The sequence below is a fragment of the Kitasatospora sp. NPDC051914 genome, from assembly GCF_040680995.1.
Classification (GTDB): domain Bacteria; phylum Actinomycetota; class Actinomycetes; order Streptomycetales; family Streptomycetaceae; genus Kitasatospora.
On sequence record NZ_JBFAXX010000026.1, the window covers coordinates 1 to 57,283 of the forward strand.

Genomic DNA, 57,283 nt, shown 5'->3' on the forward strand with positions numbered 1-57,283 from the left:
CCGGTGGCCGTCTTACGTTCTCAGGCGACACCCGCTACCGGGACGAAACCCCCGGAACGGGTGGAACCCGTACACCACTTCCCTGGACGCAACCCCAGCGCGTCCGCCAGGTCATCGGCGAGCAGCCCGCCTTCCCCTTCGGAACTCGCGAACACCACCGGCCGGCGACCGTTCTGCTCGGCACACAGGAAGTACGCCCCACCGGCGGACTCCCCGGCGATCGCCTCCAGTGGCGCACCCGAGGCAAGCCCCAAGCCATCGCCATTGTGCTTCCGGTGGACGTCGAAGCCGAACGAGGACCGCAGCAGCAGATCGATCTCCGGGGTGGTCCGGATCAGGTCAAGCAGACGATCACTTGAGGTCATGGCACGGACGATAGCGAGTCCCGCTGACGTGTCAGCGGCAGGGTGAACAGCACACACGTGTCCGGCGGTGGCGCGACCCCGTGGATGGCGCACTCCAGGCCACGCCTGCGCCCAAGCCATCACACAACTCATTCTGAAACCACCAGTAGCAGGTATCGGTGAGCTCGAACAGCGCGGCAGCCCGCGGAGCCCCGCCTCCGTCCGCTCCGCCACCGTGAAGCTGCGAGCTGCGGCGGCGAGAACGACGACGCCGACGCCAACTGTGACGGGGACAGCGCCGCAGCGCTCGTCATATCTGTGGCACGTCCGTATGAAGAGGTGGCCTCGTGCTGCACTGCCGCCGCGATCGGGTGAACCGTCAGCGAGCTTCGCGCGCCCATCGCCTGACCGGCCTGCCGAATGGGCAAGGCTCTCGTTCTGTCTGTATGCGGAAGAGAGGTGCGGCATGACCCGGGTCCTGGAGTACGAGAGCAATGCCATCGTGGAGCTGCTGGGAGTCCTCCCTGCGGACCGCGATGCGGAGTGGCTGAGGAACTCCCTGCAGCAGGCAATCATGGTAGAGGTCGCGACCATCGGTCCGTATGCGAGCGCCCTGTGGTCGATCAAGGAACCGAATACGGCGGTTGCCAAGGACATCCGGGAGGTCATCTTCGACGAGATGACCCATGTGGGACTCGTGTGCAACATGCTCACCAGCATCGGAGGGACACCGATCCTTGCCGATCCGAAAGTGGTCCCGAGGTACGAGCGTGCTCTGCCGGGCGGCGTGCGGCCCGATCTCATCGTCTTCCTCGAGGGTCTGACCAAGGACTCGGTCGAGATGTTCTCCGAGATCGAACGCCCGGAGCATCCGGTCGCCCAGATGGATTCCTCCGCGACCATCGGGGCCTTTTACACCGCGATCGGGGAGGTGTTCGAGACGCAGCAGCACCTGATCAGCGGCGACCGGCAGATCGAGTTCTCCCTGGAGAGCCACGGCCAGGGCAACACGATCGTTCCGCTCGACACCATCAAGAAGGTCCGGGCCGCCATCGAGGTCATCAAGGAGCAGGGTGAGGGGACCTCCGCCTCACCCGAGAACCCCTTCCCCGGCAAGCCCGGGGAGCTGGCGCACTTCTACGTGTTCCGGGAGATGTTCCGTGGCAAGAAGCTGATCAAGGTGTCGGAGAACCCGGTCGTCTGGGACTTCAAGGGTGATGACGTCCCGTTGCCCCCGGCCTACCCCATGGCGAGAGTGTCGGAAGGCGGGTGGGCCAACGGCGGGCCGAACGCGCCCGCGCCCGGGGTGCAGCAGGTGCTCGGCGCATTCAACACGCATTTCAGCGCAATGCTGCGAGCGCTGGAGGCGGCCTGGCGGACGGGTGACTCGGACACGCTGGGCGCGGCGATCAGCCGCATGGGCAAGATGCGCACCGAGGCCCGGAAGCTCGTACAGCTGGAACTTCCCGACGGCAGCGGGAAGACCTACGGGCCGGAGTTCCTGTACGTCGAGGAGTGAGCAGTCCCGTTCGCGGAAGCACCGTTGTGGTCGGTGCTCCTCGCCGCGGTTTCGGAGTGGCTCCGGGGTGGGCCATCACGGTGGCCGGAATGCGGGGAGCAGCGTTGCGGCGGAAGGCATGCCGGGGGCTGGGAACTGCAGGGCTGATTCATAGTCTTGGCGATCATGCGAATGTGCAGGTCACGGCGGTGTGAGGGGGGCGGCGTCGGGCCGTTGCGAACGCATTGAGGCTCCGGCGGCGGTGCACACGCCCTGTCGCGGCCGGACAGCGGAGCGGAGAGGGGTCTTTTTTTCCCCTGTCCGAGACATCCCGGTTCTTCCTAGAATGGTCGTGATGTCTGCTTCGCGTGGACGCCGCCGACGGGACGCCTAGTCCTGTCCGCTCGCCGGCGGTTCGCCGAGCACGGAACCGGACAGGAGCGGGGACGCCGGACCGGTCACCGCGGCTCCCGAGGCCGGCGTGACCGGTCGTGACGGCAACGGCCCGGGGCGCAGTCGTGCCCCCGGCCCGACGGCCGCCCCGGGCGTGGATCCGGCGGGTCCCCCGCAGGTGCCATCGAGGTACTTCCCATGCGCCAACTCCCGCTTGCCCGCGTCATCGCGGTCGCCGCCGCCACGCTGATCGGCCTGCCGCTGGCCGGCCCAGCCCTGGCCGCCGTGACCGTCACCCAGGACAGCCTCGCCCCCACGACGATGACGGCCGGGGTCCCGGCCAAGGCCACGCTGACCGTGCACTCCTCGTCCTGCTTCACCGCCAAGACCCTGGGGGTCGGCGTCCGCGACGCGGCCGGGCAGAACCTGGACTTCCCGGGGAACGCCTCCAACGTCCGGATCTGCCCCTCCGGGGTGACCTTCACCAGCCAGAGCAGGACCCTCCCCGCCGGGTCGTACACCGAGTTCGGCTTCTGGCAGGACTCCGCCAACGTGTGGCACAACCTGCCGTCCCGCACGCTGACCGTCTCCGCCGCCCCGGGCCCCGTCCCCGGGAAGAGCCTCACCTGGTCCGACGAGTTCAACGCGCCGATCGCCTGGGGCTCCACCTGGGTCGGCGACAAGACCAGCGCGTACCGCTACGGCGACCACAACCCGGACGACAACAAGCTCGACTGGCTGACCACCGGCGCGGTCGGCGTCTCGGGCGGTGTCGCCACGTTCACGGCCAAGCCGTCCGCGCACGTCCTGGAGAACGGCAAGCAGGCCTGGGACACCGGTCTGCTCACCACCGAGGGCTCGACCCAGGGCTTCCAGGTGCGGACCGGCGACTACGTGGAGACCCGGGTGAAGCTGCCCAGCGGCACCGGCGCCTGGCCGGCGCTGTGGACCTGGAAGGACGGCGCCAACGAGATCGACTCCTTCGAGTACCACCCCGACAATCCGCACCTGCTCGAACTGACCAACCACATCAGGCCGGCCTCGACGTACTACACCGACGCGAACGCCGTCGGCCCGGACCAGTGGGTCACCGTCGGCACGCTGTTCGGCGCGAACTCGGTCGACTGGTACGTCAACGGCGTCAAGATCTTCTCGGACGGCACCGGAGTCGGCACCGGCTGGTCGGCGTACCTGATCCTGAACCTGTCGCTGTGCGCGGGCCAGTACCACCCGGCGCCCTCGGGCAGCGGGCCGATCACCTTCGCCGTCGACTACGTGCGGGTCTACCGCTGACGCTGGCGGATCACCCGTCCGGCCCCGTCGGGGGAGGGCTGATTCATAGTCTTGGCGATCATGCGAATGTGCAGGTCACGGCGGTGTGAGGGGGGCGGCGTCGGGCCGTTGCGAACGCATTGAGGCTCCGGTTGAAGAGGTGACCTTACCCGTCACTCTCCAGTCGGAGCCTCGATGTGCCGTCAGTCTGCCACTTGCTGTTTCGCTGTCCCATCTGTGCGTCAACTCGGTGGCGAGGCCGGTCTGGTGGAGCGGTTGGCGTTGCTGGCGGATCCGCGGGACCGGCGCGGTCTGCGTCACTCGTTGGTGAGTGTGCTGCTGGTCGCGGCGTCGGCGGTGCTGACCGGTGCCCGGTCGTTCCGGGCGATCGGGCAGTGGGCCGCCGAGGCGCCGCAGCACGCCCTGGCCCGGCTCGGGGCGCGGAGCGCGGGCGCATTCGGCGTGTGCGTGGCGCCCAGCCCCTCGACGATCCGGCGGGTGATCGGGACGGTGTGCCCTGGTGGGCTGGCCGATCTGACCGGCACCGACCCGGCAGGCTCCGACACGCTCGCGGTGGACGGCAAGAGCGCCCGCGGCTCGCGCATCGACGATGCTCCCGCCGCGCACCTGCTGGCCGCGGTGACCGGCACCGGCCGGACCGTGACCCAGGTCCGGGTGCCAGACAAGACCAACGAGATCACCTGCTTCGCCGCCCTGCTGGCCCCGTTCGACCTGGCCGGCGTTGTCGTCACGGCCGACGCGCTGCACACCCAGCGCGCCCACGTCCGGTTCCTGGTCGAGGAGAAGAAGGCGCACCACCTGCTGGTGGTCAGGGGGCAACCAGCCCACGCTGTTCCGGCAGCTGCGGTCGCTGCCGTGGCCCGAGGTCACCGCCCGGCACTACCAGCGCGGCACCGGGCACGGCCGCCGCGAGACCCGGGTGGTGCGGGCGCTGACCACCACCGATCTGGGTCTGGACTTCCCGCACGCCGTCCAGGCCGCGAAGATCACCCGCTACCGCACCGAGGTGAAGACCGGAAAGCGGACCCGGCAGACCGTCTACGCGCTCACCGACCTGTCCCACCTGCAGGCCTCCCCGCAGCGGATCGGCGAGGCGGCCCGCTCGCAGTGGACCATCGAGAACCGGCTGCACTTCGTCCGCGACACTGCCTTCGCCGAGGACACTTCGAAGATCCGCACCGGCCACGGCCCGGAGAATATGGCCACCCTGCGGAACCTGGCGATCAACACCCTTCGCGACCACGGCCACACCAGCATCGCCGCCGGCCTCCGGCACGTCTCCTACGAGTCCTTCACCCGCCCACTCGACCTCCTGCACATCCCCTGAGCGGGCCGAACGCAAGATCAACAGGACTTTGAATCCAATGCCGGGAACATAGGGCTTCGGGCAGGCTGTCAAGGGCTGGGGCAGGGCGTGACGGTGATTGCGATGGCTGCTCTGCGTAGTGGTTCGTCGTTGCGGGTGCTGCTGTAGGCAAACTTGGACAGGGTGCGCTTCACGCGTCGGGGAACGACTCTGCGGCGTCGCTGCTCAGGGCCCAGGTCGCGGGGGTTGAGGATGGCTGTGCTGATGCGCGGGGTCCTTCCGGCCCCGGCGGAGGGCCCCGCTTCCGCGTTGATCACTGTGTGGCGGGCGGTGCGGAGGATGACGGTCAGTGAGATGCGGTCCGGGTCAATGCCGGCCGCCGTGGCGGTGTCGGACCCGATCCGCCGGGCCACCTGGAACACGACGAGCAGGGCGGACAGCTCCTGGAGGACATCGCGGGGGTGGTGGGAGCGCAGGACGGTTCCCGAGCCCAGCGTGGTGACCTTGAGTCCGTAGTAGGCGGTCTCGATCTCCCAGCGCTCGTGGCACAGCTCGGCGAGCTCCTGGGCCGGGTAGCGCCGGGGGTCCAGCAATGTGGTGACCAGACGCAGGCTGCTGGAGCGGGTGGTGCCGGTGGTTCGGTCGGTCACGGTGATGTCCGCCTCGATAACGCGGACGGCCAGGCCCTGGACCTGTGGGGCCTGGCTGCGGCGTCGGTCGCGGTGCACCCAGCGCACCAGCTTGTTACGGCCAGTGGGGGTGGAGAGCATGGACAGCCAGCTGCCGTCATCGAGGACCTCGATGGCCGGCAGGACCCGGCCGGCGTTGACCCGCCACAGCAGGTGGGCGCCGGTCCGGGCGGCCTGGAGCATCAGCTCCAGGCCGTCGGAGCCACGGTCGGCCAGGTGCAGCATGCCCGGACACAGCGCGCCGCACAGTTGCTGGGTCTGACTCTTCTCGCTCGTGGACACCGGTCCGGCCACAGCGTCCACCAGGGCCCGGGTGCCGCATTCCACCAGGGCCGTGAGCCGCAGCAGCGGGTACGTCGACTCGCGTCGGGCCCGGTAGTAGCCGAAGAACGCGGCGTTGGCGGCACTGTCGGCCACTTCGAGGGTGGTGCCGTCCCAGGCGACGGTCCGCAGTCCCCGCCACCACGCCCCAGCGGTCTCTGTGGCGGCCGTGCAGCCCTTGAGGCGGTCGAACAGCAAGCTCAGCGGCTCGGGACCGATCCGGCGCCGGGCCTGCCGCAACGCGGCAGCCGAGGGATCACCGACGGTCGCCCGCAGGCCGGCGATCAGCGAAGAGCACACCCCGCGATATCCCTCGCGGGGGAAGAGCGCCATCGCCAGCACGAAGTACACCACCACCCGCGACGGCAGTTTGCGGACCCGTCTCTCGACCCGCCCCGTCGCGCACAGCACCTCGTCGACCAGATCCGGTGGAACGAGCTGGGTCAGCTCGCCAAGATGCCCGGCCGCGAAGGCACTTCGACCGGACTCGGTACGTGCTGGCATGCCACACTGGACGGACAACGGGGCTCCCGTGGGTACGGCGTCTTGGTCGACTCCCGTCCTACGCGGAGCCCCGTTCCTCTACATCAACTTCCCCGAACCGCTTGACAGCCTGCCCACAGCCCTATGTTCCCGGCATTGACTTTGAATCAGCCCTGCTGGGAACTGGACCTGCTCCTGTGAGTCGACGCTGCCCACTGCGGCCCTGCCCCCGGCGGGGCCGCAGTGAACCACCCGCCCCTCCCGCGCGCGGACCACCACGTCGGCACGGACCGGACGTAGCCGCCCCACACGGGTGACACCGGCGCTAACCCGTGTCCCATCCCGGCGCAGGCGCAAGTCCAGGCATGCCGGCCGTACGGGTCGTCGCAGCGTTCACGCCGGTGATCGACGACAACGGGGCAGCGGGTGCCGCTCCGAACACAAGTCCACGGCCGAACCGTGCGACGCCTGAACCCTATTGACGCCGCAACGCCCCGGTGCTTCACTCTCCACCGCGAGTGAGAGAGCGCTCTCACCGTGTCGAGGACCTGCCTCGGGCCCCTCCCCACCCACCCACGCCAGGGAGAGTCATGTCTGTCACCCCGACCCGCCGGACCGTGCTCCGCGGCGCAGCGGTCGCCGCCGCACTGCCCGTGGCCGGCAGTCTTGCGACCGGCCCGGTCTCCGCTGCGTCAGGCGCCCGCGGCACCACCGACCTCGGTGCCAACGTCCTGGTCTTCGACCCCTCCATGGGCGACGCGGCGATCCAGGCCCAGGTCGACGCCGTGTTCAAGATCCAGGAGTCCAACCAGTTCGGCACGGAGCGGTACGCCCTGGCCTTCAAGCCGGGCACCTACGACGTCGACATCAACGTCGGCTTCTACACTCACGTGCTGGGCCTCGGCAAGAACCCCGACGACGTCGTGATCAACGGGCACGTCACCGCCGACGCGCAGTGGTTCGAGGGCAACGGCACCCAGAACTTCTGGCGGGCCGCCGAGAACCTGTGCATCGCCCCGCCGGACGGCCTGGAACGCTGGGCGGTCTCGCAGGCGGCCCCGATGCGCCGCACCCACGTCAAGGGCAACATGACCCTGTGGCCCAGCCCGCCCGGCAACCGCTGGTCCAGCGGCGGATTCCTCGCCGACAGCCTGGTGGACGGCCAGGTCGAGTCGGGTTCGCAGCAGCAGTGGCTGTCCCGCAACGACACCTTCGGCAGCTGGACCGGCGCCAACTGGAACATGGTCTTCGTCGGCACCCAGGGTGCTCCCGCCCAGAGCTTCCCCAACCCTCCGATGACCACGGTCGACCGCACCCCCGTCATCCGGGAGAAGCCGTTCCTCACCGTGGACGCCCACGGCTCGTTCCACGTTTTCGTCCCCGCCCTGCGCCGCAACTCCACCGGGACGACCTGGGCCGCCGGGAAGGCCGCCGGACACAGCGTCCCGCTGTCCGAATTCCACGTGGCCCGGCCCGGTGATTCCGCCAGAACCCTCAACCGAGCCCTCTCCCAGGGCCGGCACCTGCTGTTCACCCCGGGCATCTACCCGCTCTCCGCCCCGCTGCAGGTGTCCCGGCCCGGGACCGTCGTGCTCGGCCTGGGCCTGGCCACCCTGCAGGCGGTCAACGGCAACGCGCTCGTCGAGGTCGCCGACGTGGACGACGTCTCCGTCGCGGGCCTCCTCCTCGAGGCCGCCTCGGCCGGCTCCCCGGTCCTGCTCCGGGTCGGGGACGGTCGCAGCCGGAGGAACCATTCCCACCGCCCCACCGCGCTCTTCGACGTCTTCGCCCGCGTCGGCGGCGTCCTGCCCGGCGGCACCGAGGTCGGCATCCGGATCGACAGCAACGACGTGATCGTCGACCACGTCTGGATCTGGCGCGCGGACCACGGCCTCGACGGCAGCGTCGGCTGGTCGGTCAACCCCGCCGGCACCGGCTTCCTCGTCAACGGCGACCGGGTCACCACCTACGGCCTGTTCGCCGAGCACTTCCAGAAGTACGAGGTGCTCTGGAACGGCAACCACGGCCGCACCTACTTCTTCCAGAACGAGCACCCCTACGACGTCCCCACGCAGTCCGCCTGGGTCCACCACGGCACCCGCGGCTACGCCGCGTACAAGGTCGCCGACTCCGTCACCGACCATCGGGCCTGGGGCCTGGGCAGCTACTGCTACTTCAACCTGCAGGCCGACATCTACGCCGACCGGGCCTACGAGGTCCCCGACACCCCCGGCGTCGTCCTCACCGACCTGATGACCGTCTGTCTCAACGGCCCCGGCGGCGGCGGCATCCTGCACTGCATCAACAACAGCGGCGATCCGGTGCAGAACGGATTCGGCACCTACTTCATGAGGAGTTACTCGAACGGCGTTGCGACCGCCTGACCCGCCACCGGGGCGGTGCCGGGACTCCCGGTACCGCCCCGCCGGGAACCTTCGCGCTGCGGCCGGACGCCCGGGCCGTGGTCTCCGGCCCACCGGGGCGTGTCGTTGCCGTCTCCCGGCTCCAGCACCGCGCTCAGGGCTCGCAGATGCTCCGTCTTCACCGTGACAGGCGCCCCGGGGCACATCGATGCCCGGGATGTCGACGGTCATCCGTCCGCCTGTGCCTCGGGCCGTATCCGCGGCAGCGACCGGCGGCCTGCTCCAGCTGGGGGAGAGGCTGCCGAGGAGGCGCACATCGCCGCGGCATCCCTGGGCTGCGGTGATTCACGGGCGTGCTGCCCCGCCGCTTGATGCACCCCCGACCGTACTCACTGCCGACATCGGGTACGGGGCACCGGCGGGCTGGTGCGCGGTGGGACGACGCGGCCGTGCGTCACCGTGAGATGCGGGCTTCGATGCCGTCGAGCAGGAAGTCGAGGCCGATCCGGAAGGTGTGGTCGGCGTCCAGGTGGGCGGCATCGCGCACCACTGTGGCCAGCGCGGGGAATCGGCCGGTGGCGAAGGTCCGCTCCAGATAGGGCCCGAGTGAGGCCTGCCAACGCTTCTCGTCCATCCCGGTGGCCCGCTCGGCACGCCGCTCGGCGATCTCCCGACGCACCGCGCCGATCACGTACGCGTTGACTGCGGCGACCACCGGCATGACGGCGTCCACGTCGACGCCGCCCAGCGCGGCCACCACGGTCTCCCCGCTGGCCAGCGCGTGCGGCCCGAGCTGGGGTCGGCCACCCAGTAGATCGGCGAGCCATTCGTGCTCGTGAGCGGCGTCCCGAGTGGCTTCGGCAAGAGACCGGAGCACCTCCTGCCAGCCGTCTCCGACCGGCCGGATCTCGGCGTGAACGGCGTCGACCATCAGGTCGAGCAACTCCTCCTTGCCGGCGATGTAGCCGTACAGCCGCATCGGACGGACGTCCAGCGCGGCGGCGACCTTGCGCAGTGACACCGCGTCCAGGCCGTCCGCGTCGGCCAGCCGGATCGCCGCCCGCACGATCCGCTCCCGGCTCAACGGAGCCGGCGCGGGTCGATTCTGCGGCTCCGGCCTCTCCCACACCAACATGCCGCTGACGATACACCGCATCGGTCGATACAGTGTATCGGCAAGTGCGGTGTATCGAAGGGGGAATCGACCATGACCATCGCCATGTCCCAACCGGGCCCGAGACGCCCACGTTCGGCGCAGCCGGGAGTTGTCCCGGGCAATAAAAAAACCGAGACGCACTGGCGTCCCGGGGAATTCTCTCGTACATTGGGGGGTTCCGTGTGTTCATTCGGCATAGGTCGAAACTGAACTCTCAGAAACCTTATGGCGTCAGTATAGGCGAGCGGGAGTGGAATTGTCAAACGACGAAATTCTCCGGGAACAGGAATTCATCGATCTGCTCTGCGGACGCCTCGCCGAGCTGGAGGCGCGGGCCGCCGCCGCGGTCGGCGCCGCGCTGGCGCAGACGCCGGCCAACGCGCAGATGCTGCTGGAACGGGACGTGCAGGTGGCCGAGCAGAGCGGGCTGCTGACCCTCTACTCCTCCGGGGAGCACGGGCTCTGCTTCGGGCGGCTGGCGTTCCGGGACGGGGCCGACCGTCACATCGGCCGGATCGGGATCCGCGCCGACGACGAGGAACGGACGCCGCTGGTCGTCGACTGGCGCGCCGATGTCGCCCGCCCGTTCTACCTGGCCACCGGCCACGAGCCGATGGGCCTCCGCCGGCGGCGGCACATCACCACCGAAAGGAACCGGGTCACCGCCCTGCACGACGAGATCCTCGATCTCGACGACGCCGAACGCACCGGCTACGAGGGCGCGGACGCCGACGCCGTGCTGCTCTCCGCGCTGGACGCCGCCCGCACCGGCCGGATGCACGACATCGTGCAGACCATCCAGGCCGAGCAGGACCGGATCATCCGCGCCCCGCACCGCGGCGTGCTGGTCGTCGAGGGCGGTCCCGGCACCGGGAAGACGGCGGTGGCCCTGCACCGCGCCGCGTACCTGCTCTACGCCCACCGCGAGCTGCTGGCCCGGCGTGCGGTGCTGATCGTCGGGCCCAACCCCGCTTTCCTCGGCTACATCGGCCAGGTGCTGCCCTCGCTGGGAGAGACCGGGGTGCTGCTGGCCACCCCCGGTGAGCTCTTCCCCGGCGTGCACGCCACCGGCACGGACACGCCCGAAGGGGCGGCCGTCAAGGGCGCTGCCGCCATGGCGGACGCCCTCGCCGCCCACCTCCGCGACCGGCAGGCCATGGGCTGGCCGGAGCTGCGGATCGACCACGAGGACGGCGAACTGGTGCTGGACCGGGAGCTGGTCGCGGCCGCCCGCGAACGCGCCCACAACACGCGGCTGCCGCACAACCTGGCCCGGCCGCACTTCGCCTTCGCGGTCATCGACGCTCTCACCGCCCAGCTGGTGGAGCGGATCGGCGCCGACCCCTACGGCGGCCCGAACCTGCTCGGCGCCGACGACCGGGCGCTGATCGGCAAGGGCGTCGCCGCCAGCGCGCAGGTCCACGCCGTGATCGACGAGCTGTGGCCGTTGCTGACGCCGGAGCGACTGGTCGCCGACTACCTGGAGGAGCCCACCCACCTCCCGGACGCCGACGCCGAGGCCATCCGCCGCGCTCCCTGCGGGCCCTTCACGGCCTGGCCGTGGACCCCGGCGGACGTGCCGCTGCTGGACGAGGCCGCGGAACTGCTCGGCGAGGACGACTCGGCCCGCCTCGCCGCGGAGGAGGCGCAGCGGCAGGAGGCCATCGCCTACGCCCAGGGCGTGCTGGACCTCTCCTACGGCTCGCGCAGCCACGAGTTCGCCGACCGTGACGACGAGGACTCCGAGCAGCTGGCCGCCCACGACCTCATCGACGCCGAACGGCTGGCGGACCGTCAGGAGGAGGCGGACCGGCGCACCGCCGCGGAGCGGGCGGCGGCGGACCGGACCTGGGCCTTCGGCCACGTCATCGTCGACGAGGCGCAGGAGCTGACCCCGATGCTGTGGCGGCTGCTGATGCGACGCTGCCCGACCCGCTCGATGACCCTGGTCGGCGACCCGGCGCAGAGCTCCGAGCCGGGCAGCTGCGGCAACTGGTCCGCTGCGCTGGGCCCGCACGTGGGTGAGCGCTTCGAGCGGGTGCTGCTGGACGTCAACTACCGCACCCCTGCCGAGATCATGGACGTCGCGGCGGGCGTGATCCGCGCGACGGACCCCGGCTTCGAGCCGCCGCGCTCGGTGCGGGCCACGGGCGTCCGCCCGTGGGCGCGGAGGGTCGCGGCGGCGACCGGGCTGGCCGACGCGGTGGCGGCGTGCGTCGCGGCGGAGCCGGTCCCGGCGGACGGCACGGGCGGGCGGCTGGCCGTGGTGGCACCGGCGCGTCTGCTCGACGCCTTGGCGACAGCGTTGCCCGATGCCGACCACGGGCCCGAACCGGACCTCACCCGCCCGGTGGTCCTGCTCTCGCCGGCGCAGGCGAAGGGCCTGGAGTTCGACAGCGTGCTGGTGGTCGAACCGGCCGAGTTCGGCCGTGCAGAGCTCTACGTCGCGCTGACCCGCGCCACGCAGCGGCTCGGCGTGGTGCACAGTGCGGCGCTACCGGAGGGCCTGGAGCTGCCGGCGCCGGCCACCACCTGACGCGATTTCTCGAGAGCCCGTTGCTCGTGAAAGACGGCGGGTGGTCCGGGCACTGCCGGAGCGCGTGGCCGGCCGGCAGCGGGTAGGTGCGGGCTGCCCCCGGGTCCGCGGCGGGCGCGGGCGGTGCGCGGCGGCCTGGACGGCCGGACCACGGTCAGCTGCGCCGTGGCGGCGGCGGTGTGGGCGGCCGGCGCGGCGTCCAGCGTCTTCACCGCGGCCATCAGGACGACGGTGGCGGGCACGCTCACCGCGGCGGGCGGCGTCGCCCTGGCAGGGCCGGCACCAGACGGTGGAGGCACGCTGCCCGTCCGCGTAGGGGAGACCGGTCGGCGGCAGGTAGTGGGTGCCGCAGTCGATGCAGTCGATGCAGTCGATGCAGGCGAGGACGAGGCGCATCAGCCAGCCACCACCCTGCTGCCGCCGCACGTGGGGCACGGGTGCTGCTGGACCATGGCCGGTCACCTCCTGCGCCGGTGTCTCACCGCACCAGCGGACCCGGCGCCCGGCCGGGGAGAGCCCGTCAAGACCGAGGACGTTGTCGGCGGCCGGGCGTAGCGTGTGCGCACCGCCTGGGGGCGCCTGCCCCGGGCCGGAGCGCCGCCGGCCCGGGGTATCTGTGTGCCTGCCCGGCTACCAGGTCCCGGCCGGTGGCGGCTCGCCTGCAGGGCCAGGGGTGCACCAGGGGAGTTCGCCGTTCTCGAGGCCGCCGATCCGGAAGCGGGCGTGCCGGGCGATGATGTCCTCGGCGGCGGTGGTCATGGCGACCTTCCCCTGGTGGTCCGTGCAGCTGTCGATGTGGGTGGCGGGGTTCACGGCGCGGTCAGCTCGGTCAGGTCGGCGATCACCTCGGAGGCGGTCACCGGGTCGAGCTCGGCGAAGGTCGGGAACGCCCGGCCGCGGGACCAGTAGTCGCCCGGGCGGATGTCGAGCCACACGGTCTCGACCCGCTGCTCGGGGTGGACGTCGTGCATGCCGACCGCAATGCCGTGCTCCGGGGCGAGCACCACGTAGCGGTTGGGACCGACCCGGCGGGACAGCCAGCGCTCCACGCCCGCGTCCTGCGGCTCGCCGCGCTGCCAGCCGCGCCGCTCCATGCCGACCAGCCGGGCGGTCGGCAGCACCGGACCGTTCTCGAAGCGGGTCAGACGGTGCCCGGCCCGCTCCTCGTCGGTCAGCGCGTACACCTGGCGGCCGAGCTGACGGAACGGCTGCAGGATCTCGTAGTCGGCGAACAGCTCCGACCAGGCGGCGAGGTCGTCGCCGAGCAGCAGCGGGTGGGCCAGCCGGACGGTCGCCCCCGCCGGCAGCGCGAACACCTCGTCCTGGACGTCCGCCAGGGTGCGGTCCTCGGCGACCCGGAACGCCGTCGTGGCGCCGTCCGCCTCGGCCAGCCACACCAGCCGACGCACCAGGTGCCACAGCAGCGGATGCCCGACGAACAGCTGGTCGAACTCCTCCGCCGACCACGACCGCCGGGTGACCATCGCGTCCTCCAGCCGGCGGATCTGATCCCCCGCCACCGTGCGGACGTCCTTCTTCAGCGCCGCGAAGCGCTTGCGCTCGGCCGGCGCCAGCTCGGCGTCGTCCCGCGCCCCCGGGGCCGGCAGGTCCTTGCGGCGGGCACCGTCCGCGTCCAGCACGTACGGCTTGAGCTGCTCGTCGAAGCCGACGGTGAACGTGCGGGTGCCGTAGTCGACGACGGTGGTGCCGTCGGCGTCCAGCCCGAAGTCCGGCACCAGGCGGTCGGAGAGCTGCTCCCCGGACAGGCCGAGCCCGGCCGCCACCTCGGCGATCTTCTCCTGTGCCCGGGCCTTGAGCGCCTTGAACTTCACCCGCTGCGCGATGCCGTGCAGGTGCAGCAGGGCGACGTCGCTGCCGATCGCGGCCAGCACCTCCAGGCCGTCCACCGCCCGGTGGTGCGCCCCCTCGCCCGGCCACGCCCGGAGCACCGGCGTCAGCCGGCGGACCGTCTCGTCGTCACCGAGCCGGCCGAGCACGTGCAGCGCCCACCCGTCCTGGGCCGGCATGCCGGCCAGCCGCCACTGCTCGAACACCGCCCAGCCGAAGGCCGTCAGCGACTGCGGCTCGCACACCTCCGCCACCTGCTCCAGGCCCGGGTAGAAAGCCTTCGGCTTGGACAGCGCGAGCATGGTGAGCACGTGCCGCACCGCCTCGGGCGGCAGCGCACCCCCGCCGCCGCGCACCAGCAGCTGCGGCAGCATCATCGGCTCCGCCCAGTCGCCGGGCCGGGGCAGCTTCGCCGGCAGCGCGTTCACCAGCGGGTCGGCGGACAGCATCGCGCCGACCACCTCCGCCGCGTCCGGCCCGTACTCGCCGGCCACCGCGCACACTGCCGGGGCGCCGTGCGCGCCACTGATCAGCCGCAGGGCGTGCTCGGCGCCGCGCCGGGCCACGCCGGCCTTGCCGACCGCGGCGGGCACCAGCAACCGGGCCGCGTCCAGCCCGTGCCGGGTGAACCAGGAGCGGGCGGTGTCGCCGGCCGACTTGAGGCGCACCAGCCAGTCCGCCATCGCCTGGGCCACCCGGACGTCCAGATAGGGCAGCAGCAGCGACGCGTGGGCGGCCGGGTTGTGCAGCGCGGCGGCCAGCACCGGCTCGAGCGCGTCCGTCTCGAAGCGGGCGGCGACCCGGCGCAGCGCGCCGGCGGCGTCCCAGATGTACTCGTCGCCGCGCCACCGCGCGATCAGTGGACGGCCCAGCTCCTCGTCGCCGTACGCGAACAGCGCCAGCTCTTCGTGCCGGTTGGAGTGGTGCCGCGGGTCGTCGGGCCGCTCGGCCGCAGCTCGCATCGTGTCGGCGATCCGCTGCCAGTCGCCGTCCGACCAGCGCGCGTACCAGGACTCGGAGGTCGCCCAGGCGTCCTGCTCGCCCGGCAGCCAGCGCAGCTGCGGCCCGTCCGGCGCGGTGAGGCCGGTCAGCACGCGCGGCTTCGCGGTGGGCCGCGGCCGGGTCCACGGCGGGCTGGTGAACAGCGCGGGCAGCGACCCGGTCGGGACGTCCGGTACCCGGTCGGCGAGCTCGGTGAGCGGCTGCACCACGGCGGCCTGCTCCGGCGTCAGCTCGGGCAGCAGTTCGAGCGCGGTCGCACGGTGGGCGGCGACGTGGGCGGTGAGGAGCTGGACGGCGAGCCGCCGGACGGCCGGATCGGCGGAGGCCGTCGCGGCCTCGGCAAGGAGTCGGACGGCCCGGCGCGGGTAGCGGCGGACCGCCGCCACCAGTGCCCCGCGGGCCGCCTTGTCGTCGCCCTGATGGGTCAGCAGGCCGCGGAACGCGTCGTCGGACGGCAGCTCGGCGACCGCGGCCAGCAGCTGCTTGCGCCGATCGCTGTAGAGGTAGTCGTGGGCCAGGGCGTGCAGCAGCAGCGGCGCGGCGCCGCCGCCGAGCCCCTCCGCGACGGTGGCGATGACCTCCGCCGACCAGCCGTCCCAGCCGAGGCTCGGGAGGCGGTCCAGCTCCTTGAGCGGCTCGGCCGAGGAGAGCGAGCAGAGCAGCATCGACCACGCTGCCGTGTCGAGCCCCGCGGACGCGCGGAGGCACTCCTCGGCCCACGCCGTCTCGGACGGCACCAGGTACACCGCCACCACCAGGCGCGGCAGGTCCTTCCGGCAGCCAGCCAGGGCCTCGACCACGGCGGCGTGTGTCTCCTCGTCGCAGACCGCCAGCAGGGCGCGGACGCGGTCCGCGGCCGGGCGGTGCGTCACCGACGCCCGGTGCCGGTGCTTGGCCACCCCGACCCGCGGGTTGAACCGGCGCGAGTTGGACGAGTCCGAGGTCACGGACACCTCCAGCAGCTCGACCACCGCCCGGGCCGCGAACGGAAGGCCGTGCTCCACCACCCAGCCGTCCACCACCCGGCGGTAGCCCTCCGGCGAGTCGGCGACCAGCGCCGCCACCACCGCCGCGCCGCGCGGGTCGGTGACGCCGCCCAGGTGCGCGCGGGCAGCCTCGACCAGGTCGGCATTGCTGTGCGAGGAGGCGAGCGCCTGCTCCACCCACTCCGCCTGCTCCGCCACCAGGGCGTGGAGCTTCGCCGGCGCGTTCCGCGTCGGCGCGGTCGTCGCACGGGGCACGCCGCCCCGGCGGGGGATCAGGATCCGCCGCCAGGCGTCCGGCAGGACGAAGGTGTCCTCGTCGAGCGGGGCGTCCACGGCGTCCGGGAGGTCTGCGGTCTCGGGGGAGCCCGGGGCGACGGGGGCAGCGGCCGGCGGGGTGGCCGCGACCGGCTGTGCGGCGGGCGCCGCCCCGGCGGTGGCCTCGCGGTAGCCCTTGCGCTCCTTCTCGGCGACCGTCTTGGCGAAGTGCGCCTGCGCCGCCTCCGCGGTCGGGAACTCCTTGCTCTGCTCCCGTCCGTCGGTGCCGGACCGGCCGTAGCGCACGGTCACCACAACACCGTCGACCGCGGCCTCCCAGAACTTGTCCGAGCCACCCTCGACGAACTCCCAGCGCCGCACAGCTCCGCCCTTTCCTCGAACGGTTGATCAGGGGGAACAGTAGCCATGCCCACCGACAGGTCGTCCGCGGGGCTCAGCCCCGCCACAGGAACCGGCTGCCCGAGCCGGCCAGTGGCGCTGCGTGATCGGCGAGGGCTGCCGGCCTCATGGAAGACGCTGTCCGGGCGGAGCGCCGTGCGTTCGGCCGCCGCCCGCAGCGCGTCGTCGGTGCTCCGTGGCGGGGCCGCGACGTTCAGCCGGAGGGTGTCGAAACCGGCCCCGACCACCTCAGCGCCGAGACGGCGCCGCCGGTCGGCGAGTACGGCGGAGATCCTCGCGGTGTCGCCCTCGTGGTCGACCGGCCCGGTCCACCCGCAGACGGTCAGCGCCTCGGCGCCGTCGGCCGCCGGCACCAGACCGATCCGCACGCCGGGCGCGGCGCCGAGCAGCCGGGCGGCCGGCGTCCGGGTGCCGGTCGGCATCGCGCACCGGGCCGGGGGAGGGCGCGGGGCCCGGCGGCCCGCCGCCGGCTGGTACCTGACGGCGTCCATCGTGGGCCGCACCGACCGAAGGCGTCCGCAGAACGGGCCTGTCCGGCGACGTCCGGCATGGCGGCCCGGGTGTTCGTCATGCCCAACCACCGCTTAGGCGGATGTCAGACGGTGCCGAGGATCCGGCCGTCCTCGATCCAGCCCGGAGTGGCCAAGTCGTTGCCACCGTTGGTCAGCCAGGCGCTGGTGGCGCCGTTGACGAGGAGGTAATCACCGCGACCGTCTGCGTCGATGTCGGTGAAGTCGACCTGGGCCCGGGTGGTGGTACGGCAGGCGGAGATCCGCGATCGCACAGGGCCCGGTTGCTCGATGTCCGCTGGCACATCCAACGGGGCGGGCCTCTTCGTGTGGTGACGCTGTGTAGCTAGATGATATGTGAACGGTGAACAGTGTTGTTCCCGGTGTCCGGGGGAGCCGTTCACCGGTCGTTGCCGGGGAGTCCACCCCCGCTCCCTAGCCTTCCGAGGCGCGTCCCGCCGCCCGACCGGGTGGTGGACCATCACGTCTCCAGTGGAGTCAGCGTGGAACGACGTACCTTCCTGCGCGGCGCCGTCGTCGGCGCCTCGGCCGCCGCCTTCGGTGGCACGCTCGTGCACGGCGCCGCCTACGCGGCCCCGGCCCAGAACGGCCCCGGCCCGTACGGTTCGCTCCTCGCGGCCGACGCCAACGGCATCCAGCTGCCCAGCGGTTTCACCAGCCGGGTCATCGCCCGGTCCAGCCAGGTGGTCTCGGGTACCTCGTACACCTGGCACAGCGCTCCCGACGGTGGCGCCTGCTTCGCCGACGGCACGGGATGGATCTACGTCTCGAACTCGGAGATCAACCCCGCCGGCGGCACGAGCGCCGTCAGGTTCAACTCCTCGGGCACCGTCACCGGCGCCTACCGGATCCTGTCCAACACCCGGCAGAACTGCGCGGGCGGCGCCACCCCGTGGAACACCTGGCTGTCCTGTGAGGAGGTCGGCCTCGGCTACGTCTACGAGACCGACCCCTGGGGTGTGAACCCCGCCACCCGCCGTGACGCGATGGGCAAGTTCAAGCACGAGGCCGCCGCCGCCGACCCGGCCCGTCAGGTGATCTACCTGACCGAGGACGAGACCAACGGCTGCTTCTACCGGTTCATCCCGACCACTTGGGGCAACCTGTCCTCCGGCACCCTGCAGGTCCTGAAGGCCGGCACCGGCACCTCCGGCTCCTTCGCCTGGGGCACGGTGCCCGACCCCGACGGCTCCCCCACGGTGACCCGCGACCAAGTCTCCGGCGCGAAGCGGTTCAACGGCGGCGAAGGCTGTCACTACGCCAACGACACGGTGTGGTTCACCACGAAGGGCGACAACCGCGTCTGGCAGGTCAACCTGGCGAACAGCACGTACGAGCTGGCCTACGACGACTCGCTCGTCAACCCCGGCACCGCCCCGCTGACCGGCGTGGACAACGTCACCGGCTCCAGCTTCGGCGACCTCTACGTCGCCGAGGACGGTGGCAACATGGAGATCTGCATCATCACCCCGGACGACATCGTCGCCCCCTTCCTGCGGGTCACCGGCCAGTCCAGCTCGGAGATCACCGGCCCGGCATTCTCCCCCGACGGCACCCGCCTCTACTTCTCCAGCCAGCGCGGCACCAGCGGCAGCTCCTCCGGCGGCATCACCTACGAGGTCACCGGCCCGTTCCGCACCTGACGTTGCACCCTGCACCGAACAGCGGGGCCGTACCCTCCCATCGTCGTGGGGAGGTACGGCCCCGCCGTTTCGGGTCCGTGTGCCGCTCGACGCTGGGGACGCAGGCGGCGCACGGCGATCAGGACGCCGTCGATGACATCGAGGGCGCCCACATCGAGGGCCTCGCGCAGTTCATCAGGAAGAGCGACATCCATCACCCCGACCTGCCGCAGGCCGCCGGGGGCTTCCTGTAGATCTTCAACGGGATGGCACACTGATGGGTCCAACTCGCCTACCAAGCAAGGAAGATGGTCTGATGAACGTCGTCCTCGGCCTCCAGATCCGCACCGGCGGCTGCCTGTGTGGAAAGCTCCGGTTCACCGCCGACGGCGAACCGGACTACCCGCACACCTGCAGCTGTCTCCATTGCCAGAAACTCGGTGGCGGGCCGATGATGTCGTGGGTGTCCTTCCCACTGGACGGACTCGCCTGGAGCGACGGCGTCGAGCCGGTCTGGTTCGACACCTTCCCGGGCGAGACCAAGCGCGGGCGCTGTCCTGAGTGCGGCAGCCAGGTGTGCGCCCTGGACTACGGCGGCGACTCCATCGCCGTCAACCTCAGCGCCCTGGACCAGGCGGAAGACCTCGTTCCCGTCAACCAGTCCTTCCGCCAGGACGCGGTTGCCTGGCTGCCCCAGGTCCCGGACATCAGGCACAGCGCCACCGTGGGCTGACCACACGCGAGCCGGGCGGCGGGCGCATCACACCCGCCACCCGGCCCCACCCCCCATGGACGGTGCCGGAACCTCCTCCCCCCGAACACACGATTCACAGCTCGGCCTGCAGCTCCCGGTAGCGGGCGAGCGCCTCCGGATCCTGCGACGTCATGGCAACGCCCCGAGTTGCCGAGGAAACCGTTGGGTTGTCCGACTTGCTTCAGGCATGATCGACTCGTGGACACCTACCTGGAGACCGAGCGTCTGACCCTGCGCCGTTTCACTGCCGATGACGCGGACCTGCTGATCGAGCTGGACAGCGACCCGGCGGTGATGCGTTACCTGACCGGTGGCAGTCCGACCGCGCCGGAGCTCGTCCGCGAGCGCTACCTGCCGAACATCCTCGCCGGCTACGAGAGGTGGGGCGGAGACCTCGGACTGTTCGCCGCGCACGAGAAGGACGGCGGCGCGTTCATCGGCTGGTTCATCCTGCGTCCCGAGCCGCAGGGCCCGCTGGACGAAGTCGAACTCGGCTACCGGCTGCGGCAGGCGGCTTGGGGCAAGGGCTATGCCACCGAGGGCTCGCGGGCCTTGCTGGGCAAGGCGTTCACGGAGCTCGGTGTGCGCATGGTCTGGGCCGAGACGATGTCCGTGAACCACGGTTCGCGCAACATCATGGAGAAGCTCGAGATGGCGCTCGCGGACACCATCCCCACCCCCTCCGACATGGAGATGATCGAGGGCGCCGAGCACGGAGGCGTACGGTACGAGATCACCAAGGAGCAGTGGGAGCGGCAGTAGCCACGGTGCGAACGACCGCTCTGCATCCACGCCCACCGGAACCGGTAGGTGGACGGCAGAAGTCGTACCAGGTTGAACCCGGGGCCCGCCACGGACTGTTGGCTACCGTCAACGACACCCCGTCGTGGGCGATCAGCGACCGGGCCGACAGCAGTAGCGGCGGCGCGGCACGGCGGCCCCACCCCGGCAGCAGCCCCGCACTGCAACCAAGACACCCGGACCGGTCTCGCCGCAAATCCTGCTCTGGGGGTCAACCCCCGAAGTAGTCCGAGCGTTTGACCGCAACCGGCCTGCCCCGCATTGATCGCAGGTGCCGTGCGCTGAGGGCCGCGGGCTAGGCTCGTGGCAATCATCGCTACCAACCAGGGGGCCGCGGGATGAGCGGGACGGTAACGGCAGTCAGCAGCAACGGCGAGTACTCGTTCACCAAGCCCAACCGGGCCAGCATCATGTTGCTCGCCGGGCTCGGGGTGGAGGGAGACGTGCACGCCGGCGTCACGGTCAAGCACCGCTCGCGTGTCGCGCAGGATCCCACCCAGCCGAACCTACGCCAGGTCCATCTCATCCACGAGGAGCTCTTCACCGAAGTCGGCGAAGAGGGATTCAACGTAGCGCCCGGCGAGCTCGGCGAAAACATCACCACCAGCGGCATCGACCTGCTCGGCCTGCCCGTCGGGACACTGCTGCGCATCGGCGACGAGGCGATCGTGGAGGTCACCGGCCTGCGCAACCCCTGCCTGCAGATCGACAACTTCCAGGACGGACTGCTGAAGAAGGTCGTCGGCCGTGACGAGGCCGGGAACATCGTGCGCAAGGCCGGCATCATGAGCGTCGTCCAGGTGGGCGGCGTGGTACGTCCCGGCGACACGATCACGGTGGAGCTCCCGGACGATCCGCATCAGCCCCTCGACCGGGTCTGACCTCACTTCGAAGCGGGGCGTGACGTGTCGACGGCCGCACGGGTCCTTGCGGTGTGAACATCAAGCAGGCCCGCGCGGCCATGGCTCATCCTCCTTCTGCGGCATATCGCGCCAACATCTCGGCGATTTGGTCGAAGAGCTCGCGCCACACTGAGAAGCACGCTGCGAATCCGGACGCCACGAGCGGCGTAGCGGCAGCGGGGAACGCGGGACTGGAACCGGCCCGAAGTGCGAACTGGCCTTCATCGACCGGGTGCTGGTGACATTGGTCCATCTGTGGACCGGGCTGACACATGCGGCACTGGGCGTGAGGTGGGCACCTCCACCACCGGCCAGGCGATCAGCGGGACCCGGCCGCTGCCGGCCGCGCGGGTTCGCCGTTCCGAACCGCGCGGCATCCGGCGGCGCACGCTGGCGGACGTGTTCGCCTATGCCGACGCGGAGGGCGTGATCCTGTGCATCGACGGCATGGAGACCAAGTCCGCCGTTCGAAGGCGGGCCGCCCTGGCAGACGGACCTTCATCCGGCACGCAAGCAGAACACCATCAAGACGACCCCGATCAGTGACCATCAGGGCGGGACCCTGTGGTCCGGTGACGTCGCACGCACCGGCCGTGCCGCGATGCCGGTGTGACCGGCCCGGCAACGGATAGTGACGCTCGATCGGCTGCTCGGAGCGGGACAGGGCTTCAGGCAGGGGCTGGTCGTCGGCGCGACGCCTGGCTACGCTGCCTGCATGATCAAGGCGGTGGTGTGCGACATCGGCGAGACCCTCACCAGCGACACCCGGTACTGGTCTGACTGGGCCCGGTGGCTCGGCGTACCCGCGCACACCATGTCCGCTCTGGTCGGCGCGGTTGTCGCCGAGGGCCGTGACAATGCTGACGCGATCAGGATCCTCAAGCCCGGCTGTGACATCGGCGCGGAATGGCGTGCCCGGCGAGCGGCCGGTGCCGACGAGTATCTCGATGAGACCGACCTGTACCCCGACGTCCGCCCCGCCTTTCAGCGGCTGCGCGATCAGGGCCTGTGGGTGGGTGTCGCCGGCAATCAGAATCTGCGGGCCGGCGAGTGTCTGCGCGCACTGAACCTTCCCGTGGACGGCATCGCCACCTCGGCCGAATGGGGCGCAGCCAAGCCGAACCCCGCCTTCTTTGCCCGGATCGCCGAGTGGGCACCGGGCGAGCCGCACCAGATCCTCTACGTCGGCGACCATCCGGCGAACGACGTTGTACCCGCGGCCGCGGCCGGCCTGCGGACGGCGCACCTTTGCCGCGGCCCGATCGGCCACCTCACGGGCGGCAGCCCGGAGGCGGCTGCCGCGGACTACCGAGCCACTTCCCTCGAGGATCTGGTCGGCCAAATCACTGCGGCCAACTGACGAATCACCTACCTACGCGCTCGGCCGGGCGATTCGCGCACCGGATGTGACAGCGCGAGTACCGCGCCAATTTGCCCGGGCACACCGCCTCGACCCTCGGCCTTCGGTCGAAACTGCCTGCTTTGAACGGAAGCTGACGCACAACCAGGTCCATGAACTATCCGGCACCCCCGTCCGCATGATCCGCGCGATTGAGCGCGGCAGCGCTCATCCGCCGCAGTAGACGTTCTTCTCGTTCGGGCAGGTCCGCTGGCTGGTGACGGTGCACTTCCACTGCTGGAAGTGGCGCACGCCACCGCGGACGGCCGCGACCACGAGCCCACCGCAGCCGAGCCGCGCATCACCATCGTCATCGACGGCGCCGAGCCCGTCCTGCGGAGCCCCGAGACGGCAGACCTCTTGATCCGCCTGGCCGCCACCGGTCGGACCGCCGCCGTCCAGACCATCATCGCAGTCTCCGACATGACCCTCACCACCTGGGCCCGCCGGACAGGTCACCATCTGCGACCGCCACCCCCGCACCGACGACTGACGCCACCTCACAAGCCTTGCTCCCGGCCTCTCCGGGGGCCGCCGGACCCGCCCCGCCACCGGGTGGGCCCGGCGGCCCCAGAAGGCGCCCGGCACCTCCGCCAAACCCCTCCCTTGTCCGCGCTGTGAACCCGAAGGAGGCTGCCGTGAGCAGCACCCAGAACACGCCGCGCACCGCCTCCCCGGCCCCGGCCGAGCCGCAGATCAGTCTCCTGGCCACCGGCTACAGCCCCGTCATCCGCGACGGCCAGATCCTCGCCGTCGCGCTGCGCCCCGACGCCTCGGACGAGGCGTTCGTGCCGGCCATCATCGACGGCCAGATCGCCGCCGTCCCCGTCCACAACCCGCTCGCCGCCGCCGCGGCGCAGCCGCAGCCCGCACCCGCCGCGCCGGCCGTCCCGGCCGCGCAGCCATTGGCCGATCCGGCTCTTCCGCTCGCGGTCCGCCACTGCATCCTCTACGGCTCCGTCGTGGCGCTCGCCGCCGGTGGCGCGGTGTGGATGGTCGGCGCAGCGGTCGCCGCCGCAGCCCCGCACGCAGGCCAGTTCGGCGAGCTCCTTCAGTACGCCGCACTCCTCGTCGGTGCCGTCGTCCTCGGCCTGGCCGTCCTGCTCGGCAAGCTCCGTACGGTCACCGGCCCGGCCCGGCCCGGCCCGGCCGGGGCCGGGGCGGGCGCGACCGCCAGCGGCGACGGCGCCACCGCGACCGGCACCGTCCCGGCCCTGGTCCACCGCACCCACCAGACCAACATCGGGCGGCAGTCCGCCGGGTGGCGCGGCTCCATCAGCAACCACAACGGCTGACCGGCCGTCCGGCCTCGATCCCGGCCGCCCACCCACCCGCCGGACGCCGGGCCGGGTGGGCGCAGCTGCGTCCGGGGCTGGGACCGACCGTCCGGCCGAGATCCGCATCACCCTCGCCCTCGCGGCCGGCGCCCTCGCCGCTGTCCTCGCCGACCACCACGCCTACAAGGCCCTCGCCCCGCTGCGCCGCTGCCTCGGCGCCGAACACCACGGCCCGGTGTGCGAGGCCGTCACGAGAAGTCCGACGTCAACGGCTCGCCGACTCGGTCAGCCCTTGACGAGTGTCTTCTCGACGCCGGGAAACCCCTTGTCCCACCAGTGTCCGTAGCGCCGGTAGACGACTGGATCGCGGTCGGCGAGCAGCACTGACAGCTTTTCCGCCTCCTCGGTGAGACCTTGCCAGGCAACCTTGCCGAGCCTGCGGAAGGCGGTCAGTTCCAGTCCGCCGTCGACTGCGCGCCATACCCCGACGACCTGCCCGTCGGCGAGCAGACAGGGCAGCACGTCGCCGTTGCGCCGGACGACCAGGGGCCGGTACTCCGGAGGCATGACCCGCCCGGGGACGGCGTGGGCCAGCAACGTGCTGTCCCACATCGGCAGCAACCTCGGCGGCGCCGGGGTGTCATCGTCGGGCACGGTGGCGTCGGCCAGGTCGAACAGGGCGGCGCGTCCGGGGCCCGGCACCCGTACCACCTGGTCGCCGAGCTCCTGCAGGGCATCGGCTATCGGGGTGCGCGTCAGCAGGGTGAACCGGGCGAAGTCCTGGGCCGACGCAGGCCCGAACGCACGTAGGTAGGAGAGCAGCAGGTGCCGGACCCCGGCGTCGGCTTCCTGCGGTGTGACCACAGCGGCCGCCGGGGAGGCGCGGTAGGTGTTCGGCTGCGTGAACGACCACGGGGCGCCGGTCGGTGCATGGTGCACCGGTGCGAACGTGCGCAGCGCCCACCACACGCGGTGCGCGTGCTCACCGTGCCTGCCCGTGACCTCCTCCTCCACCTGGACGCCCGTGCGTGGCTGCTGCAGGAACCCGGCGAGCTCCGGGAGCAGCGCATCGGCGTCGGCGGGGGTCAGCCCTGTTGCGGTGAAACGGCGGTCGTACAGCCGTGACGCCCGCAGGGTGCTCAGCATGGCGGCGTGGTAGGGCTCGTAGTCCTCGGCATGGACGACGTGCAGGGTGAGCCGCATGAGCGTCGACTTCACGATCCGGCCGTGCGCGAACGCCTCGTCGAGATCCTCGGGCGCGAAGTCCTGCACACGGTTCCACAGCGCCAGGTACGGCGACGCCGGTGCCTGCGCCTGCAGGGCGCAGACCCGGCGGACCGCCTCCGCCACGTCGAGACGCCGGCGTTCGAGCAGGAGCTGACGGTCCAACATGGCCAGGGCGAGCTGTCGCGCGGTGAGGGTCATGATCGGATCCTGCCACCCTCGGCCTCCGGGCGAAGCAATCGCCGGTGCAGAGCTATCAGTCGGAGGCTCCTGCTCGTCGGTTTGAGCGTTCGCCGTCCTGAGGGCGGTGCTGCTCTGGTCCGCCCACTGCTCGGTGTGCGCGGCGCCGTTCGACGAGGAGTTCGGCTATTTCGCCACGACCCGTGAGGCGGTCGAGCAGGCCGTCGGCAACGACTGGACGACGACGAGCGGCGGCCAGCTGGTGTGCGACGCCGCCGACCACGACCACCACACCGCCCGCGCCGGTGCGCCCGGCCCGGCGCCGATCGTGCCAGGTCCCGGGCAGGTCCCGCTGCCCGGCACCACCCCGGCGACGGCGCCGACCGACGGCCGGTAGCCGACCGGCCTACCCGACCATCCGACACAGACAGGAGACCCCGCCCCGTGCGCGCACCCGACCTGGACCCCACCGGCGAGCACCACGGCGGCCTGCCGACCTGGCCCTGGCGCTGGTCCCCCGACCCCGGCCTGCGCACCCGCCGCCAGCTCCGCGAAGCCGGCCTGCGCCCCGGCGGCCAGGAACCGGCTGCGCAGGTGGTGTGCCGCCGCGGCCGACGGATCGCCTACCTCTACCGGCTCGACCGGGCACTGCCGATCCGGCCGATGACGCCTGCCCGCGAGGCCGCTCTCGACCGGGCGATGGCCGCCCGCCAGACCTGCCCGGTGTGCCGTAACCGCTACGACCACTGCCTCCCTCTCAAGACCCTCGGCTCCTGCGTGCCGTGCTCCGAGCTGTCCGACGCCGAGCGTGCCCAGCTCACCGCCCTCACCACCGCTTCCTGACCCCGTTGTTCCTGGAGGACACCGTGAAGCTCCGCCTGCACGCCGCACCGCTCGCCGAGACCGTCGCCTACGTCGCCCGCGCCCTGCCCGCCCGGCCGCCGGTGCCGGTCCTGGCCGGCATCCTCCTCGCCACCACCCCCGAGGGCTGCGAGCTGCTGCTGGAGGCCGGACACGGCGACGACGCCCACGCCACCGACGCATTCCCTGCCACACCACCGGCGCCCTCGAGGACGCCGACGCCATCGCCTTCAACCCCGGCTACCTCGCCTCTCCGCCGCCTGACCACCCGAACCCCGATCCGGAAGGAGCCCTCGGCATGGCCGACTGGCGCGGCACCATGACCTCCGACGACCGCGATGATCGCTGCCCGCGCGCCGATCGCCCCTGCTGGTATGCCGGGCTATTCGAAGTTGCTGATTTCGGGCCGGCCCCGGGTGCCCGGGCGCTAGCGCGGCCAGTCGGGTGCGGGGTCGGTGGCGAGCAGTGGACGGACGGCGCCCAGCACGGCGCCGATGCACACGTCGCGCAGCTCGGCCCGGCTGCAGGTCTGCTGCGTGAGCCAGTCCACGCACAGCACCTGGACGAAGACCAGCCAGCTCTTCAGGACGCCGGAGACCGCCTCGCGGGCGCTGTCGTCGGCGAGGGGGAGCACGCCCAGCAGCCGGGCGCGGAGGGCGTCGAGCTCGTTGGTCATGATCGTCTGGATCACCGGGTCGCCGGCCAGCACCCGGTTGGCGGCGAGCACGGCGTTGCGGTTCGCGACGAAGTAGTCCAGGTGGGTATCCAGGCCTTGGCCGAGCTGCTCGACGAGGGTGTCCGCGGGATCGAACCGGGTCTCGGCGAGCAGCTGGTCGGCCGCCTGCTGGTAGACCGCCGCGAAGAGGTCGTGCTTGCCGGCGAAGTGACGGTAGAGCAGCGCGCGGGAGACGCCGGCCCGCTCGGCGACCTCCTCCATCTGCACCTCGTCGTACGGGTGGGCGGCGAAGAGCTGCGCGGCGACGGTGAGCAGCTGGGCGCGGCGGTCGGCGGGGCTGAGCCGTTGGCGGGGAGGCACGGGTGAAGGTTACTTGACACGCGTCTACCAGCGCGCCCTACTCTAGTAGACGCGTGTCAACTAACTGGGGGCGGGACTCGGGAGGGGCCATGGCCAGGACGCTGAGGGTGCTCGTGCTGATGATGGGGATCTCGTGCGTGGCGATCGGGCTCGGACACGTGCTGCTCGGCAACGCCTCCATCCCCGGGGCGGGCGCCGCCGGGACGACGATCGACAGCCTGGGGCGCTTCTTCGGTGCGATCTTCGCCGGGTACGGACTGGCCTGGCTGTGGGTCGCCCGGCAACGGCCGATCCCGGCGACGGCCGTGCGCTGGCTGGCCGGGGTGCTCCTGCTGGGCGGGGCGGGCCGGCTGCTGTCGCTCGCCCGGCATGGCTGGCCGCACTGGTTCCAGGTGGCCCTGACGGTGATCGAACTCGCCCTGCCGCCGGTCTACTTCTGGCTGGCCGACGCCGAGGAACGGGTACTTGCGGGGCGCACCTGATCCCCGCTCATCCGCGGCGAGCGGCGCCAGGCCGAGCACGCGCGGGACGCCTCGGTGGCCGTCGGCTGCCGGTGCGGCGTCATCCTGTGGACAGGGCTCCGGCTTGTCAGGGCCAGCCAAGGTGCGCCCGGACTTGCCGCGTACGCGGTCTCGCACAGGCCTTCGCACCCTCACGGTTCTGATCGGTCCGGCCGGAAGCGGCAAGACCACGTTCACGAACGGCGTGCCCTCGCGCGAGATCGTCTCCCTGGACGAGCCCTGGTGACCGGCGGCGACGCCGGCGACCAGAGCGCCACTGCCGAGGCCGTCCAGCTGCAGAACCTGCTGATCGAGGCGCGACTGAGCCGCCGCCGCACTCTCTACCTCGACTCCACGAACGTCGAGGCCGAGGTCAGGGTGCAGCTGGTCGAGCGGGCACGCCGCCACGGTCGGCCGCTGCCGGCGATTGCGACGAACCTCCCAAAGGGGCGGCGCCCGGTCATCGACCGGGCGCCGCCCTTTTTTGCTTCCGGTTTCGAACACCCAACCCCGGTGCGCGCGGAGGGTCCGGCTGCAGGACGTTACAGCGGCAGCTGGCGGAGCATCACGGCGTAGCGCGGGAGACCGTGCCGTAGGCCCGGAGGGTGTCGGCCGGGTCGCCGGGGCGGCCTCGCAGGGTGGCGTCCAGGAAGGCGAGGGTGGCCGCGGCGACGACGCGCGGGCTCTCGGTGCGGCCCAGGGTGCCGACGATCGAGGGCACCGGCGGCAGGTAGAGCGGGCCGTCCATGAAGGTGAGGTGCCCGGCGCCGGGGACGGTGAGCCGGTAGCTCGTCGCGGTGCTGTGCTCGAGGGCCTCGGTGAGCCGGGGCAGATAGCGCGGGTCGGTGCCGGCGGTGATCTCCTGGGTGAGCGCGAGCGCCGGCTGCTCGAGGGCGGGCGTGGTGGGGCCGTGGGGGTAGCCGTCCAGGTCGACGACGGCGTCGAACCGGCGGTCCTGCCGGGCCGCCTGCAGGGCGGCGGCTCCGCCCAGGGAGTGACCGGCCACCGCGGCGCGGCCGGTGTCCAAGCGTCCGGTCAGCGGGTCGGCGGTCTCACCGCGGTCCAGGCGCTCCAGCTGGGTGAGGACGAAGCCGAGGTCGGCGGCCCGGACGGCGGTCCAGCCGGCGGCCAGCTCCTCGTCCCTGTCGCGGTCCCCGGAGGAGGCGGTGGTGGCGCGGATCGTGCGGCCGTCGGCGAGGACGACGACGGCGGAGTCGTACGGGTGGTCGAGGGCGGCGACCAGGTAGCCGTGGCTGGCCAGCTCCTCCGCCCAGGCGGTGTTCTGGGACCGTACCCCGCCCGACCCCGGGGAGAAGAGGACCACCGGGAACCGTTCTTTCCCGCCGGCCACCGGGGCGTCGACGACCGCGCGGCTGCGGGCCCGCGGGACGCCGTCGACCAGGAAGCCGGGCAGGCCGACCCCGCCGGCGAGGGCCTCGGAGACGGTCCGCGCCTCGTCCTCCGTGCGTCCCAGGTACTGGGCCCGAGGGACGCCCGCAGGGCTCTTCTGCGCCGGGTACCAGAGCTGGACCACGACCGTGCGCCGGTCGTCCGGATCGGCGGTGAAGCTCTCGGGGCGGAGCGGGTCGGTCCACTGCACCACCCGGGTGCCGACCGCGAAGTCGCCCGTCGGCTCGGGGAAGACGGGCACGGGGAAGGCCCAGGCGGCCACCGGGCCGGTGGCGATCAGGCCGGCGCAGGCCAGCGATCCCGGCAGGGCCAGCCACCAGCGGGCCCGCCGCGCCGGTCGGCCGGCACGGCGCCGCAGCAGGGGCGGGAGGGCGAACGCCGAGGCGACGGCGGCGCCGGCCAGGACCGGCAGCATCTGCCAGCGGATCCCCACGATGCCCAGCACGATCGCCGACGGTACGAGGACCGCCCCGGCCGCGACGGTGACGGGCCGGCGGGCGGCCGGGGGGAGCCAGCGCGCCATCAGCAGCGCGACGGCGCCCAGCAGGACGAGGACTTCCGGAAGGGGGAGGAACAGCCCCGGGATGGTTTCGGTCACCCGGCCATGCTCGGCGCCGGGTCCGCGCCGCCGCATCGGCCCCGGGTCGCCGCCGACTGCGACCGGGGTGGCAACCGGGGCGGGCCGCGGTGCGACCGGAGTGGCAACCGGGCACCCCGGACCAGCGGCCGGCCTGCGACCGCGGGAGGTGGCGGGTCTCCTCCTGCGGTCGTACCCCGGCACATTGCGCTCCGACGCCGGGCTCATGTGCGGCGCGGGCCCGCGGCCTAGGCTGCGGCTGTACGCGGTGGCGGCCCCGGCCGGCCGCCACGACGGCCGATCGACGAAGAGGTGTGACGGTGCGCCACCGGGACCGGGTACCGCCCCTGGTGTGGGACTCGGTGCTGCCGGCGCTGCTCCTGCTCAACGTCGTGACCACGTACCCGGCCCGGGAGCTGCCGGTGGCAGCGGCGCTCACCGCCGCACTGGCGCTGCCCCTGCTGTGGCGGCGCCGGGCCCCGCTCGCGGTGTTCACCACCGTGGTGGCCGCGGCCTTCGTCCAGTGGCTGGCGGACGTCCAACTGCCCGCGGACATCGCCCTGCTGGTGGCCCTGTACACGGCGGCCGCGCACACGGGTCGGCGCGGCACGCTGCTCGCCGCCGCCGTCGTGGAGGGCGGGGCCGTGCTGGCCTGCCTGCGCTGGGCACCGGACGGCGCGTTTTTGACCCCGTTCGTCGCGCTCTCCGCGACGGTGGTCGCCGCCGCCGTCCTCGGGGTGAACGTGCGGACCGGCCGGGCCTACCTCGCCGCCGTGCAGGAGCGGGCCGAACGGCTGGCGCTGCACCAGGAGCAGCAGGCTCGGCTGGCCGTCGCCGAGGAGCGTGCCCGGATCACCCGCGAGATGCACGACATCGTCACCCACAACCTGTCCGTCATGGTCGCGCTCACCGATGCCGCCGTCTACGCGCAGCACAGGTCCCCGGACCGGGCCACCGCCGCGATGCTGCAGATCTCCGAGACGGGCCGACAGGCCCTCGCCGACATGCGGCGCTCGCTGGGCGTCCTGCGGGCCGACGAGCCGGACGCCGAGCGCCACCCGCTGCCCGGCATCGCCCAGCTGGAGGCCCTCGCCGACCAGATGACCGCCGCCGGGCTGCCGACCGGCCTGGAGGTCCGCGGCGGCCACGCCCACCTGCCGGCCACCACGCAACTCACCGTCTACCGCCTGGTGCAGGAAGCGTTGACCAACACCCTCAAGCACACCCCCGCCGGCACCCGCGCGACGGTCCTGGTCGAGTGCTCGGCCGGGAGCGTCGGCGTGGAGGTCACCGACAGCGGCCCCCAGCCGGCGCTTCCCGCCGCCGCGCCTCCCGGCCACGGTATTCCCGGCATGCGCGAGCGCGCGGCCGCCTACGGGGGGACGCTGCGGGCCGGACCGCTTCCGGGCGGCGGCTGGGGAGTGCGGACCCGGCTCCTGCTCAACAGCGGCGGGACGGGCGCCGCATGACGATCCGCATCGTGATCGCCGACGACGAGGCGCTGCTCCGGATGGCCTTCGGCACGGTCCTGGAGGCCCAGCCCGACATGGCGCCGGTCGGCGAGGCCGCGGACGGCGCCCAGGCCGTCCGCCTCGCCCGGGAACTGCGGCCCGACGTCGTCCTGATGGACGTCCGGATGCCCGGGACGGACGGGATCGAGGCAACCCGGCAGGTCGTCGAGGTCTCCCCGGGGAGCAGGGTGCTGATCCTGACCACCTTCGACCTGGACGCGTACGCCTTCGCCGCGCTCGGCGCCGGGGCCTCGGGCTTCCTGCTGAAGAACACCCGGCCCGAGGAGCTGCTCACCGCGATCCGCAACGTCGCGGCGGGCGACGCGGTGCTCTCCCCGCGGATCACCCGGCGCCTGCTGGAGGACTTCCGTCCGCACCTGGCCGACGGGGGCACCGCCGTCCGCGACGAGCGGCTGGACCGGCTCAGCGCCCGGGAGCGCGAGGTGCTCGTCGAGGTCGGTCGCGGCCTGTCCAACGCCGAGATCGCGGCCGCCCTGTACCTCGCGGAGGCGACCGTGAAGTCCCACCTGGGGCGGATCCTGCTCAAGCTGGAACTCCGCGACCGGATCCAGGCCGTGGTCTTCGCCCACGAGAACCGCCTGGTCCCCCCGGCCTGACGCCGGCCGAGGGCTCAGAACAGCGGCCAGACCGCGGCCCGGACCGGGCCGACCACGTCGCCGACGGGGACGGCGCCGCCGGTGGGGTTGTTGCTGTGGTAGCGGGAGTCCGCGGAGTCGCTGCGGTGGTCGCCATCGACCGGGAAGAACGAGCAAATCAAACGACGGTTACATGATCGTCCGGACAGCTCCTGGTGGGTCCTGCCGGTGCCCACCTCGTTCTCAGGATGGAGATCGAGCTCCGCGGGCCGCTCGCGCTCGCGACGCCCCTTCTACGCCGCCGCATGCGTCCAGAACTCGAACGCGACATCGCCACGATCAAGGCGACGCTGGAAGGAGGAGCCGGCAGGCCTCCCGAACGTTCGCCTCGGAGCGGAGGCTGACCGAGTCGTTCGGCCTGTTCGAGGTGGGTGGCGCCTGGTCGCGATGCTTGCCGCCGGTGCGAGGCTGCCGGTCAGTTGAATCTTCACGGTGGCTGCGGCGCAGTGGTGATGCTTGCCCTCGAAGTCACTCCTCTGCGGCGCAGCAGTCCGATGGCGTCACCGAGTCGGTTGAGTAACTGTCGAAGTGTGCGCGAACACCGAGCCGCGGTCGTGCCAGCCGCCGTCGCTTCCGCCGCGGTGGCCTTGGTGCTGCACGGTCTGTTCCTGCGGCCGAGGATGCTGACCTGGGGCGCGACGAGCGAGGAGGCGGCGCGGTCCTATCCCGGGGATGAGCTCATTCCCGGTGCTGACAGCGGCTCGACGATGGCCACGACCCTGCCGGCGCCGCCTTCGAAGGTGTGGCCGTGGCTGGTGCAGATGGGCTGCGACCGAGGCGGCTGGTACAGCTGGGACCGGCTGGACAACGGCGGACGGCCGAGCGCGGAGAGCATCGTCCCCGAGTGGCAGAACCCGGCAGTGGGGCAACGGATTGCATCGGTGCCCAGTGGTCGCGCCTGGTTCACCGTCGCGGTACTCGTGCCGGAACGGACCCTGGTGCTGCGGGACGATACGAGTGTGCCGTCGGGGCGCCCGTTCGACCCGACCGAGGGGCGCGCGCCGGGGGCGTTCGTCAGCTCGGTGTGGGGCTTCCACCTCGAACCGGCCGGTCCGAACACCCGCCTGGTCGTCCGCACGCACGGCCGCAGCTGCCCGCGCGTGCTCACCAGGCCGATCGACCTGCTGTTCTGGGAACCCGCCCACTTCGTCATGCAGACCCGCCAGTTCCACAACCTGCGCGCGCGGCTCCGGCGGGCCGTGACCGGGCATCCGGGGAGGCCGTGATGAGCGCCGACTCCACCTTCGATCCCGTCGGCGGCCCGCTGCTGCTGGACGGTGCGCTGCCCGAGTTCGGATTCTCCCGGCTCGAATACGTGGCGCTCGCCGCGGCACCTCCCGTGGCCTACGAGGCGGCGCGCGGGCTGGACCTGCTCACCCTCGACTCCCCGCTCCTCAACGCGGCCATGTGGGCGCGAGGGCTGCCGGACCGACTGCGCGGCCGGCCCGTCCCGACCCCGCCGTCGATGCGCGTGGCCGACCTGTTCGACGGTGCCGGGGACGCGTGGGAGGACCAGCCCTGGGTGGCGCTCGGCGAGAGCCCGGGGCGTGAGCTCGTCTTCGGGGCGGTCGGGAAGCCGTGGCAGGCCTCGATCGAGTGGCGGCGGGTCGAAGCCGAGGAGTTCGCGTCGTTCGACGAGGCCGGCTGGGCGAAGATGGCGGCCGCCTTCGTGGTCCATCCGTACGGCACCCGGCGGTCCCTGCTCACCTACGAGGCGCGTACCGTCTGTACCGATCCGGAATCCACCGCCCGCTTCGACCGCTACTGGACGCTCGTCTCCGCAGGCGTTGGCGTCGTTCTGCGCGGGACGCTCCGAGCGATCAGGGCGGCGGCCGAACAGCGTGCCCGGGCTGCTCGGTCGGATGCGTTCTCGGAACGGTGACTCGATCACCCGGGCAGCACGGTTTGCCTCTGGCCGTCACCCCGCTTCGGCCTGTGGCCCGGAGGGCCCGAACGCCTGCAGGTGGTTCCGTACGCCGTCGGCGAGGACCTCGATGTCGGGGCAGGCGTGCGCGTCGACGACAACGCCGATGTTGAACTGCTCGGCGTAGGAGAGCGCGGCGATCGCGAGGGTGAAGTTCCCGGTGATCGGCACCACCGGGAAGAGCTCGGTGACCCGCGCCCCGGCGAGGTGGAGCGGGATCGGGGGGCCGAAGATGTTCCCGACATAGGGGTTCGCCCAGCGCTGATGGCCGAGGCCGCGCATCACGGCCCGCTGGACGACGCGGTTGCGGCCGAGGATTCCTTCGGCCGGGCCGACGACGTAGTGCTTCTGTCGGGCGCTCGCGGCGGCTATCGGCCGCAGTCGGCGGACCGCATCGGGCTCACCGATCGGGAGCGGAACGAACATCATTCCGGACCGGTTGCCGCGCGCCTGGCCGGATTCCTCATTCGGCCGGTCTTCGGCGCCGACCTCGCCGTCCCGCTCCTCGACGTTGGCACGGCACCGTTCGGTCGGGCAACCGCCCGGCCGGCAGCGCCGCGGTGGGGGAGTTGCGGCCGCGGACCCCGGCCCGCGGCGGCGCGTTCGTCGACGAGTCCGCCCCGCGCATCACCCTGCCGGCCCGGGACAGGGCCGGCTGGGCGAACCTGTGTGCGCTGATCACTGCGGCTGGGCCGCCCGCGCTGAACGCGGCAGCGGCCAGCCGATCGTCCCCTGAGCAGCGATCCAGTCCCACGCCGAGGGCCTGACCGTGCTGCTCGGCCCCGCCTCCCAACCGGTGCGAGCGCTCGCCGCCGGCCGACCCGACACCGCCACCGAACTCCTCGCCCCCTTGGCGCGAGGTCTTCGGACCGCACCTGCACCTGGAAGCCGTCCACCACCGGCGCACCGGCACCGGACCCGGCTCGCTGCGGCTTGCGGCCCGTACCGTCGGTCTCGCCGCGGGCCTCGACCTGCTCGCCGTGCTCACCAACGCCGTCCGCTTCCTAGACCCGGCGCAGGCGAAGGTCGCGGACGTGCTGGACGCGGCGCGGCTGCTGATGCCGATCCGGCCGGGCCGAACGTGCAACGGCGAGCGCACCCTGAAGGACCACCGCGAGATGGCCGCCCGGCGGAGGAGGTCACTTGTGCGGCCGGGCACAGGTCGTCGACGACGTGAAGGAGATGGGCATCCGCGTTCAGGCCCGTGGCTCGGGCGCGGGCTCCCTGGTGGTGCACCTGCTGGGATCGGCTTCGCGAACCCGCTCGACCACGGTCTGATCATGGAACGGTTCCTCAACCTGGGGCGCAGGAGCCTGCCGGACATCGACATCGACGTGGAGTCCGCCCGCCGCCCGGAGGTGTACCGGCGGATCATGGCCCGCTACGGCACCGAGCGGGTCTGCGCCCCGTCGATGCCGGAGACCTGCCGGGCCCGGCACGCCATCCGCTTCCCTGTCAGGTTCAGCATGTTGAGCTCGAACCGCGATCGGCATGAGCCCAGGTAGCGGGACGCCTGATAGCCGAGACCGCTTCCATGGCTCATGGTCAACGCGTGCGGACCCAGGGTGGGACGAGCCGTTCCGAGGCTCTTGTGCCGGTGCGGGTCGTGCCTGCTGACAGTTGCTCGTCCGTCTGTCCTGGGCTGCGTCGACCCGACCCTCTCCATTGCCGCCTCCCGCCCATGTCAGGTCCGGGGCAGCGGCGGCAGGGGCCGGGTGGCGATAGCCCGTGCTTCGGCGCGCGTCATGCCGAACATGCGCAGCAGGCGGAAGGCCAGCTGGTCGGAAACATGCTCGGCATCGAGGTCCGGGCGGGTCTCCAGCAGGTGGAGCACTCCGAGCAGGGCGCCGCCGACCATGGCCACAGAAGTGCGCGGGTCGTCGATGTCCAGCCGTCCGTCGTCGGCGGCGGCCCGTAGATCCCGCATCGCCCGAGGTGCCAAGCCTCTGTCCGAGGTGAGATAGGGCATGCCCGTACGGACGAGAATCCTGGCGATCTGCGGATGGGTGCGCTGCAGCCGACCGGTCAGGCGGACGCTGGCGGCGAAGATCTCCGCGGGGTCCTTGAGGTCTCCCGCCACGGATTCCAGGAGTTCGCCGTGTTGCTCCAGGGTGAGGGCGACGGCGGCGTCGAACAGCTCGTCCTTGCTGGTGAAGTGGTTGTAGAAGGAGCCGAAGCCGACGTCCGCCGCCTCGGTGATCTCTTGGATGCTCACGTCGGTTCTCCCCTGCTCGGCGAGAAACCCCTGCGCGGCGGCGATCAGCGCGGCTCGGGTGAGCGCCTTGCGCCGGTCCAGGCGGTTGGGTGGGCGGCTGGGGGTCCGGCTATCGGCCTTGCTCTGGGGGTCGGTACTCATCCCTCCACCTTACCCGGTGAATCAGTTTTGATTTTTTCATCAACACTGATGTCTGTTGACGATGCTGCCATCTGGACTGATTCTTTCATCACTGCTGACTGGAGCTGCTCGCAGGAGTGGCCCGGTCGGCGCCTGTCCAGGACTCAGGAGAGCCGATGAGTATCCAGGTCGTCCGCACCGCAGACGGCTGGTGGGTGGAGAGCGGCACAGGACGGCTGCACCGCGTCGAGACCGACGCGGACACCACCGCCGGCCTGCTCGCCGACCGTTCCGCCGTGCAGCAGGCGGCCGCCCACGCCGCGGCTGCCCCCGACGCCGGGCCTTCCGCTCGAGAGGCGGAGCTGCTGTCGCCCGTCACCACCCCGTGCCGGGTGGTGGCGCAGATGGTCAACTACCGTTCCCACGCGGTGGATTCCGGGTTCGACCCGGACACCGTCCCGCCCGCGTTCTTCCGCAAGGCCTCCGGGTCCGTCAGCGGCCCCTACCAGGACATCGTCCGGCCGCCGCACGTGCGTTTCCTCGACTACGAGGTGGAGCTCGGGCTGGTGATGGGCGCGAACCTGCCGGTCGGCACCGAGGTCACCGACCCCACCCTGGCGGAGTACGTCGCCGCGCTGGTGGTTGCCGACGACGTCAGCGCGCGTGACCTGCAGCTGCCGAAGACGCAGTTCTACGAGTCCAAGTCGTACCCGACCTTCACTCCGCTCGGGCCCCGGCTGCTCCTGGTCGATGCCGACGATCTGGCCCGCCTGCCGGACCTGCGGCTCACGCTGAGGGTCAACGGGGCCACGAGGCAGGACCGCACCACCGCGGACATGATCGTCCGACCCGCGCGTGCCCTCAGCCTGCTGGCCCGCTTCCAGACCCTGCAGCCCGGTGACGTCCTGCTCACCGGAACCCCCGGCGGCACCGCCCTGAAGTCTCCCGGCAGGCTCCTGACCACGCTTGCCGCCCTGCTGCCCCCGCACAAGCGCTGGCAGAAGTTCTTCGCCCGCCAGCTGGCGAACCCCGACTACCTCAAGGACGGCGACGCCGTCACGGCCCGTATCGCCACCGATGACGGCGCACTCGATCTCGGTGAGCAGCGCACGGTGGTGCGCGCCCGCTGACGACTCCCGGGACCCCCGCCCGGGACCGGCCGGCCCGGCATCCCCGTACCGGGCCGGCCACCTGACCCCACCCCTCCCTCACCCTGCAAAGGCGCACAGGTGACACTCACACCCACCGACCTGCTGTGGCCCGCCCCCGAGAGCATCGCGGACCTGGCCGCGATCGAGGCCGTTCCGCTCCATGAGCGCGGCCTGCCCGCCACCACCTACGACACCGTGCTGCGCGCCGCCCGCCTGTGGCCCGACCGCCCGGCCCTGACGGTGCTGCCCGACGCCGCGCGCTTCCTGAGCCCCACCACCGTGACCTTCGCGCAGCTGCGCGACCAGGTGCACCGCACCGCCAACCTGCTGCGCGCGCTCGGCGTCACCCGCCGCGCCGCTGTGGGCCTGCTCGCGCCGAACACCGCGGAGCTGCCCGCCGCCCTGCTGGCCGCGCAGGCCGCGGGCATCGCCGCCCCGGTCAACCCGGGCCTGGCGTCCGAGCACGTCGAGCAGTTGCTGCGGCGCGGCGGCGCGCGGGTACTCATCGCCGCCGGTCCACAGCTGGATGCACAGGTGTGGGCCACGGCCCGGCAGGTCGCCGCGGCCTTGCGGCTGGACGCACTGCTGGCGCTGGCCCCGACCCTGCCGGAGGGCCCAACCCCCGCTCTGGACCCCGTCGAAGGCGTACGCGTCGGCTACCTCACGGAGCTGGCCGCCTCCCATCCCGCAGACCGGCTGGTGGGCATCGAGCCCCCGGCCGCCGACGACCTGGCCGCCTACTTCCACACCGGCGGCACTACCGGAACTCCCAAGCTCGCCGCGCACACGCACGCCAACGAGGTCGTCGACGCCTGGACGGTGGCCGCGAGCATCCCCCTCGAAGAGGACTCGGTGATGTTCGCGGCGCTGCCGCTGTTCCACGTCAACGCCCTGATCGTCACCCTGCTCGGCCCGCTGCTGCGCGGCCGGGGAGTGGTGTGGGCCGGGCCGCTGGGCTACCGCGATCCCGAGCTGTACCCGGTGTTCTGGAAGCTGGTGGAGCACTATCGCATCGCCGCCATGTCCGGCGTGCCCACCGTGTACTCCGTCCTCGCCAGTGTCCCCGTCGACGCGGACATCTCCAGCATGCGGTTCGCCGCCGTCGGCGCCTCGCCCCTCCCGCCCGCCGTACGGGAGTCCTTCGAGGAGCACACCGGCATCCCGCTGTGCGAGGGCTACGGGCTGACCGAGGCGACCTGTGCCTCAGCCCTCGGCCTGCCCGGTCACACCCGGCCCGGCAGTGTCGGCCGACGCCTGCCCTACCAGCAGGTCAAGACCGTGCGGATCGACCCGAACACCGGCGAGCGGCACGACCTGCCGCCCGGCACCACCGGGGTGCTCGCCGTCAGCGGCCCGGTCGTCTTCGCCGGGTACGTTGCCGAGCACACCGCCCAGGGGCCGCGCCTGGAGACCGCGGGGAAGGTCCGCGGCGGCTGGCTGGACACGGGCGACCTGGCCCGCATCGACGCCGACGGCTTCATCCATCTCGCCGGCCGCGCCAAGGACCTGATCATCCGCGGGGGCCACAACATCGACCCCGCCGCGATCGAGGACACCCTCCTCGCCCACCCCGAGGTCACCGCCGCCGCGGCGGTCGGCCGCCCCGACCCCCACGCGGGCGAAGTGCCCGTCGCCTACGTCACCCTCGCCCCCGGCGCCCAGGCCGACCCCGCCGAACTGCTCACCTGGGCCACCGAACGAGTCCCCGAACGCGCAGCCGCCCCGCGCGAGGTGCTCGTGATCGACGCCATCCCGCTCACCGCCGTGGGCAAGCCCTACAAGCTCGGCCTGCGCCTGGACGCCACCCGTCGCGCGGTCCACGCCGAACTGGCCGCCCAGGGCGCGGACTGCGATCCGGAGCTCGTCCTGTGCCGGCCGCACGACGGCGGTGTCCACGTCACGTTGCCCGCCCTTGCCGACGAAGCGGCACGACGCAGGGTCACCGCAGCCCTGGACCGTTACGTCCTGCACTGGCAGTACGCCCCCAGTAAGCCACCTGAGAGAGAACTCCCGTGAGCACCACCGCCATCGTCCTCGCCGTCCTCCTCGCCGGGACATTCCTCCTGTTGGGAGCGGCCAAGCTCGCGGCAGTCCCCGCGATGCGCCAGGCCGCGGCCCACGTCGGCATGACCACCACCCACTACCGCCTGCTGGGTGCTCTGGAGGTGGCGGCAGCGGCCGGACTGCTGCTCGGCCTGCGGATCACCGCGCTCGGTGCCGCCGCGTCGGTCGGCTTGATCCTGCTCATGGCCGGAGCCGTCGTCGTCCATCTACGCAGCGGTGACCCGGCGGCCCGCTGCCTGCCGGCCGTCGTCGTGGGTGTCCTGGCCGGGGCCCATCTCGTCGTGCTGGCCGGCGGCTGAGTGCCCCGCTGGAAGTACCGCGATGGGCCGTCAGCCGCCCGCGGCGCCGTCGTGGCCGGTCGCGCCGTTCCCCGCGCCCCTTCAGGGTGCTGCCGAATCGCAGCGGACTTCGCCGGACCCGCTCGGCAGCGCCGCCGCCGGGACCCGAGGAGCATCACGACGAGCCGCATCGACGTCCGCCGGCATCTGCCGCCCTGTGCCTCCACGCCATGGCCGGCGTAGCGCAGCATCCGCGCTCGGGGCCACCGCCGCAGGCAGCCTTCCTTCCTACGGCTGTACGGCGCCCGCCGCATCTCCACCGCCTCGGCTGCCGAGGTGCTGTGCGCCTCTGAATCGACACCGCTGTTTCCGGCGACCGGGGAAACGCCCCTGGCCCTCTTCCCCTGCCTCTCCTGACCCGTCCCCACCCCATGGCACCGAGCCGTGACATCCCATGGAGCACCCATGAACGACATCGACGTTCCCGTCCTCATCGTCGGCGGAGGCGGTGCGGGGCTCACCGCCTCCATGCTGCTCAGCCGCATGGGCATCGAGTCCCTGCTGGTCACCGCCTGGCCCAGCACCTCCGTCCTGCCCAAGGCCCATGTCCTGAACCAGCGCGCCATGGAGGTCATGCGCGACGCCGGCGTCGCCGACACCGTCTACGCCGCCTCCACCCCGGCCGAGCAGATGTCCCACACCGCCTGGTACGTCGGTCTGGCCGGCGGCCATGAGGACCACGGCCGCAGGGTGGCCCTGATGGAGGCCTGGGGCGCGGGCGGGAACTCTCCGGAGTGGCTCGCGGCCAGCCCCGAGCGGCAGGCCAACCTGCCCCAGATCCGCCTGGAGCCGGTCCTGCGCGCACGCGCCGAGGAACTCTCGCCCGGCAGGGTCCGCTTCCATCACGAGCTGACCGGACTCGCCCAGGACGGCGAGGGCGTCACCGCCGTCATCACCGACCGCGACAGTGGCGAGACCTACCGGGTGCGGGCCCGGTACCTGCTGGGCTGCGACGGCGGCCGTACCGTCGGGCCCGCCCTGGGCACCGTGCAGGAGGGCGTGCGCGACCTCGCCCGCGTGGTCTCCTTCCACATCTCCGCCGACCTGTCCCGCTGGGCGCGCGACCCGGAGGTGCTGATCCGCTGGCTGTGGCTGCCCGACCTCGGCATTCCCGGTGTTCTCGTCCCCATGGGCCCCGACCACTGGGGGCCCGAGTCCGAGGAGTGGGTCTTCCACCTCAACTACGGGCCCGATGACGGCCGCGCGCTGGACGACGAGTCGGTCCTGGCCGACCTGCGCACGGGACTGGGCCTGAACGAAGAAGATGTGACGGTCCACATGATCTCCCGCTGGACTCTGGAAGGCGTGGTCGCCGACCGCTACCGCGTCGGTCGCGTCCTGATCGCCGGCGACGCCGCCCACCGCCACCCGCCCACCGGCGGCCTCGGCCTGACCTCCGCCATGCACGACGTCCAGAACCTCACCTGGAAACTCGCCGCCGTCCTGAACGGCCATGCCGGCGACGCCCTGCTCGACACCTACGAGGCCGAACGGCGCCCGGCGGACGCCACCAACGTCCGGCGCTCGCTGGAGAACGCCATGAACCACATCGCCATCAACGCCCTCTTCGGCGGCGGACCCGGAGCCGGCGAAGAGGAGAACTGGCGGCAGGCCCGCCGCCTGTGGAGCGAGGACCCCGCCGACGTCGACTTCCGCCGCACCTTCCTGGCCGCCGTGGCCGCCCAGTCCATGGAGTTCAACGAACTGGGCGTCGAGTTCGGCTACACCTACGACTCCGCAGCCGTCGTCCCCGACGGCACCCCCGCACCCGACAACCCCGACCCCGTCCGCATCTACCAGCCCGCCGCCCGCCCAGGACACCCGCTGCCCCACGCCTGGCTGGAGGACCTCGACGGCCGTCGCACGGCCCTGGCCCACCTGGTGCGCCCCGGCCGCCTGCTGCTGATCGCCGGAGAGAACGGTCAGGCCTGGTGCGAGGCCGCCGAGAAGATCGCCGCCGAGAGCGGGCTGCCGCTGGACGCCATCCGGATCGGCCACGTCGACGGCGACTACCGCGACCCGCGCTCCACCTGGACCGCCGCCCGCGGCCACACACCGCAAGGCGCCGTCCTCGTGCGCCCGGACCGCTTCATCGGCTGGCGCGCCCACGGCGCGGCCACCGACCCGGCCGCCGAACTCACCACCGCACTGGACTCCCTCCTCGCCCGGTAGGAACCGCCCACCTGCCGTGCCACCCGGCCCGCCGATCACCGCCGCAGTCGGCGGGCCGGGCCCGACCCTCATCCATGCCTCGCCCCCGGGCACCCGCACCACCGCCGCGACAGGTCGTGCGGGCCGCAGGAAGGAATTCCCCGTGAACGACCCGACATCCACCCCCGTCCCCACCGCCGACGCCCATCAGGGTCTGCACAGCGGACAGGGCGCCCTGCGCGGTGAGCACCCCGGCCGTGCGGCCCAGCCCGTCATCAAGGTGGTCGACCTGGCCTGGCTGGAGTTCACCAAGCCCGACCTGGACCGTGCGGAAGCCTTCGCCCACGACTTCGGGTTCACCGCCGCCGCCCGTACCGATGACGTCCTCTATCTGCGCGGCGCCCTGGCCGGCCCCCACTGCCTGGTGATCCGACGCGGCCCCGCCTCCCGGTTCATCGGCCCTGCCTTCCGCGCCGCCGACGCCGCCGACCTCGACCGGCTCGCCCGCGCCACCGGCCACAAGGTCCGCACTCTGACCGAGTACGGAGGCGGCCGCGCCGTGGACCTGCTCGACCCCTCCGGCATCCCCGTCCGCGTCGTACACGGCGTCACCGAGCAGCCCGCGCGACCGCTGCAGCAGCCCCTGGTCCTCAACACCGGTACCACCACCGCAGCCGCCCGCATCAACGCCACCCAGCGCCCGCCCCGCAAGCCCTCCCAGGTACAGCGCCTGGGCCACGTGGTGCTCTCCACCCGGGTCTTCCGGCGCGCCCTGGACTGGTACCTGCAGCACCTCGGCCTGATCGTCAGCGACTTCCTCTACCTGGACGGCCAGCGCGACCGCGGCCCCACCATGGCCTTCATCCGCTGCGACCGCGGCAGCGAACCCGCCGACCACCACACCCTGGCCATGCACCTGGGCCCCGACACCGGCTATGTCCACTCCGCCTACCAGGTCGCCGACCTCGACGCGCTGGCCGCCGGCGGCGCTTACCTGCGCGAGCGCGGCTACCACCACTCCTGGGGCATCGGCCGGCACATCCAGGGCAGCCAGATCTTCGACTACTGGCGCGACCCCGACCGCTTCATGCTCGAGCACTACGCCGACGGCGACGTCTTCGACAACACACTCGAACCCGGCTGGGCCGCGATGTCCGCCTCCGGCCTGGCCCAGTGGGGACCACCCGCCACTCGCGACTTCCTCGGCACCACCCCGTCGCCCGGGGCGCTCCTGCAGGCGATCTCCGCGCTGCGCGAGGACAACGAAATCGACCGCGCCCGTCTGGTGGGCCTTATGAAAGCCCTGAGCAAGTGACCGCCACCATTCCTGAGCACGTGCCCGTCGTGGTGATCGGCGCCGGACCCACCGGGCTGACCGCCGCCACCCTCCTCGCCCGCCACGGCGTGCCCGCCCTGGTCCTGGAGCGCCACCGCGCCCCGTATCCGCTGCCCCGCGCGGTCCACCTGGACGACGAGGTGCACCGCATCCTCCAGGCCATGGGCATCCATGAGACGTTCAGCGCGATCGCCCGTCCCGCCCGCGGCATGCGGCTGCTGGACAGCTCCCATCGTGTCCTGGCCGAGTTCCGCCGTGACAACCCGTGCGGCCGGTACGGATTTCCCGAAGCCAACATGTTCGACCAGCCCGAACTCGAGCACCTGATGCGGGACAACGTCCGGAAGCACCCGCTGGTCACGCTGCGCGGAGGCATCGAGGTCACCGCCGTGGCCCCGCCCCCGCACGGTGGCGTTCCGGTGCGGGTCTCCTTCCGGGACGAGGACACCGGCGTCTCCCGCGCGATCCTGGCCGACGCCGTGCTGGGATGCGACGGCGCGGGCAGCCTGGTCCGCGCCTCCATCGGCTCCCGGATGCAGGACCTCGCCGCTTCTCAGCAGTGGCTGGTCGTCGACATCCGCTGCCGCCTGCCGCTGCCCGCCTGGGACGGCGTCCACCAGATCTGCGACCCGCACAGGGCGGCCACCTACATGCGCGTCGGCGAGGACCGCTACCGCTGGGAGTTCCGCCTGCGCGCCGGCGAGCGGCCGGAGGAGCTCACCGACCGCGGGCGTCTGCTCGCGCTGATCGCCCCTTGGACGCAGGGCATCCCTGATGACGAACTGCACGTCCTGCGTACCGCCACCTACACCTTCCGCGCCCAGGTCGCCGACCGCTGGCGCCAGAGCCGCATCTTCCTGCTCGGTGACGCCGCCCACCTCACCCCGCCCTTCGTCGGGCAAGGGATGGGCGCGGGCATGCGCGACGCCCACAACCTCGCCTGGAAGCTCGCCCGAGTCCTCACCGGCCGCGCGAGCGAGGCCCTGCTCGACACCTACCAGGCCGAACGCCACCGCCACGCACGGCAGTTGATCCGCACCGCCGTGGCCGTCGGCGCCCTCATGACCGGCGGCGGAACGAGCACCGCACTGACCCGCAACGCCGTCCTGCCCGTCCTCTCCCGCCTGCCGGGCGCCTCCTCTCTCGTACTGTCCGCCGTCAGCCCGCCGCTGAGACCGGGCCCCCTGGCCGGCTCCCGCCGCCCGGGACACCCGCGCCCCGGAACGCTATGCCCCCAACCGCTGCGCCCCGATGCCGACGGCGGCCCGCGCCTGCTGGACGACCTGCTCGGCGAGGGCTTCGCGGTCCTGGCCACCGCACCGCTCAGCCCGGCCCTGCACGCGCTGGCGCGAGCGCTGGACGCCCGCGTCATCCACTTGCACGACCCCCGACGACCACAGCCAGGCACGGGCGGCGCCGAGCACCGCACCGAAACCGATCCGGGCACAAGAGACCTGGTCCGCTGGATGGGCACCGCGGGCGCCGTCCTGCTCCGCCCCGACCGCGTCGTCCTTGCCACCGCGGCCCGCCCCCGTCGCCCCGGCACCACGTGCGGAGACGACCTCGCGGCCACCTCGGCGGCCTGGGCATCACTGCTGTGCGGCAGCGGCCGCGCAGCCGAGGGCACTCCGACCGTGGTCACGGAACCACGGTGACGACGGCCGAGTCCGCCTCGTGGAGGAGCCTCCGGTCCCCACCGGAGACCGGGGCGCCTATGTCGCCGTCCAGACAGGCATCGAACAAAGGCTCTCGCCGTCTGGTCCTGGCGCTTTGTTCAACCTGGTCAGAGGACAGGTCAGCACTCGTTTGAGCCTCCATGAAACCTGGGGAATTTCAATGACGCCCCCTGCATCCTCGCCGCGCGGCACCGAGCCACAAGACGACTCCACCACCGAACTCCTGGACTCCGTGGCGAACACGGGGTGGCAGATCCTTCTCACCATGGGCTTGGCCTCCATCGCCCTGGGAGTCGTCGCCTGTCCTGGCCGGGAGAGACGCCGCGCGTCGTCGGTGTGCTCTTCGGCGTCTACCTGCTGGTCATCGGTGTCTTCCAACTGGCCGCCGCCTTCGGCACGCACGTCCCCGGGCATCTTCGGGCGCTGCATTTCCTTACAGGTGCGCTGTCCGTCCTGCTCGGGCTGATCTGCTTCCGGAACACGATGCAGTCGATCCTGCTGCTCGCCCTCTGGATCGGCTTCAGCTGGCTGCTGCGCGGCGTCATGGCGACAGCCACCGCCGTCCCCGCCCCGGCCATGCCGGCGCGCGGGGCTGGATGCTGTTCTCCGGAATCATCGGCATGACGGCGGCACCGTGCTGATCGTCTCGCCGTTCACCTCGATCGGCGCTCTCACGCTGGCCGCGGGCATCATGGCCATAGCCCTCGGGATGTTCGAGGTGTTCCACGCTGTCAAGCCGCGCGTGGAGGCCGGCCGCCTGGCTCCCGGCGCAACGGCCGAGCGACGGCCTCTGTTCCGTTCCCAGCCGCACCCCCAGCACTGACCGCGACGGCTCCGGCGCCCCCACACGTCGGCGGCGCGGGAGCCGTTGGTCACCGACCCGGGCACAACGCCTCACGACCGCGCTCGGCAGCTGGGTCGTACTCGTCGTGCTCCCAGGTCGATGGCGACGGTGCAATGGAACGCCGCGTGGATCTCCCAATGCGATGTCGAAGAGGTTCGTACCGCGGGACGGGCGTTCCCATGACGTCGACGTCGGCCTTGCTGAGCCGCAGCAGGGCCACAGTGCCGGTTGCCCCGTGGCCTCCCTGGCAAGGGAGATCAGCGGCGGGGTGGCGGCATGGACGCCTATGCGTTTCCGACGGGAAACAGCGAACGGCGGGACCAGGCGACCGAACCGCTGCCCGCTGCCCGCCGCCGGGCCGGTCTGCCCTGCACCCGCGGACACGGTCGTGCCGTACACCGACGGTCTCATCGAGTGCTGCAACGAGGACAGCGACGCCCGGCTTGCACGCCTTGCCAGAGCCCTTGACGCTGAGAAATGCCGTGGGCGCCGGTGCTCCCTCAAGCACCGGCGCCCACTCACCCCTGCCCGAGGTGGCTTCTGGGTGTTTCTCAGCAGTTGTCAGGGGACGAGGATGAGGCGGATCGGGTCACCGATCTTGTTCTCCAGCCGGTTGACCGCGTCGGCGGCGTCGGCGAGCGGGATGTGGTCGGTGATGGAGGGGGCCAGGTCGAGGCGGCCGGCCGCGGTCAGCCGGACGAGCTCGGTGACGGACTCCGGGAAGCCGCCGTAGTGGCCGCGCACCTGCTTGGACAGGTAGTTGAAGGTCAGGCCCTCGCTGATGGTGAGCGGGTGTGGCGTGATGCCCACCAGGATCAGGGAGCCGCCCAGGCCGAGCACGGAGGCGGCCTGCTCGCGGACGGCGGGTACGCCGGCGCAGTCGAAGGCGAAGTCCAGGCCCCGTCCGCCGGTGGCCTCACGTACCTGGTCGGCGAAGTCGGGGGCGGCCGGGTCCAGGGCGAAGTCCGCGCCGAAGGCCAGGGCGCGGTCGCGGGCGCTGGGCAGCGGGTCGACGGCGATGATCGGCGCGGCGCCGACCAGGCGGGCCAGGCGCACGTTGTGGGCGCCGACTCCGCCCACGCCCCAGACGCCGATGGACTGGGCGGGGCGGACGCCCGCGGTGGCGACGACAGCGGCGTAGGGGGTGGAGACCGCGTCGGGGATGATCGCGGCCTGGTCGTAGGGGAGGCTGTCGGGGATGGGGATGAGAGTGTCCTCGCGGGCGACGGTGTACTGGGCCCAGCCGCCGTCGTAGTCGATGCCGGCGGTGAGCATCTGGGTGCAGGGGCGGTGGCGTACGCAGCCTGCGCACCGGCCGCAGGTCTTGCCGGCCTCCAGGGTGACGCGGGTGCCGATGGTCAGGCCGCGCCTGAGGTCGGGGCCGAGGGTGTGGATCACGCCGGAGACCTCGTGGCCGACGGTGACCGTGTCGGAGGTGGCGAACAGCGGGACGAGGGAGCCGTCGATCAGGTGGACGTCCGAGAGACAGACGCCGGCGGCCTTGACCTCGATGAGGACCTCGCCCGGGCCGGGCACGGGGACGGGGACCTCCTCCACGGCGAACTTCTTGCTGTCCAGGTGGAAGCGTCCGGCGAGCATGGTGTCCATGGGGATCTGCTTTCTGTGGGGCTTTTCGTCGGCGGCACCGCCCGGCGGTTCGGGCCGGCGGTGCCGGGCGGTTCTGCTGGGATGGGCGGGACCGGGAGGCGTACGGTCAGGGAGGGGTGCCGCACGCCTCCCGGTGTCTGGGGATCAGGCGAAGACGTCCTGCTGGTAGCGCTCGTCGGCCTCCAGCTGGGCGAGCCACCGCTGGGCGGCCTCGTCGCCGCTGCCGGTGTGCTCGCGGTGGATCGCGGCGAGGGCCTCGCGCACGGCGGGCGCCATACGGCGGCCGTCGCCGCAGACGTAGACGTACGCGCCGTCCTGAAGTGCCTGCCACAGCGTGTCGGCGGCGCCCGCGATGGCGTTCTGCACGAACCGGGCCGGGTGGCCGGTCACCGCGGAGAAGGCGGTGTGGACCCGGGCGATGCCGGACAGCTCCCACGTCTCCATCTCGTCCCGGTAGAAGTAGTCGTGCTCCGGGTGGCGGCAGCCGACGAAGACCTGGGACAGGCCCACATTCGTGCCGTTCTCGTACTGCCGGGCGCGCTCCTCCAGGAAGCCGCGCAGCGGTGCGATGCCGGTGCCGGGGCCGATGAGGATGAGCGGTGTCGTGGGGTCGGCGGGCGGAGCGAAGGTCGGGGAGGGCACGCGGACGTAGCCGTAGACGACGTCTCCGGGCTCCAACCGCGCCATGTAGGAGGAGCAGGTGCCGCGGTACTGGCCGTCGCCGGACAGAGCCGGGCCTTCCAGCAGACCGACCGTCAGGCGTACCTGGCGCGGATTGGCCAGCGGGGAGGAGGAGATGGAGTAGAAGCGCGGACGGATCGGGCCCGTCATCTCCAGGAACACCGCGAGCGGAAGTTCGACGGCGGGGAAGCGCTCCAGGAGGGTGAGCACGGAGACGCGCTTGTCGAGGATCTCCTTCTGGTACCGCTCTCCGGCTTCCACGGTGTCGGCCGTGTACGCCTCCAACTGCGGCCGGGTCCACGGGCACTCGGTGTACTCGGCCAGGGTCTGGATCTGAAAGCGGGTGGCCAGGTCCTGCAGTTCCAGGAACTCGGTGAGCAGCAGGCCCGCGGTGACGGGTGTGCCCACCGGCAGGTGAGTGCGGCCTCCTGCGGGCTGCTCCAGCCGGAGCACCTGGTGGCGGTCGACGCCGAGCCGTGCGAGGGCGCGGTCGACCAGCGCGGGCTCGTTCTTGGCGAAGACGGCCAGGTGGTTGCCGGTGTCGTAGGTGACACCCTCGGGCAGCTCGATGGTGATCGACTTCGCGGACGGGCGCGGCGGCTCGATCTGGAAGTCCCACAGCCCGGTCGCGTCGGACACGAGCTCCTCGTTGGCCACCACCGTCAGTGGGTAAGCCTGCTCGGAGACGATCGCCGGGCGCACATCCGCCTCGGTCAGCAGCTGCACTTCATAGCGCGGCCCGCCGTCGTCGGAGGTGTCGGCGGCGTATTCCTCGGCCAGGGTGGCCCACAGGCCGTCCATCCAGCGACTCGCCATGCCGTCGAAGTCCCCGGCGGCGTCGGCGATACCGCGCTCGACGACCGGCGTGGCACCGGCGGCCAGGAGAGCGGCTTCGATCCGCTTGGGGAACGCCTGGTAGGTCGCCACCCACTGGGTGTTGCCGGCGCCCAGCAGCGCGAATCGCACGGTCGACAGCGAGCTCTCGGGCAGCCCGGCGGCGATCAGGTCGTCGAAGCGCTGGGCGTTGTCGGGTGCCTTGCCGTTGTAGCTGGCGGCGACGACGACCAGCAGCCCGTCGGTGGGCAGGTTGTCGCCCAGCTCGTCCAGGCTCGTCAGTGTGGTGCCGAATCCTGAGCGCTCGCCGCGGTCGGCGATCGTGCGTGCCAGGTCCTCGCACGAGCCCAGGCTGGAGCCGTAAGCGACGGTGAGATGCACGCCGACGCCGCTGACCGCGGCCTGCTGCCGCTCGTCGTCGCTCCGGACGTCGGCGGCACCGAGCACCGTCCGCTCGTGCTCCTGGCGGGTCCGTACGACGAGCTGGAAGTCGCCGGGCTTGCGGGTCAGCGCTTCCCGGACGTCCATCTTGTAGTCGTTCGGGTCGGAGAACCTGAACTTCTGCAACACCAGCGCCAGGGCCAGGCGGGCCTCGGTGAGCGCGAACTGCCGGCCGATGCAGGCGCGCACGCCGTTGCCGAACGGCTTGTAGGCGTGCGGGTGCTGCTGCACGCGGTTCTCCGGCAGCCACCGGTCGATGTCGAATTCCTCCGGCCGCTCCCATGCCTTTGGGTGGGTGTGCAGCGGGCCTTCGAGGATGAGGACCTTCGTGCCCTTCTTCAGCTCGTAGCGGCCACCGATGACCGTGTCCTCCCGCGCCGTCTTGCCGAACAGCGGGATGGGAGCCCACAGGCGCAGGGTCTCCTCCAGGATCCGCGGGATGACGTCCAGCTGCATGATCGTGTCGTAGTCCGGGACGGTGTCGCCGGGCAGCAGGCGGTCCACCTCGGCGTACGCCTGGGCCAGCACATGCGGGTTGCGCATCAGCGAGTACGTGGCGAAGGACAGCAGGCCGCTGGTGGTCTCGTGGCCAGCGATCAGGAACGTCACCACTTGGTCGCGGACGTTGTCATCGGTCAGCTGCTTGCCGGTCTCCGGGTCGGTCGCCTCCAGCATCAGGCCCAGCAGGTCCTCCTCGCCGCTGCCCTTCCCCTGGCGGCGCTCCTTGATCACGCTGTCGACCAGGTCCCGCATCAGCTGGATGTTCTCGCCGTACTTCTTGGCGTCGGCCTTGCGCATCTTGGTCATCACCGGCAGTTCCTGGGAGCGCCGCAGCGACTCCACCAGCGCGCCCAGCAGTGCGTTGAGGAAGGGGTGCAGCTCCTCCTTGTCGAAGGAGTCGAACCGGTGGCCGAACCCCGTCAGGGCGATGGTGTCCAAGGTCAGCCGGGTGTAGTCGTCGGTGATGTTGACCGGCTGCCCCTCCCTGCCCTCCCACTTGCCCGCCAGGTTCTGCGCGATCTCCAGCATCTGCCCGTAGTAAGCCTTCATGGCGCGCTGGCTGAAGGCCGGCAGGAGGATCCGGTGGGCCATTCCCCATTCCTCTTCGTGCTGATGCGCCGTGAACAGGCCCGCGCCCGTGAAGTCCCGGACATGGTTCAGCGGCGTCTTCTCGATCTGCTTGAAGAACCGCGTCTCGTCGCAGACCTCGGCCACCAGGTCCGGATCAGTGACGAAGACCTGCTCGATGCCGGCGATGTCCAGGCTGAAGATGCCCTCGGGGAACTGCTTGGACAGCTCGGCGAAGTAGGCGAACGGGTTGGTGCCGGGGACCTGCGTGGTGTGGCCGAGGAGGGGGACCCCGCGCGGGGACGGGATGGGACGCAGATCGGTCACGGGTTGCGTGGCCATGGCTTGCTCCTTTGTGTGGAGAAGAGTGGGGGGACGGGCAAGGGCTCTGTGGCATGCCTGGGACGCCGCTGACGGACAGCGAGGCCCCCGATTTCCATACGCTGTATGGAACTGTCCACAGTGGTACCATACGACGTATGGAAACTCAAAAGAAGGCGCCCCGGGGGACGAGGAAGAGGGACGTCCCGCTCACCGAGGACGGCATCTACGCCAAGGCGCTGGAACTCATCGACGCCGACGGGGTCGAGGCGCTGACCATGCGCAAACTCGCGGCGGCGCTCGACGCGAACCCGATGTCGCTGTACCACCATGTGCCGAACAAGGACGCCGTGCTGCGGGGCGTGACCGAGCGCGTCGGCTCACAGTTCCGCACACCGGAACGCGAGGACGCCCCCTGGCAGGACCGACTGCGTCAACTGGCTCTGGACTTCCGCGCCTTGGCGCACAGTCACCCCCAGCTGATGGGGTATTCCTTCGGGCGGGCCGACTTCATCCAGCCGGACGACCCGTTCTGGCGTGGACTCACCGACACACTCGCCGCCGCAGAACTTCCCACTCCAGAAGTCCCGCGCGTCGCCGCCACCCTACGCGCCGTGTTCACCGGTCTGCTGGTCAGCGAACTGACCGGAGCACTACAGCGGTGGAGCACCTTCCCCGCGGCGGCGGGTCCCGACGGGGACGAGGCCCCCGCACCCTCGAACCATGTGATCGACGCGATGTTCAACTGCGCGCTGGACGCCGCGATTGCCGGCGTGGAGAACCACCCCGCGCGAACCCGCGACAAGGGGTGAGGGGCGGCAACGACCGAGGTCAGGCTCCGTCGGCGGGGCCTGACACGGCGCTCATCGCGGCAGAGACGTCACTGACCACGGCACGCGCTCGGTTCTCCGGCACTCCGGCGGCAATCGGGGCGGCGATGACGATGGGAACGGCGTCATCGTCCAGTACCCCGTCGTTGGCGCTCTCCAGAGGGCGACCAAGCGCGACACGGAGGAGATCGACCTGCTCGCCATCCGGTTCGGCGCGGTGCTGGAACGCAGGCCGGCCGAGCGGGTGCGTGCCGAGGTCAAGGCGGTCCGTGAGGCGAAGTAGGCAGTGGAACGCCAGGCTGCGAGGAGCGGCGGGAGCGGAAGAAGGCCCGGCTGAAGGCCGCGACGGAGACGCGGGGCAAGACGCTCAAGCGGCGACTTCACCGCTCAGTCGCTTGACTGGCTCGGACGGCATCACAGGCAGGGGCCAGGTCGAATACCCGGACCCTGTTGCTGTCGGCCGCGCGGAGGGACGGAAGGGTCTGCCAGCCTGGTCGTGCGGGGTCCAATCGGTCGGTCGGCGACCGACGGGCGCGGCGGAAGCGGGGTGCGGTAATGGCTGGAGCTGACGTACGTACCCGGGTGGTGATCGTGACGAATCCACGCTCGGGTGGCGGCAAGATTGCCCGTTTCGGCCTGATCGATCGCGCCGAGAGCATGGGCGCACAGGTCTGGTCGACCAGTGCCGTGCAGGATGCGGCACTACTCGCCAGGCGCGCAGTCGAGAAGGGGGCTGAGGTACTGGGGGTCGCGGGCGGCGACGGAACGGTATCGGCCGTGGCCGCGGTGGCCTCCGCCACGGGTAGGCCATTGCTGGTGGTCCCGGCGGGCACACGCAACCACTTCGCTCGCGATCTGGGCCTCGACATCCGTAACCCGGTGTCCTCACTGGGTGCGTTGACCGATGGCGTGCTCACCCGTGTGGATCTCGGCGTGGTGGGCCCGCATGTCTTCGTCAACAACGTGTCGTTCGGCCTCTACGCCGACGCTCTTCTGGACCCCGGCTACCGGGAGGACAAGGCGGGCACCTTCGCTTCGCTCGCCCCTGACTACCTCAAGGGAGCGCAATGGGTCGAGGCCGACGTGGACACCCCGCGGGGAGCCGTCCGGTTCCCGCAAGTGGTGCTGATCTCCAACAACCCGTACCACATCGCCACCCCGCGCTACCTCGGGCGCCGCTTCGTGCTCACCTCGGGCCTGCTCGGCGGCATCGTGCTCAAGCGCCCGACCGACACACCGCCGGATCTCCTCCGAAACCTCCGCAGCCAGCTGCTACGGCACCAGCCCGGCCCAGGTACGCCAGGTGATGCTGCCATTGCATGGACGGCGGCGAGCATCACGTTGCACGGTCTGGGACAGCAACCGCTGCACGCAGGGATCGATGGTGAACCCGTGACGCTGCCTCTTCCCGTCACGTGCGAGGCCCGGCCGGGCGGACTGCGAGTGCTGCTGCCAAGAGACCGACCAGGAATCCCACGGGAGCCGGTGCCCGGGGCTCCCAAGAGCACAGCGTGAGCACTGAGATATAGGACTCAGACATCTGTCCCATGGCCGGGGCGGCGTCACCACGTGACTCGGCGAGCCGACCCCAATGCCCGGCGGGGGTGGCCCCATGCGGAGGTGGTGCTGGATCTGTCAGAGGTGACGTTCATGGACTGCCCGGGCCTGGGCGCCCTGGTCCGGGCCCGCAACCAGGCCGACCGGTGCGGTGCCCGCCTGGTCCTGCGCGGGCCGGGCGCTGCGTGGTGCGGCTGCTCAAGCTGACCGGTCTGCACCGGCGCCTGGCCGCCGAGCCCTGACTGGCGGCGGGCGGCGTACCGGGCAGGCCGCGACGGAGGGAGAACCGGGATGACGCTTCGATGGGAGGTGTTCCCGGAGGGGTCCGGGAACGCGGTGAGTACGACACCCCGCAGGAGGCCGAGCGGGTCGCCCGGGTGGTCCTGGCCCTCCTCGGCTCCCGGCTCACCGGCGACGAACGCTGTGACCTCGCTGTCGTCCATGGCGGTGCGGATGTCGTATCGCCGAGCGCGGCGAGCCGAAGAACGCCTGCAGGGACCGGGAGGTGTCGAGCCGGTCCATGACGTAGGTGACGGTCGGCACCGCCTCCTTCGCCATCGCCGGGAAGATCTTCTCCCGGTAGTCCCGCACCCGGGGCGGCAGCTTCGGCAGCAGCGCGAAGCGCCGCTCCTCGTCGGTCAGCCATGTGCGGATCTCGAAGAGCGTGCACTACGCGTGCGGCTGGCCGGCCGCCACCGCCTGCAGGTCGAGCAGGGCCAGGGCCTGCACGGTGCGGGCCAGGATCGTGCGGGCCCGCGGCGCGTGCTCGCCCCAGTCCTGGGCGGTGGCGATGCCCTCGACGACCGAGCGGACGACGTCCTGGACGTCTGCCGACGGGCGGTTCTCCATCGACAGCGGGTTCCAGGAGACGACCTTCTGGTCGTCGTCGGCTTTCGCCAGGTTGATCTCCCACAGCCGATCGGCGATGTGCGGGTGCGCCAGGTACGGCTTGGCCCGCACCCACGCCCTCCCCGTGCGGGTCCAGGAGCCACGTGCCGTACCCGCAGTGCGCCAGCGCGATGCACTGCACCAGCGCGGCCTCCGTCTTGCCGTGCCCGGACTTGCCGAGCGCCAGCCCGAACAGCAGGTCCTTCACCCCGCGCTGCGCCGATCCGCTCCACGCCGTCCGGGTAGAGGACCGTGCCGAGCGGCACGAGGTCGCGCTGCCCGGTGTGGACGGGCAGCGTCGCCGGCGCGGCCGTCCCACCGGACCCGGGCGCGATCAGCCGTAGACGGTGATGGTGTCGGTGACGCCGTTGACGATCAGCTGGCCCTGGTGCCACGTCGAGCCCGCGGCCGGCAGGGCCCGGGTCGGGCCGTAGCAGCCGCGGGTGAAGCCCGGGTTGAGCGTGGAGGTGAGGCACGTTCCGTCGCTGCTGTAGTTGCTGGACGTGGCGCCGGTGATGCTGACGGCCACGGTCGCCGTGTTCTGCACGACCACGACCACCTGGGCGTCGTAGTTGGCGTTGACGACCTCGCACAGCTTCCAGTTGACGTGGGTGGACACCGGGTGGGTCCTGTACGCGGTGCACGACCAGTTGGAGTTCGTGCTGACGGTCTGCCAGTAGGGGGCCGCGCTGGCGGGCCCGGCGGTGGCGAGCGCGAGCGCTCCGGCGGTGACGGCGGTCGCCGCGAAGGTCTTGAAACGCATGGGTGTTCCTTCCTCGTAGGGGTGGGTGGGTGGCGCGGTCCGGGGCGTCCCGGTCTTCGCGGGAACGACGATGCCAAGCGGCGCCCCGCCTGTCGTTGGCACACCGTCCACACCCGGTCGCGCAATGCGTCCACTACGGGTGCGGGAGCAGTGCCCGGTCGCGGCACTCGGTGGGGGACAGGCCGTGGGCGTGGCGGAACGCCCGGGTGAAGTCGGAGGCGCGGGTGAAGCCCCAGCGGGCGGCCACCGCGTGCACGGGCAGCGCGTGCAGCGACGGGTCGGCGAGGTCGCGGCGGGCCGCGTCCAGGCGTTGGGCGCGGATCCACGCCGCGACGGTGCGGCCGCGGGCGTGCTGCGGGAAGATCCGGTGCAGGTAGCTGAGCGAGATGTGGTGGGCGGCCGCGACCACCGGCGGGGTCAGCTCGGGGTCGTGCAGGTTCTGCCGGATGAACGCCTGGACGCGGTGCACCAGGGCCCGCTGACAGGTCTCCGCCGGCAGTGCGGCGTCCGCCTCCGCCTCCCCGGCGAGCCACGCCGACACCAGGTCGAGCACCACCCGGCCCAGCCGGGCCGGGTCGGCCGGATCGAGGGCGTCGGCGTGCCGGTCCAGCCCGGTGAGCAGGTCCGCCACCAGTGCGCCCTGGCCGTCCCGGCCGGACAGCCCACGGGCCAGCAACTCCCGTACACGGCGCGGTGGAAGGGGCAGCATCGCCTTCGGGAAGTCGACGCCGACGCCCTGCACGACCCGCCCCGGCGCGGCCACCGCCGAGCGCACGTCGTACGGGAGCGAGCTGTCCGCGAGCAGCAGTCGGCCCGGGCCGAAGCTGCCCGCCCGCCCGGCGTGTTCGACGTGCAGGCGCCCGTCGAGCAGCAGGGTCAGGTGGAACAGCTCGGGGTCGGACTGCCGTACCAGCCGGGGGCTGCGGCGGTGGTGCGTGGGCAGGAACGAGGTCGGCCACACCGTCACGGGCCCGAGCGGCAGCACCCGGTAGGTGGCCCAGAAGTCGTCCTGGTGGGCGCTGACGATCTCGCTCGACCTGGTCCGCCCGACCAGGTCCCGCCAGGTCGCGAACCGGTCCTCCACCGGCACGTCCTCGGTCCGGAACACCGTTCCGATCATCGAATCTCCCTCGTAATGTCATGGGCATGACCTTGATGTGGGCGTGCGAAGGCGCACCGCGTCGGGGCGAACGGCCGACGGGTGACGGCAGTTGGGGGTGGCTAGTCGTCCAGTAGGCGGTGGACGGTGAGGGCAGTAGTGGCGCGGGCCACGCCGGCGGGGGTGGTCAGGTCGAGGCCGAGGGAGCGGGCGATGCGGTCCAGGCGGCGGGCCACGCTGCTGTGGTGGAGGTGGAGCAGCTCGGCGGCGGCGCGGTGCGAGCCGGTGGCGCAGTAGGCGTCGAGGGTCTCCAGGTCCTCAGGGGTGGTGGCGGCGAGGCGGGTGAGCGCCGCCACGTCGGGGTTGCGGCGGGCCGCTTCCGCGGGGACGGCGGCCAGCAGGGCCAGCGCGCCGAGGTCGGCGTACCGGACCACCGGCTCGCGGGCGGTGGTGAAGCGCAGCGCGGTGCGGGCCTCGCCCCAGGCCAGCTCCGGGCGCGGGTCGGCGCCCAGGCCGGCCCGCATGTCGGCGGGCCAGCGCGCCCCGTCCAGGTCGGCGGCCAGCAGCACGCCGACGCCGCCGAGGAGGGCGGCCTTCACCGGCCGGTCCGGGCAGAGCAGCCCCGCGACCCGGCCGAGCGGCGGCGGCGAGCACACCGCGGCCACCCGCACCGGCCGGTCCCCGGCGAAGCCCAGCAGGCGCAGCGCCCGCGCCCTGGCCGCCTCGTCCGTCTCCGAACTGACGGCCAGTTCGACCAGCGCCGGGTCGGCCATCGTGGTGCGCGCCGGGCCGTAGCGTTCCACGGCCGCGGCGACGGCGATCGCCAGCCGGTCCAGCAGCACCGCGTCCAGCGGATGCGGTGCCCCCGGCCGCTCCAGCCACACCGCGCCGATCTCCTCCTCGTCCAGGGTGACCGGCACCGTGCTGGAGGCGGCCGCCGGCGGGTCCGCGGCCTCCCGGCCGTCCGGCGCCATCCGGATCGGACGCCCCGCCGCGCCGATCCGGATGCCCGCCGGGCACTCCGCCAGACCCGCCGAGGCCCGGGCCAGCGCCGGCAGGTCCACCCGACGGCGCATCAGCGTGTCGTAGAGCGCCACCACCTGCACCGCCCCCCGGACCTCCGGGTCCAGCTGCGACAGCCGTTCGGCCAATGCCTCCATGCCGTGAGCATAGGACCGCCCGCCGGCCCGCCGGACGCGCCGAGCGGTGCGTAGAGCGGCCGGAAGACGCGACGGGCGGCG

49 protein-coding genes and 5 pseudogenes are annotated in these 57,283 nt (G+C 72.0%); 35 read left to right on the forward strand and 19 right to left on the reverse strand.

Annotation, left to right across the window (positions count from 1 at the left end):
• Positions 1-20 precede the first annotated feature (20 nt).
• Positions 21-365, reverse strand: a complete 345-nt coding sequence (locus tag AB0M03_RS18550; RefSeq protein ID WP_363492626.1) for a hypothetical protein — start codon at positions 363-365, stop codon at positions 21-23.
• A gap of 445 nt (positions 366-810) precedes the next feature.
• Here AB0M03_RS18550 and AB0M03_RS18555 point away from each other — a divergent pair, with 445 nt between their 5' ends.
• The 4 genes and pseudogenes from AB0M03_RS18555 to AB0M03_RS18570 all read left to right on the forward strand — a co-directional run bounded on the left by AB0M03_RS18555 (position 811) and on the right by AB0M03_RS18570 (position 4,855).
• Positions 811-1,863, forward strand: coding sequence for a ferritin-like protein (locus AB0M03_RS18555; RefSeq protein WP_363492627.1), 1,053 nt, complete (start codon positions 811-813; stop codon positions 1,861-1,863).
• Positions 1,864-2,433: 570 nt separating this feature from the next.
• Positions 2,434-3,528, forward strand: coding sequence for a hypothetical protein (locus tag AB0M03_RS18560; protein WP_363492628.1), 1,095 nt, complete (start codon positions 2,434-2,436; stop codon positions 3,526-3,528).
• A 174-nt stretch (positions 3,529-3,702) separates the two neighbouring features.
• Positions 3,703-4,284: pseudogene (locus AB0M03_RS18565) on the forward strand (transposase family protein); the annotation flags it as partial.
• Positions 4,250-4,855: an ISAs1 family transposase gene (locus AB0M03_RS18570; RefSeq protein WP_363492629.1), complete on the forward strand. Its 606-nt coding sequence runs from the start codon at positions 4,250-4,252 to the stop codon at positions 4,853-4,855. The pseudogene AB0M03_RS18565 and the gene AB0M03_RS18570, both read left to right, overlap by 35 nt.
• A gap of 68 nt (positions 4,856-4,923) precedes the next feature.
• On the opposite strand, the gene AB0M03_RS18575 is transcribed toward AB0M03_RS18570, so the two are convergent.
• Entirely contained in the window at positions 4,924-6,348 is a 1,425-nt protein-coding gene (locus tag AB0M03_RS18575) for an IS4 family transposase (RefSeq protein WP_363492630.1), read from the reverse strand.
• A gap of 569 nt (positions 6,349-6,917) precedes the next feature.
• On the opposite strand from AB0M03_RS18575, the gene AB0M03_RS18580 reads away from it, so the two are divergent.
• Positions 6,918-8,711, forward strand: a complete 1,794-nt coding sequence (locus AB0M03_RS18580) for an adenylyl cyclase (RefSeq protein WP_363492631.1) — start codon at positions 6,918-6,920, stop codon at positions 8,709-8,711.
• 433 nt (positions 8,712-9,144) lie between these two features.
• On the opposite strand, the gene AB0M03_RS18585 is transcribed toward AB0M03_RS18580, so the two are convergent.
• On the reverse strand, positions 9,145-9,825 hold the full coding sequence (locus AB0M03_RS18585) for a TetR/AcrR family transcriptional regulator C-terminal domain-containing protein (RefSeq protein ID WP_363492632.1): 681 nt from the start codon (positions 9,823-9,825) through the stop codon (positions 9,145-9,147).
• A 292-nt stretch (positions 9,826-10,117) separates the two neighbouring features.
• Here AB0M03_RS18585 and AB0M03_RS18590 point away from each other — a divergent pair, with 292 nt between their 5' ends.
• The gene (locus tag AB0M03_RS18590; RefSeq protein WP_363492718.1) at positions 10,118-12,382 is read left to right on the forward strand and encodes a UvrD-helicase domain-containing protein; all 2,265 of its coding nucleotides are present in this window, start codon (positions 10,118-10,120) and stop codon (positions 12,380-12,382) included.
• A 630-nt stretch (positions 12,383-13,012) separates the two neighbouring features.
• Here AB0M03_RS18590 and AB0M03_RS18595 read toward each other — a convergent pair.
• From AB0M03_RS18595 to AB0M03_RS18610, 4 genes are all read right to left on the reverse strand, one after another.
• Positions 13,013-13,195: a hypothetical protein gene (locus AB0M03_RS18595; protein ID WP_363492633.1), complete on the reverse strand. Its 183-nt coding sequence runs from the start codon at positions 13,193-13,195 to the stop codon at positions 13,013-13,015.
• Positions 13,192-16,854 (reverse strand): DUF4132 domain-containing protein, encoded by a 3,663-nt coding sequence (locus tag AB0M03_RS18600; protein ID WP_363492634.1) that lies wholly within the window; start codon positions 16,852-16,854, stop codon positions 13,192-13,194. Before AB0M03_RS18600 ends, AB0M03_RS18595 begins: the two co-directional genes overlap by 4 nt.
• A complete protein-coding gene (locus AB0M03_RS18605) occupies positions 16,782-17,315 on the reverse strand; it encodes a DUF4253 domain-containing protein (RefSeq protein ID WP_363492635.1) in 534 nt (177 codons plus the stop codon). The genes AB0M03_RS18600 and AB0M03_RS18605 overlap by 73 nt, the downstream gene beginning before the upstream one ends.
• Before the next feature lie 173 nt (positions 17,316-17,488).
• Entirely contained in the window at positions 17,489-17,677 is a 189-nt protein-coding gene (locus AB0M03_RS18610; protein ID WP_363492636.1) for a hypothetical protein, read from the reverse strand.
• A gap of 228 nt (positions 17,678-17,905) precedes the next feature.
• Between AB0M03_RS18610 and AB0M03_RS18615 the strand changes: the two genes are divergently transcribed.
• The 8 genes from AB0M03_RS18615 (at position 17,906) to AB0M03_RS18650 (ending at position 24,196) form a co-directional block, all read left to right on the forward strand.
• Positions 17,906-19,066: an alkaline phosphatase PhoX gene (locus tag AB0M03_RS18615; protein ID WP_363492637.1), complete on the forward strand. Its 1,161-nt coding sequence runs from the start codon at positions 17,906-17,908 to the stop codon at positions 19,064-19,066.
• 77 nt (positions 19,067-19,143) lie between these two features.
• Positions 19,144-19,299, forward strand: coding sequence for a hypothetical protein (locus tag AB0M03_RS18620; protein ID WP_363492638.1), 156 nt, complete (start codon positions 19,144-19,146; stop codon positions 19,297-19,299).
• Between the two features lie 62 nt (positions 19,300-19,361).
• Positions 19,362-19,778 carry a GFA family protein gene (locus AB0M03_RS18625; protein WP_363492639.1) on the forward strand — a complete coding sequence of 139 codons (417 nt, stop codon included), beginning with the start codon at positions 19,362-19,364 and terminating at the stop codon, positions 19,776-19,778.
• Positions 19,779-19,997: 219 nt separating this feature from the next.
• Positions 19,998-20,561: a GNAT family N-acetyltransferase gene (locus AB0M03_RS18630; protein ID WP_363492640.1), complete on the forward strand. Its 564-nt coding sequence runs from the start codon at positions 19,998-20,000 to the stop codon at positions 20,559-20,561.
• Between the two features lie 377 nt (positions 20,562-20,938).
• Positions 20,939-21,481 (forward strand): MOSC domain-containing protein, encoded by a 543-nt coding sequence (locus tag AB0M03_RS18635; protein ID WP_363492641.1) that lies wholly within the window; start codon positions 20,939-20,941, stop codon positions 21,479-21,481.
• 312 nt (positions 21,482-21,793) lie between these two features.
• Positions 21,794-22,048 (forward strand): hypothetical protein, encoded by a 255-nt coding sequence (locus AB0M03_RS18640; RefSeq protein ID WP_363492642.1) that lies wholly within the window; start codon positions 21,794-21,796, stop codon positions 22,046-22,048.
• Positions 22,049-22,217: 169 nt separating this feature from the next.
• On the forward strand, positions 22,218-22,862 hold the full coding sequence (locus AB0M03_RS18645; RefSeq protein WP_363492643.1) for an HAD family hydrolase: 645 nt from the start codon (positions 22,218-22,220) through the stop codon (positions 22,860-22,862).
• Between the two features lie 677 nt (positions 22,863-23,539).
• Positions 23,540-24,196: a hypothetical protein gene (locus AB0M03_RS18650; protein ID WP_363492644.1), complete on the forward strand. Its 657-nt coding sequence runs from the start codon at positions 23,540-23,542 to the stop codon at positions 24,194-24,196.
• 267 nt (positions 24,197-24,463) lie between these two features.
• Here AB0M03_RS18650 and AB0M03_RS18655 read toward each other — a convergent pair whose 3' ends face one another.
• Positions 24,464-25,603, reverse strand: coding sequence for a winged helix DNA-binding domain-containing protein (locus tag AB0M03_RS18655; protein ID WP_363492645.1), 1,140 nt, complete (start codon positions 25,601-25,603; stop codon positions 24,464-24,466).
• Between the two features lie 106 nt (positions 25,604-25,709).
• Between AB0M03_RS18655 and AB0M03_RS18660 the strand changes: the two genes are divergently transcribed.
• From AB0M03_RS18660 to AB0M03_RS18670, 3 genes are read left to right on the forward strand one after another with little or no spacing between them, the layout of a single operon-like run.
• The gene (locus tag AB0M03_RS18660) at positions 25,710-25,979 is read left to right on the forward strand and encodes a hypothetical protein (protein WP_363492646.1); all 270 of its coding nucleotides are present in this window, start codon (positions 25,710-25,712) and stop codon (positions 25,977-25,979) included.
• Positions 25,980-26,026: 47 nt separating this feature from the next.
• Positions 26,027-26,425, forward strand: a complete 399-nt coding sequence (locus tag AB0M03_RS18665; RefSeq protein WP_363492647.1) for an RRQRL motif-containing zinc-binding protein — start codon at positions 26,027-26,029, stop codon at positions 26,423-26,425.
• A gap of 23 nt (positions 26,426-26,448) precedes the next feature.
• Positions 26,449-26,766 carry a hypothetical protein gene (locus AB0M03_RS18670; protein ID WP_363492721.1) on the forward strand — a complete coding sequence of 106 codons (318 nt, stop codon included), beginning with the start codon at positions 26,449-26,451 and terminating at the stop codon, positions 26,764-26,766.
• A gap of 104 nt (positions 26,767-26,870) precedes the next feature.
• Here AB0M03_RS18670 and AB0M03_RS18675 read toward each other — a convergent pair whose 3' ends face one another.
• Entirely contained in the window at positions 26,871-27,479 is a 609-nt protein-coding gene (locus AB0M03_RS18675; protein WP_363492648.1) for a TetR/AcrR family transcriptional regulator, read from the reverse strand.
• Between the two features lie 89 nt (positions 27,480-27,568).
• Here AB0M03_RS18675 and AB0M03_RS18680 point away from each other — a divergent pair, with 89 nt between their 5' ends.
• Positions 27,569-27,961, forward strand: a complete 393-nt coding sequence (locus AB0M03_RS18680; protein ID WP_363492649.1) for a DUF4345 domain-containing protein — start codon at positions 27,569-27,571, stop codon at positions 27,959-27,961.
• Positions 27,962-28,222: 261 nt separating this feature from the next.
• Positions 28,223-28,555: a hypothetical protein gene (locus AB0M03_RS18685; protein WP_363492650.1), complete on the forward strand. Its 333-nt coding sequence runs from the start codon at positions 28,223-28,225 to the stop codon at positions 28,553-28,555.
• Here the strand turns inward: AB0M03_RS18685 and AB0M03_RS18690 are convergent.
• Entirely contained in the window at positions 28,545-30,023 is a 1,479-nt protein-coding gene (locus AB0M03_RS18690) for a hypothetical protein (RefSeq protein WP_363492651.1), read from the reverse strand. The genes AB0M03_RS18685 and AB0M03_RS18690 overlap by 11 nt on opposite strands.
• Positions 30,024-30,286: 263 nt before the next feature.
• On the opposite strand from AB0M03_RS18690, the gene AB0M03_RS18695 reads away from it, so the two are divergent.
• Complete coding sequence (locus AB0M03_RS18695; RefSeq protein WP_363492652.1) at positions 30,287-31,435, forward strand: histidine kinase; 1,149 nt, start codon at positions 30,287-30,289, stop codon at positions 31,433-31,435.
• Positions 31,432-32,094, forward strand: a complete 663-nt coding sequence (locus AB0M03_RS18700) for a response regulator transcription factor (protein ID WP_363492653.1) — start codon at positions 31,432-31,434, stop codon at positions 32,092-32,094. The genes AB0M03_RS18695 and AB0M03_RS18700 overlap by 4 nt, the downstream gene beginning before the upstream one ends.
• Positions 32,095-32,108: 14 nt before the next feature.
• Here the strand turns inward: AB0M03_RS18700 and AB0M03_RS18705 are convergent, their stop codons facing one another.
• Complete coding sequence (locus AB0M03_RS18705; protein ID WP_363492654.1) at positions 32,109-32,255, reverse strand: hypothetical protein; 147 nt, start codon at positions 32,253-32,255, stop codon at positions 32,109-32,111.
• 408 nt (positions 32,256-32,663) lie between these two features.
• Here AB0M03_RS18705 and AB0M03_RS18710 point away from each other — a divergent pair, with 408 nt between their 5' ends.
• Entirely contained in the window at positions 32,664-33,359 is a 696-nt protein-coding gene (locus AB0M03_RS18710) for a hypothetical protein (RefSeq protein WP_363492655.1), read from the forward strand.
• Positions 33,359-34,015, forward strand: a complete 657-nt coding sequence (locus tag AB0M03_RS18715; RefSeq protein ID WP_363492656.1) for a hypothetical protein — start codon at positions 33,359-33,361, stop codon at positions 34,013-34,015. The genes AB0M03_RS18710 and AB0M03_RS18715 overlap by 1 nt, the downstream gene beginning before the upstream one ends.
• Before the next feature lie 36 nt (positions 34,016-34,051).
• On the opposite strand, the pseudogene AB0M03_RS18720 reads toward AB0M03_RS18715, so the two are convergent.
• Positions 34,052-34,489, reverse strand: a pseudogene (locus AB0M03_RS18720) (WS/DGAT domain-containing protein); the annotation flags it as partial.
• 140 nt (positions 34,490-34,629) lie between these two features.
• On the opposite strand from AB0M03_RS18720, the pseudogene AB0M03_RS18725 reads away from it, so the two are divergent.
• Positions 34,630-35,505, forward strand: a pseudogene (locus AB0M03_RS18725) (hypothetical protein); the annotation flags it as partial.
• 236 nt (positions 35,506-35,741) lie between these two features.
• Here AB0M03_RS18725 and AB0M03_RS18730 read toward each other — a convergent pair.
• Positions 35,742-36,413 (reverse strand): TetR/AcrR family transcriptional regulator, encoded by a 672-nt coding sequence (locus AB0M03_RS18730; protein ID WP_363492657.1) that lies wholly within the window; start codon positions 36,411-36,413, stop codon positions 35,742-35,744.
• A 155-nt stretch (positions 36,414-36,568) separates the two neighbouring features.
• On the opposite strand from AB0M03_RS18730, the gene AB0M03_RS18735 reads away from it, so the two are divergent.
• From AB0M03_RS18735 to AB0M03_RS18765, 7 genes and pseudogenes are all read left to right on the forward strand, one after another.
• Positions 36,569-37,522 carry a fumarylacetoacetate hydrolase family protein gene (locus tag AB0M03_RS18735; RefSeq protein WP_363492658.1) on the forward strand — a complete coding sequence of 318 codons (954 nt, stop codon included), beginning with the start codon at positions 36,569-36,571 and terminating at the stop codon, positions 37,520-37,522.
• A gap of 99 nt (positions 37,523-37,621) precedes the next feature.
• Positions 37,622-39,559, forward strand: coding sequence for an acyl-CoA synthetase (locus AB0M03_RS18740; protein ID WP_363492659.1), 1,938 nt, complete (start codon positions 37,622-37,624; stop codon positions 39,557-39,559).
• Positions 39,556-39,906: a DoxX family protein gene (locus AB0M03_RS18745; protein WP_363492660.1), complete on the forward strand. Its 351-nt coding sequence runs from the start codon at positions 39,556-39,558 to the stop codon at positions 39,904-39,906. Before AB0M03_RS18740 ends, AB0M03_RS18745 begins: the two co-directional genes overlap by 4 nt.
• Positions 39,907-40,350: 444 nt before the next feature.
• Positions 40,351-42,117, forward strand: a complete 1,767-nt coding sequence (locus tag AB0M03_RS18750; protein ID WP_363492661.1) for an FAD-dependent monooxygenase — start codon at positions 40,351-40,353, stop codon at positions 42,115-42,117.
• 142 nt (positions 42,118-42,259) lie between these two features.
• Positions 42,260-43,411: a VOC family protein gene (locus AB0M03_RS18755; protein ID WP_363492662.1), complete on the forward strand. Its 1,152-nt coding sequence runs from the start codon at positions 42,260-42,262 to the stop codon at positions 43,409-43,411.
• The gene (locus AB0M03_RS18760) at positions 43,408-45,087 is read left to right on the forward strand and encodes a bifunctional 3-(3-hydroxy-phenyl)propionate/3-hydroxycinnamic acid hydroxylase (protein WP_363492663.1); all 1,680 of its coding nucleotides are present in this window, start codon (positions 43,408-43,410) and stop codon (positions 45,085-45,087) included. The genes AB0M03_RS18755 and AB0M03_RS18760 overlap by 4 nt, the downstream gene beginning before the upstream one ends.
• Before the next feature lie 181 nt (positions 45,088-45,268).
• Positions 45,269-45,931: pseudogene (locus tag AB0M03_RS18765) on the forward strand (HdeD family acid-resistance protein).
• Between the two features lie 582 nt (positions 45,932-46,513).
• Here the strand turns inward: AB0M03_RS18765 and AB0M03_RS18770 are convergent.
• Together AB0M03_RS18770 and AB0M03_RS18775 are read right to left on the reverse strand one after the other, a co-directional pair.
• Complete coding sequence (locus AB0M03_RS18770) at positions 46,514-47,560, reverse strand: zinc-binding dehydrogenase (RefSeq protein ID WP_363492664.1); 1,047 nt, start codon at positions 47,558-47,560, stop codon at positions 46,514-46,516.
• Between the two features lie 144 nt (positions 47,561-47,704).
• On the reverse strand, positions 47,705-50,926 hold the full coding sequence (locus AB0M03_RS18775) for a cytochrome P450 (RefSeq protein WP_363492665.1): 3,222 nt from the start codon (positions 50,924-50,926) through the stop codon (positions 47,705-47,707).
• A gap of 137 nt (positions 50,927-51,063) precedes the next feature.
• On the opposite strand from AB0M03_RS18775, the gene AB0M03_RS18780 reads away from it, so the two are divergent.
• The 4 genes and pseudogenes from AB0M03_RS18780 to AB0M03_RS18795 all read left to right on the forward strand — a co-directional run.
• Entirely contained in the window at positions 51,064-51,717 is a 654-nt protein-coding gene (locus tag AB0M03_RS18780; protein WP_363492666.1) for a TetR/AcrR family transcriptional regulator, read from the forward strand.
• A gap of 600 nt (positions 51,718-52,317) precedes the next feature.
• On the forward strand, positions 52,318-53,250 hold the full coding sequence (locus tag AB0M03_RS18785) for a diacylglycerol kinase family protein (protein WP_363492667.1): 933 nt from the start codon (positions 52,318-52,320) through the stop codon (positions 53,248-53,250).
• Positions 53,251-53,355: 105 nt separating this feature from the next.
• On the forward strand, positions 53,356-53,499 hold the full coding sequence (locus AB0M03_RS18790) for an STAS domain-containing protein (RefSeq protein WP_363492668.1): 144 nt from the start codon (positions 53,356-53,358) through the stop codon (positions 53,497-53,499).
• An 84-nt stretch (positions 53,500-53,583) separates the two neighbouring features.
• A pseudogene (locus AB0M03_RS18795) lies at positions 53,584-53,726 on the forward strand (DUF2267 domain-containing protein); the annotation flags it as partial.
• Positions 53,727-53,961: 235 nt separating this feature from the next.
• Here the strand turns inward: AB0M03_RS18795 and AB0M03_RS18800 are convergent.
• From AB0M03_RS18800 to AB0M03_RS18815, 4 genes are all read right to left on the reverse strand, one after another.
• Entirely contained in the window at positions 53,962-54,252 is a 291-nt protein-coding gene (locus AB0M03_RS18800) for a hypothetical protein (protein ID WP_363492669.1), read from the reverse strand.
• A 262-nt stretch (positions 54,253-54,514) separates the two neighbouring features.
• The gene (locus tag AB0M03_RS18805; RefSeq protein ID WP_363492670.1) at positions 54,515-54,943 is read right to left on the reverse strand and encodes a hypothetical protein; all 429 of its coding nucleotides are present in this window, start codon (positions 54,941-54,943) and stop codon (positions 54,515-54,517) included.
• Between the two features lie 133 nt (positions 54,944-55,076).
• Positions 55,077-56,063, reverse strand: coding sequence for a helix-turn-helix domain-containing protein (locus tag AB0M03_RS18810; RefSeq protein WP_363492671.1), 987 nt, complete (start codon positions 56,061-56,063; stop codon positions 55,077-55,079).
• A gap of 101 nt (positions 56,064-56,164) precedes the next feature.
• Positions 56,165-57,202 carry a helix-turn-helix domain-containing protein gene (locus AB0M03_RS18815; RefSeq protein WP_363492672.1) on the reverse strand — a complete coding sequence of 346 codons (1,038 nt, stop codon included), beginning with the start codon at positions 57,200-57,202 and terminating at the stop codon, positions 56,165-56,167.
• Positions 57,203-57,283 lie beyond the last annotated feature (81 nt).

What these genes read in the sequence shown, in the direction of transcription:
- AB0M03_RS18550 (WP_363492626.1), bottom strand. Translation starts at nt 365, where the DNA reads ATGACCTCAAGTGATCGTCTGCTTGACCTGATCCGGACCACCCCGGAG.
- AB0M03_RS18555 (WP_363492627.1), top strand. Translation starts at nt 811, where the DNA reads ATGACCCGGGTCCTGGAGTACGAGAGCAATGCCATCGTGGAGCTGCTG.
- AB0M03_RS18560 (WP_363492628.1), top strand. Translation starts at nt 2,434, where the DNA reads ATGCGCCAACTCCCGCTTGCCCGCGTCATCGCGGTCGCCGCCGCCACG.
- AB0M03_RS18575 (WP_363492630.1), bottom strand. Translation starts at nt 6,348, where the DNA reads ATGCCAGCACGTACCGAGTCCGGTCGAAGTGCCTTCGCGGCCGGGCAT.
- AB0M03_RS18580 (WP_363492631.1), top strand. Translation starts at nt 6,918, where the DNA reads ATGTCTGTCACCCCGACCCGCCGGACCGTGCTCCGCGGCGCAGCGGTC.
- AB0M03_RS18585 (WP_363492632.1), bottom strand. Translation starts at nt 9,825, where the DNA reads ATGTTGGTGTGGGAGAGGCCGGAGCCGCAGAATCGACCCGCGCCGGCT.
- AB0M03_RS18605 (WP_363492635.1), bottom strand. Translation starts at nt 17,315, where the DNA reads ATGCCGACCGGCACCCGGACGCCGGCCGCCCGGCTGCTCGGCGCCGCG.
- AB0M03_RS18625 (WP_363492639.1), top strand. Translation starts at nt 19,362, where the DNA reads ATGAACGTCGTCCTCGGCCTCCAGATCCGCACCGGCGGCTGCCTGTGT.
- AB0M03_RS18635 (WP_363492641.1), top strand. Translation starts at nt 20,939, where the DNA reads ATGAGCGGGACGGTAACGGCAGTCAGCAGCAACGGCGAGTACTCGTTC.
- AB0M03_RS18645 (WP_363492643.1), top strand. Translation starts at nt 22,218, where the DNA reads ATGATCAAGGCGGTGGTGTGCGACATCGGCGAGACCCTCACCAGCGAC.
- AB0M03_RS18655 (WP_363492645.1), bottom strand. Translation starts at nt 25,603, where the DNA reads ATGACCCTCACCGCGCGACAGCTCGCCCTGGCCATGTTGGACCGTCAG.
- AB0M03_RS18680 (WP_363492649.1), top strand. Translation starts at nt 27,569, where the DNA reads ATGGCCAGGACGCTGAGGGTGCTCGTGCTGATGATGGGGATCTCGTGC.
- AB0M03_RS18690 (WP_363492651.1), bottom strand. Translation starts at nt 30,023, where the DNA reads ATGCGGCGGCGCGGACCCGGCGCCGAGCATGGCCGGGTGACCGAAACC.
- AB0M03_RS18700 (WP_363492653.1), top strand. Translation starts at nt 31,432, where the DNA reads ATGACGATCCGCATCGTGATCGCCGACGACGAGGCGCTGCTCCGGATG.
- AB0M03_RS18715 (WP_363492656.1), top strand. Translation starts at nt 33,359, where the DNA reads ATGAGCGCCGACTCCACCTTCGATCCCGTCGGCGGCCCGCTGCTGCTG.
- AB0M03_RS18730 (WP_363492657.1), bottom strand. Translation starts at nt 36,413, where the DNA reads ATGAGTACCGACCCCCAGAGCAAGGCCGATAGCCGGACCCCCAGCCGC.
- AB0M03_RS18735 (WP_363492658.1), top strand. Translation starts at nt 36,569, where the DNA reads ATGAGTATCCAGGTCGTCCGCACCGCAGACGGCTGGTGGGTGGAGAGC.
- AB0M03_RS18750 (WP_363492661.1), top strand. Translation starts at nt 40,351, where the DNA reads ATGAACGACATCGACGTTCCCGTCCTCATCGTCGGCGGAGGCGGTGCG.
- AB0M03_RS18770 (WP_363492664.1), bottom strand. Translation starts at nt 47,560, where the DNA reads ATGGACACCATGCTCGCCGGACGCTTCCACCTGGACAGCAAGAAGTTC.
- AB0M03_RS18775 (WP_363492665.1), bottom strand. Translation starts at nt 50,926, where the DNA reads ATGGCCACGCAACCCGTGACCGATCTGCGTCCCATCCCGTCCCCGCGC.
- AB0M03_RS18780 (WP_363492666.1), top strand. Translation starts at nt 51,064, where the DNA reads ATGGAAACTCAAAAGAAGGCGCCCCGGGGGACGAGGAAGAGGGACGTC.
- AB0M03_RS18805 (WP_363492670.1), bottom strand. Translation starts at nt 54,943, where the DNA reads ATGCGTTTCAAGACCTTCGCGGCGACCGCCGTCACCGCCGGAGCGCTC.
- AB0M03_RS18810 (WP_363492671.1), bottom strand. Translation starts at nt 56,063, where the DNA reads ATGATCGGAACGGTGTTCCGGACCGAGGACGTGCCGGTGGAGGACCGG.
- AB0M03_RS18815 (WP_363492672.1), bottom strand. Translation starts at nt 57,202, where the DNA reads ATGGAGGCATTGGCCGAACGGCTGTCGCAGCTGGACCCGGAGGTCCGG.